This window comes from Arthrobacter sp. NQ4, assembly GCF_029077345.1.
Taxonomy (GTDB): Bacteria; Actinomycetota; Actinomycetes; order Actinomycetales; family Micrococcaceae; genus Arthrobacter.
Genome location: NZ_JARETC010000001.1, coordinates 679,311 through 735,418, shown reverse-complemented (window position 1 = coordinate 735,418; position 56,108 = coordinate 679,311). Strand labels below are relative to the sequence as shown.

The following is a 56,108-nucleotide window of genomic DNA, read 5'->3' as shown; positions in this document are numbered from 1 at the left end:
ATCAGTACGGCCACTTTGTGGTCGAAGGTCCGGCGGCGTTCCAGGGCGTCCCGTTCAATTTCCGTGTTGCCCCGCAGTCGCAGCAGCAGGGTGACGAATGGCAGGCGGTCCACCAGCACGGCCACCGTCTGCCGGAGCACGAATTCCAGCCGGGTGTCGGCAGCCCCTGAAGTGGCCTCCGGCTGCTCGAGGATGGCCTCAAGGCCGCCCAGGGCGTGGTCAAGGGCAAGCTTGAGGAGGTCGCCCTTGGACGGCACGTGGTGGTAGATGGCGGACTTGGAGATGCCCAGGTTGTCCGCCAGGATCCCCATCGAGGTGGCGTCGTAGCCATGGCGGTTGAAGACGTCGACGGCGATGCGCAGCACGGACTGCTGGTCGTAGCCGGGGCGGCCGCGCTTTGCTGTTCCGTTGGCTGAGCCGGGGCTGGAAGTATCGGTGGTGCTGGGCATAGTGGCTAGTTTCTCACGAACGGTCGGTCGGTCCGGGAGCCGGCGCCGGCCGGGCCGCAGCCCGGCCGGCATCGGCTGTGCCCGGCGGCATCTTCCGTTATGCCTTCGGCCGCATGTCGTAGATGCGGCGCAGTTTGCCGTTGGACCGCTCCAGCGAGCCCGGCTCCACCACGTTCACGGTGCACGAAGAACCCACGTGGATCTTGATCTGCTCCTTCAAGGTGCGTGCCGCCGTCGTGCTCTGCTCAACGGTGACCGCGTCGCGCCGTTCGATCCGGACCGTCAGCTGGTCCATCCGCTGCCCTTCCGGGCGGGTCAGTTCGAGTTGGAAGTGCGGGCTCAGCTCGGGGATGCGGAGGGCGATTTCCTCGATCTGGGACGGGAACAGGTTCACGCCGCGCAGGATGATCATGTCGTCGCTGCGGCCGGTGATGCGGCCCATCCGGCGGTGAGCCGGGCGGGCGCTGCCGGGCAGCAGGCGGGTGAGGTCCTTGGTGCGGTAGCGGATGATGGGCAGCGCTTCCTTAGTGAGCGAGGTGAAGACCAGTTCGCCGTGCTCGCCGTCGCGCAGGACGTTCTCCTTGCCCGCCACCGGGTTGAAGGCGTCGATGATTTCGGGGCGGAAGTGGTCCTCCCAGATGTGGCTGCCGTCCTGGGTTTCCACGGACTCGCCGGCGACACCCGGGCCCATGACCTCGGACAGGCCGTAGATGTCGCACGCCTTGATGTTCATCATGACCTCGAGCTCGTGCCGCATCTCCTGGGTCCACGGCTCGGCGCCGAGCACGGCGAACTTCAGGGAGGTGGAGGCGGGGTCGATGCCCATGTGCGCCATGGCGTCGGCGATGGTGAGCAGGTAGGTGGGTGTGGCCAGGATGGCGTCCGGCTTGAAGTCCTGGATCAGCTGGATCTGGCGTTCGGTCTGGCCGCCAGACATGGGGATCACGGTGCAGCCCAGGGCTTCCGCGCCGGCGTGGGCGCCCAGGCCGCCGGTGAACAGGCCATAGCCGTAGGCGTTGTGGACCTTCATGCCGGGGCGGATGCCGGAGGCGCGGAAGCTGCGGGCCACCAGCTTGGCCCAGTCGGCCAGGTCCTGCTTGGTGTAGCCGACGACGGTGGGCCGGCCGGTGGTGCCGGAGCTGGCGTGGATCCGGGCCACTTCATTCTGCGGCACCGCGAACATGCCGAACGGGTATTCCTCCCGCAGGTCGTCCTTGGTGGTGAAGGGGAAGTTGCCCAGGTCCTCGAGTTCACGCAGGTCGTTGGGGTGGATGCCGGCCTCGTCGAACTTGCGCTTGTACAGCGGGACCCGCTCATAGGCGTAGGCCACGGTGTGTTGCAGCCGGCTGAGCTGGAGGGCTTCGAGCTCGTCGCGGGAGATGGTTTCCTCGCGGTCCAGTCCAGGGTCGATGCCGGCTGCGGTGTCCTGGGTGGAAACGGCAGCGGCGGGGGTCTCGGGGGCATGCAGGGTCATGATTTTCCTACTTCTTGGGGATGGTGCGGCTGCGTCCGCGGAACTCGGCGATGAGCTCGCCCGGGGTGCTGGAACTGGGCTGGCCTTCGGCGGCCGGCGCAGCGGCGTCGGCGGCGAAGATCTGGATGTCGTACAGGCCGCTGCGGCCGGCGCTGGAGCGGCGGTCGGCCACTGCGGTGAGCACCTGGCCCCGGAAGGCGGGCTTGAGGAAGTTGATGTCGACGCCGGAAGCGACGGTGATGGTGCCTTCCTCGCCGGGTGCAGGGTGGATGGGGTTGCACGCCAGGGCGAAGGCGGTGTCGCCGAAGGCGAAGATCATTCCGCCGTGGGCCATGCCGAAGCCGTTGAGCATTTCCTGCCGGAGCGTCATCCGGATGGTGGCGTGGCCGTCGCTGAGGGCGAGGACCTCAATCCCCATCCATTCGGAGGCGTAGTCGTTTTCCAGGATGGGGTGGGTGGCCCCGGAAAGTGTAGTTTCAGCCATGCGTCATTGCCTCCAGCTTTATTTACCGAATGTTCATTAGGTAATCCCATGAGGGGGTCCGATGTCAAGAGCGCAAACCACGAACGAGCGTACGTCTTGACCCTGGAGGCGTCAGCGGACATACTGATTCCAGGCCTCGGCTGCAGCTACGTAACCGGCGGCAACTCAAAAAATCCAGGAGGAGATTGCCATGACTGAAGTGGCCTTTGACATCAACCGCAACGTAGACCTGTTCCGGGTAAGCCGCGCTGATGAACTTGCGGCAGCGCCTGGCCAAACTCACAACGCGCGCCGCATTTCGGGGGTCAGCAAGGAAAACAGCGGCGTGGAGAATCTCTGGTTCGGCAAGGTCTATACGGGCCCCGGCGAGGTCTCCGGCCCCCACCACCATGGCGAGGCCAATACCGGCGGCTATGTGCTCAAGGGGCGCGGCTTCATCAGGTACGGCGAAGGCTACGGCCAGATTGTCTACCTGGAGGAAGGTGACTTCGTCTTTGTACCGCCGTACATGCCGCATATCGAAGGAAATGCCAGCAGGACGGAGGAACTGGTCTGGATGACCACCCGAACCCCGGACAATATCGTGGTCAACCTGGAAGATCAGGACATCGTGGACCTGCAGATCGACTACCGGTCCTAGTTTCGCAGCTAAGGGGCGGGGCGCCGGCCTTCGGGCAGGGCCCCGCCCCTTTCGTTTTTTCGTTGAGGGCGGGGCGCGGCCTCAGAATGACCGGGGGAGGCCCAGGTGCTTCTCACCGATGTAGTTTCGGGTCATCTCATCAGTCAGCGGCGCAAATGTGTACAGCCGGGCGTCGCGGAAGTAGCGCTGCATGGGCAGGCCGCGGAAGAAGCCCCAGCCAGCCATGGTGCGCATGCCGATGTCCGTCGTGGTGGTGGCGGCATCGGAAGCCGCCAGCTTGGCCATGGCGGACCAGGTCTCGTTGGTGCCCTGGCCGGCGTCGGACGCTTCTGCGGCCTGGCGCAGCAGGAGCCGCGCGGATTCAATCTTCACGCTGGCGTCCACGAGGCTGTGCTGCAGGCCCTGGAAGGACCCCACCGCACGCCCGAATGCGTGCCGCTGCCGGGCCCAGCCCACGGCGGTTTCCATTGCGCCGCGGGCAATCCCCAGTGCCACCGCGGCCCCGTTGAGCCGTTCGCCGTTGAGTGTGCCCAGGACCTGCCGGAATCCCCGGTCCCGTTCGCCGAGGACGTTGGCTTCCGGGACCCGAACGTCGTCGAGGTAGACATCGCACTGGGCCAGGCCGCGGATGCCCATGGTGTCGATCACCTCGGTGCGGATGCCCGGCGTGGAGCGCGGGACCAGGAACATGGTGATGCCGTCGATGGCGGCGCGGCTGATTTCGCTGGTCCGGGCCAGGAGGATGAGGTAATCGGCATCCATGGCGCCGCCGATCCACTTCTTCTGCCCGCTGACCGACCAACTGCCGTCTGCCAGCTGCGTTGCGCGGGTCTTCATGGCCCGGGCAACGTCCGTGCCGCCGTCGGGCTCGCTCAGAGCGAAGGACATTTTAGCCTCACCGCGGTGCAGTGGGGCCAGGAACTCCTCCTGCTGGGCCTCGTTGCCGTAGCTGTGCAGGAGCTGGACGCCCATGTACTGGACCACCATGCTCACGCCGACGGAGGTGGGGCCGGCGCCGAGTTCCTCGAGCACTACGGCCTGGGCCTGGTGCTTGGGCCCGTGGCCGTGGAGTTCGCCGTCGAGTTTGATGAGGCCGGCCGCGCCGATTTCGCGGTACAGCTCGACGTCGTACTCTTCGGCTTCGTCGAATTTGTTGAGCCGTTCGGGGGTGACGTGCCCGGCGAGCAGGGCGCGGACGCGTTTCCGCAACGCTGCGAATTCCTCGGCCTCGGTGATGTCGGCCGGCGGCGCGGGTTTGAAGTCGTCTTGAATGCTCATGGCTTATTTCCTCTTGATGATGAAGCTGCTGCTGAAGGTCATGACGGTGGAATCGTCCTGCTTCAGGACCGAGTAGTTGATTTTCCAAATGCCCTGCGCAGGCTTCTTGGTTTCGCGCGCCATGTCCACTGTGGCGATGACCCGGATGGTGTCTCCGATGAACACCGGTGCGACTGCGCGGACCTCGTCCAGCCCCAGCCAGGCCACCACGTTGCTGAAATAGCCGGTCTGGGTCATGAGCCCCAGGCCCAGCGAGAGGGTGAGTGGGCCGTGGGCGATGCGCTGGCCAAACGGCGTCGTTGCCGCGTAGGTCTCGTCCAGGTGCAGGGAGACGAGGTCGCCGGTGAGCCCGGCCCACTGGACCAGGTGTGCGTCCGTGATGGTCATTCCGGCGGTGTGGATGACGTCACTGGCAACCAGGTCTTCCCAGAAGTGGTCGGGGCGGCCCTTGGGAACCGGCCGCGTGGTGCTGGCCGGGCGGGAATGAATGCCGTGCATGTCTGTCTCCTGTTCGATCAACTGCGGACGGATTGCCTCGGAGGAATCGTAAGTCCGTCTGCCTTAAGACTAGACTAGCGAACGCTTGTTCGTATACTAATTAAGGACACAATCCTTACTTCTGGAGGCTCAACATGAGTGAAGCTACGATCGTCGCCCCGGCGCCGGTGCCGGACATTGACGTCCCTGCACCCACAGTGCACGAACAACTGACCGAGAAGCTCGCCGCGGCCCGCCTCGGTGGTTCCGAGAAGAACCGCAAGAAGATCGTCGAGTCCGGCAAGCTCCTGGTCCGGCAGCGCCTGGCCATCCTCTTCGACGACGAGAACTACATCGAGGACGGCCTGCTGGCCCGCTACGAGGAAGGCCTCCCCGGCGACGCCGTTGTCATTGCCTATGGCCGCGTGGACGGCCGCGAAGTGTGCGTCATCGCCAACGACTTCTCGGTCAAGGCCGGAACCTGGGGCAACCGTACCTTCGAGAAGATCACCCAGGCCCAGAAGAACTCGGACGCCGCAGGCATCCCTATCGTCTACCTCTTCGACTCCGCGGGCGCCCGCATCGACGAACAGTTCGAGAGCTTCGCCGGACGCCACGCCTGGGGAAATATCTTCTACAACCAGGTCCAGAGCTCCGGCCGCGTACCCCAGGTCTGTGCGTTGTTTGGGCCGTCGCCGGCAGGTTCGGCCTATGTTCCCGCCCTTTGTGACATGACCATCATGGTCCGGGGCCACGCCACGGCATACCTCGGCTCGCCCCGCCTGGCCGAGATGGTCACCGGCGAGAAGGTCACGCTGGAGGAAATGGGCGGCGCCGAGATGCACTGCACCGTCTCCGGCCTCGGCGATGTCCTGGTGGAGGACGATGAAGAGGCCCTGAATGCTATCCGGGTCTGGCTGTCCTTCCTCCCGGCCAACTGGGAAACCCCCGCCCCGCTGGCACCCGCTCTGGAACCCCGCCCAGGCCGGTCGCTGCAGGACATTGTGCCGCTCCGCGAGGCCGAGGTCTTCGACATGGAGGAGTTCGTCGAATCCCTCGTGGACGAAGGCTCCTGGTTCCCTTACAAGGAACTGTTCGCCCCGGAGATGCTCACCGGGTTCGCCCGGATCAACGGCCGACCCGTTGGCCTGGTGGGCAACCAGCCCAAGCACATGGGCGGATCCATCTTCCCGGACTCTTCGGACAAGGCAGCCCGCTTCATCTGGATCTGCAACGCGTACAACATCCCCATCATTTTCCTCGTGGACATTGCCGGCTACATGATTGGCTCCGCCGTGGAACGCCAGGGCATCATCCGCCACGGCGCCAAGATGATTTTCGCAGTGTCCGAGTGCCGGGTGCCGCGCATCACCGTCCTGGTCCGCAAGGCCTACGGCGGCGGCTACCTCGCCATGTCCGGTGCGCCTATGAACCCGGACGCCGTCATTGCCCTGCCCACCGCGCGCCCCGCACTGATGGGGCCGGATGCTGCCGTCAACGGGATCTATTACAACCAGATCCACGAAATCGAGGACCCGGCCGAGCGCAAGGCATTCATCCTGGAGAAGCAGGCCGAGTATGCGGAAGGCATTGACGTCTTCAAGATCGCCAACGCCAACGCGGTGGAAGCTGTGGTCCCGGCCAACGAGCTGCGGTCCGACCTGACCAGGCGCCTGGCTCTGTATTCCAAGCGCAAGATGGTTCCCGTGGAGCGGCGCCAGGCCGTCACCCCGGCCTAGGCGGACCGCATGATCAAGGTGGTGGCAGTCATCAAAGCCAAGCCGGAACTGGGCCGGGAGGAATTCCTGCACTTCTGGAATGTGGAGCACCCGGACTATGTCCGCCGCCTCCCGGGCATCCGGCGGTACCGGCAGAACCCTGCCATCGAGCACCGGAAGGCCTGGCCCTTCAGCGGCATGGCCGAACTCTGGTTCGACTCGGTGGCGGACGTCAAAGCCGCGTACGGCGGACCGGAAGGCAAGGACCTGTTTGACCACGAGCACCACTTCCTGGCCGGCGTGGAGTGGTTCCTCGCCGAGGAAATCGACGTGCCGCTGACAGCGGGTGCCTGAGCATGCCCAAGCGGATCACCTACCTCGAAGCCCGCGGTGACAGGAGCCGCGAGGCGTTCCGTTCCCACTGGTCAACAACGCACGCGGACATCGCCCGCGGGCTTCCCGGGGTGACCGCCTACCGGCAGAACCACGTCTTGGAACCGGCCCTTCCCGGGCAGGCCGGCGGTCGCTACCGCGTGGACGGAATCGTGGAACTCTGGTTTGCGGCCGACGACGTTGTGGGGGCTGGTTTCCGCTCCGACGTCGCGGACAGGCTGGCCGTGGACGAACAGCACTTCCTCAGCGGGCTGACCGGTGGACCGGTCGCCGCGGATGCGGCGCAAGCGCCATGGCCGTGGAAGCTGTGGGTACTGGCGCGCTGGCACGCGGGGGCAGAACCTGCCCCCGCGGCAGTGGAACGCTGGGCGCGGCACCTGTCCGGAACAAACGACGACGCCCTCGGCTGGGGCATGAACGTCCTGGTTCCCGGGGCGGAACTGTTGGTCCGCGAAGCGCTCCGCCACGAGGAGCACATTCCCGAGGTGGCTGTCTCGTTCGGCTTCGCCGACCCGGCAGCCGCCCGTATGGCTGCCGAGGCGTTGGGCGGCCATCTGTCGGACGCAGCCTGGGACGACCCTCAGGCTGACATACACAACATCCTGACCCGCATCCACGTGTGCGTGGCCGAGGAAATCGTCATCATCTAGCGGGTTAGACATCCAGCGGGCCACTGATTGGCTGCCCGTCACCATGTTGGTGGCGGGCAGCCGGGACTGTCCCTGCCTAGTCGGCCAGCACCAGCCCGGGAACCCCTGCGTGTGCTCCGGAAGTGACGAGGTAGCGGATGTGGGCTGCTGTTTCACTGAGCGCGAGCCGGAACTGCAGCTGCCCGAGCGATTCCCACCCCCGGGACCACGTCAGCCGGCGGGCTACCTCATGGACCGTCGGCGCCCCCTTTCCCAGGACGTGCAGCACTTCGCGTGAGCGTTCCGCGATATGCTCCTCGAGCACCCTGGCCCGGTGCCCCACGCCGCGGAAGCGGTACTCGTGGGCCGGGCAGACCTCATAGTGGTCGTTGCCGGCGATCCGCCGCAGGGATGCGATGTTCTGCCGGAGCGGATCGGTGTCGCCGCGGATCTCCAATGACACGTTGGGGGAGATCCGGGGCAGGATGTGGTCACCCGAGAGAACCAGCTCCCCGTTGTCATCCCACAGACAGATGTGGCCCGGCGTGTGGCCCGGAGTTTCCATGATGCGCCAGGTCCGGCCCGCCACGGACAGGCTGTCCCCGTCGCCGAGCCGCCGGTCGGGGTCGGCCAGTTGGCGCATATGCAGGAGCCCCTCAGGGGTCATGGCTGCTTCAGCCACGCGGCCGTGGGGGACGCCCCAGCCCAGCATGCGTGACTGGTCCAGGGCTGATTCCTCGTGGGCGTCCTCAAAGGCGGAGATGTGCCGGCGTTCCTGCCTGCCCAGCGCCACCCACGCCCCGGATCCGCGGGCCAGCCGGGCGGCCATGCCCAGGTGGTCGGTGTGGAAGTGTGTTGCCACTATGCCGGTGATTTCCCCTGGGCCAACCCCGAGGTCCGCGAGGGCCGAGAGCAGCTGGCGGTGGCCTTCCTCGCTGTCGAAGCCGGGATCCACCACTACGCACTCATTCCCGTCCACCAGCACGTAGCTCAGGGTGTAGCGCATGGGGTTGTCGGGGAAGACCACCGGAACGCTGTTGACGCCCGGCGCCACCAGCTCTATCGGAGGCATAACGCGGCGCTGCCAGGCTTCCTTCTGGGCCGTGCCGGTGATGGTGATGGCGGGCGCGTCAGTCTGCATGGTTGTTGAACAGCGAGAAGAGCCGCGTGGCGCCGCCGTCGATCAGGAGGTCGGCACCGTTGATGTTCCGGGCCTCGTCGGTAAGCAGGAAGGCGATCATGGCTCCGATTTCAGCCGGTTCGATGATGGTCTGGGTTGGGACACGCCGCCGGACCTGGTCGCGGACCTCCTGGATGACCATGGGAGTGTCCACCACGCCGGGGCAGATGGAGTTGATGGTGATCCCGGTGCCCCAGAAGTCTTCGAGGAGGGAGCGGGTGAGGTTGGCCAGGCCCGCCTTCGATGCCGCGTAGCTCGGGTAGGGGTAGCCGGTGACCGCTGCGATGGAGGCGATGTTGATGATCCGGCCCCACCCGGCCTCGATCATGCCGGGGGAGAATGCTTTGATGAGGTTGAAGGGGCCAACCAGGTTGACATCCAGGGCCCGCCGGAAGGACTCGGCGGTGCTGTCGGCCAGGTACCTGCGGTCCAGGATGCCGGCAGCGTTGACCAGTGCGTGCACCGGTCCCACGGCAGAGCTCACCTCGGCGTGCAGGGTACCGACGGCGGCCTCATCGGCAACATCGCCGGCGAACGCGTGGGCGGTGCCGCCGGCGTCGCGGATTGTTTGGGCGGCAGCTTCGGTGGCTTCCGCGTTCAGGTCGACGCAGACGATGGTGTGCCCGGCCGCGGCGAGCCGGGCGTTGATGCCGCGGCACATGCCGCCGCCCGCGCCGGTCACCAGGATGTTTAGGGGTGTGGTGCTCATGATGCTGGTTTCCTTTGGAAGGGTGGGTGGCTGGTGTCCAGTGCTCAGGTTCCGCTGGCGGCCAGTGCCGGGTAGTCGGTGTAGCCTTCCGGTCCGCCGCCGTAGATCCCGGCCGGACGCAGCGGCTGTAGGGGCGCGTTCGCCAGGAAGCGGTTGGGGAGGTCGGGGTTGGCGATGAAGAGCCTGCCAAAGCCCACAAGGTCTGCCGTGCCGCTCGCCAGGAGCTGCTCAGCGGAGGCCTGGCTGTGCCCTCCGGTGACAATCACTGGGCCGTCGAACAGGGCAGCGAATTCGGCTGTGGGGATGAAACCGGCGGGCCGGTCCACCGTGGTGGAGCCGGCGATCTCAGGTTCCACAAGGTGCAGGTAGGCCACGCCCATCCCGTTGAGGGTGCGGACCACCGTGGAGTAGAGCGTCCGCTTGTCAGTGTCGTGGGCGTCCATCCAGTCCGACGACGGCGAGAGCCGTACGCCGATGCGCTCCATAGGAAGGTAGCGGGCTATCTCGGTGATCACCTCGAGGAGGAAGCGCATGCGGTTTTCGAGCGGGCCGCCGTAGTGGTCGGTCCGGCGGTTGGAGCCATCGTTGAGGAACTGGTCGATCAGGTAGCCGTTCGCCGCGTGCAGTTCGACGCCGTCGAATCCGGCCGCGGCGGAGTTCGCGGCCGCAATGCCGTACGCCTGGACGATTTCCGCCGTCGTCAGTTCCCGGGGTGTTTCGTAGGGGATCCTGCCGTGCGCGCTCCGGTACTGGTATCCGGTGATGGGGATGGCGGAAGGCGCCTTCGGCGGCAGGCCGTCGGGCTGGACGCTGGAATGTGATTGCCTGCCCACATGCCAGAGTTGGGCGTACACCACGGCGCCGTCACGGCCAGCCGCCTCCACTACCGGCAGCCAGCCCGCCACCTGCTCCGCGGAGTAGATCCCGGGAACGCGCGCGTAGGCGGATGCCTGGGGCGTGATGACGGTTCCTTCGCTGATTACCATCCCGGCGCCGGCTCGTTGGCGGTAATACTCGGCCATGAGCGCGGTGGGTACGCCGTCATCGGAGGCGCGGCTGCGGGTCAGGGGTGGCAGGACCATGCGGTTGCGGAGCTGTTGTCCGCCCACCGTAACCGTCTCGAACAGGCGGCTCCGTTGCTCCACGGCGATTCTCCTAGCGTCAACTAAACTTACGAGCGTTTGTACGTTAAGCTGAGTTTTCCGGATGTTTTCGGTGTTGTCAATACCAACGGACGAAAGCGGACGCTTGTTAGGATGAGGCACATCACCAATCCCCTGTTGGAAAGGCGGCACCCTGGGATGACAGTACGAGCCGAACGAAACACTGCCCAGACCATCAGGGAGGGCGCGGCCAAGCTCTTTTTCGAGCGGGGGTATGACGCCACGACCCTTCGGCAGGTTGCCTCGGCGGCCGGGCTCAAAGTGGGCAGCCTCTACAACCACATCGACAGCAAGGAACACCTCCTGCTGCAGATCATGGGCGGCATCATCGATGACCTGCTTGAACGGGTGGGGGACGCCGTGGCGGCCGTGGAAGGCGGCGACAGCGTGGATGTGCTCCAGGCCGCGCTCGCCGAGCACATCACCTTCCATGCCGAGCGGGCCCAGGAGGTTTTCATCGGCAACGCCGAACTGCGCTCGCTGCCCCAGGAGGCCCGCGAAGTGGTGATCAGGAAGCGCGCCGACTACGAACTGTTCCTCGAGAAGCTGGTCCTGGCTGCCGGCAAGGATGGTCTGGCCGATGTTATTGACGCCAAGATCCACGTCTACAGCTTCGTCGCGCAGGCTACGCACATTGCCGGCTGGTTCAAGCCCGGCGGCCGCTTCACCCTTGAGGAGATTGTCCGCATCTACACCCGGTTGGCCCTGCGCGAACTGAACGTCCCCGACGCCGACGAGCGGGTCCGGCGGGGTGCCAGTTCCAGCTCTGCCGCTTGAACCTCATCGGGCGGAGACGTCATCGCTCGATGGTGGACGGCCCACGAAAACGCCCGGCTGGAGAATTCCAGCCGGGCGTTTTCGTGGGTAGGCCGGGTTGGCAGGTGCGGTCAGTGCTCCTCGTGCAGCGACTGCTTGTACCGCTCGGGCAGCAGCAGGGTGGCAACCACGGAGATGGCCACGATGCCCAGCGCGATGGCCGTCAGGGCCAGGGTTCCATTCGAGGTGTTTTGGAAGATCCAGGCGGCGATGAACGGGATGGGGGCGCCGAAGAGCAGGCCGGCGAGGGTCATGCCCAGGGCCGAGCCCGTGTAGCGCATGTTCGTCGGCAGCGATTCGGAGAAGAAGGCGGCCTGCGTACCGGCCGTGACCTGGATGCCGCACAGGGCCAAGGCAATGATGGCCACGCTGGCGGGGTAGTTCATGGTGTTCATGATCGGGAACATGGTGCCGGCGGCAACGCCCTGCATGGCGAGGCCCAGCAGGAAGGTCTTCTTGCGGCCGATCCGGTCGCTGAGGCGCCCGCCCAGCACCGCTGCGGGAATCGAGACGAGGTTGGCAATGAGCAGAAGGCCGAAGGTGATCGAGTTGTCGTAGCCGAGCTGCTTGGTCAGGTAGCTCACGGCGTAGGTGACGCTGATCCAGAACAGTCCCGCGGAGGCGGCCCAGGACAGCACCAGCTTGATGACGGTGCCGGGCTTCTTGGCGATGACTGCCAGGGCGCGTTCCTGCGGGACGACGGACTCGGCGGCTTTGTTCTGGCTCTCCTTGAAGGCGGGGGTTTCCTCGATGCGGCGGCGGATAAACACGCCGACGACGAGCAGCAGGACGCCCATCAGGAACGGTACGCGCCAGCCCCAGGATGCGAAGTCCTCCTTGGAGAGGAACATGGCCAGGCCGGTGAGGGTGATCGAAGCAAACGTCTGGGCCAGGGGTGAACCTGTGGCCAGGATGCCGCCGTATAGGCCGCGGTGGTCGGTGGGAGCATGCTCCACCACGAGCACCTGCACGCCGGTGGCCTCCCCGCCGAGGGCGAAACCCTGCAGGAACCGCAGCACTACCAGGAGGGTGGGCGCCAGGATGCCCGCCACCGCGTAGGTGGGGAGGAGTCCTATGAGCACCGACGCGGCGCCCATCAGCACCAGAGTGAACATCAGGACGTTGCGGCGGCCGATCTTGTCGCCCAGCGCGCCGAACACGATGCCTCCGAGCGGGCGGGCCACCATGCCAGCGCCGAAGGTGGCGAACGAGGCGAGGATTGCGGAGTTCGCGTCAAAGCTGGGGAAAAACAGCTGCGGGAACAGTGTTGCCGAGAGGGTGCCGTAGACGGCGAAGTCGAACCACTCGAGGGCTGTGCCAAACGTCCCGCTCAACACCGCCCGGCGGGACGTTTTGGGATCAAAGGTTGGCGCCTCAACTGGCCCGGGGGGTGCGGGCTGAACAGAACTCGTCAATTCCGACATTGGAACTCATTCCTTGGGATGGATGGGAGAGCGGGGCCTGGGCCGGGCGGAATGGCCAGCGCGGCAACCAGGAGAGATAAAACAAGCGTTCGTTCGCAAGTGTAGGGTGTGATCTGCGCCGCCCACAAGGGGGCAATTTGTGCGGCACCCTCCCGGGGGTGACGCATCTTGCACGACGCAATACAGGCAGGTGGCCATCCCCCTTGCGACGCTAATCAAGTCGGACTACGCTATGAACAAACGCTTGTTCGTTAAAGAATGAGTAGAGTGGATCCGTGAAGTTCCGGCTCCGCATCAGCCCACGAAGGAGTGAACAGTGCGAACGATTGGTGAGTGGATACGACTCAACCACCGGCGCTTCCCGGCGCGTGAAGCCGTCGTCGACGGCGTCACCCGGCTGACGTTCGCCGAACTGGCGGAGCGCGCGTGGAGCGTGGGCCGGGGCTTGCGCGACGCCGGCGTCCGCGCCGGCGACAATGTGGGGGTCCTGGCCGGCAACTCGGCCTTCAATGCCGAGGTTTTCTTCGGCATCGCCGCGGCCGGCGGCACCTATGTTGCCTACAACTGGCGCTGGGCGCCGGCCGAACTTGCCGCGGGCATCAAGGAAACCGGTGCGCAGATCATCCTGGTGGAAGAACGGATGGTTCCCAACGCGGAGGAGGCGCTGGAGATCCTGGGCCGCACCGAGGACACGCTTCCGCGGCTCATCCGGCAGGGCGCAGACCTCGCAGCCCTGCGGACCGGCTCCGGTCCCCTGGAAGACATCACCACCCTGGAGAGCCCGCTCTGCATCATCTACACCGGCGGCAGCACGGGAACACCGAAAGGCGTGGTGGTGTCCCACGGGGCGGCCGCAGCCAACGCGATCAATGAAATGTACGACTGCAAGATGGGCGCCCGGCCCGAGGAACGCGGCCTGATCGTCACCCCGCTGTTCCACTCGGCCGCCCTGCTGTGCTGGCTCGTCCCGCACTTTATCGCCGGCGCCACCAGCGTGATCGCGGAGAAGTTCAACGAGGAATTCATTGTGGATCTCGTGGGCCGTGAACGCATCACCAACACGTTCCTCATCCCCAATATGATGCGCCGGCTGATGCAGAACGGCGTCTTCGCTGAGCACGCCATCCAGACGCACCTCAAGGCAGTGCACACCGGCGCCGGCCTGCTGCGCATGCCGGACAAGCAGCTCTTCACCGATCTGCTCCCCGACGCCGAACTCTACTTCCGCTACGGCCTCACCGAGGCTGGGCCGATGGTCACCAGGCTGAAGCCGGCCGACATGCTGGATCCCGCCGTTGACGGTTCGATCGGCACCGAATACCTGCTGGTCGAGGCGCAGCTGCAGGACCCGTTCGGCGAGCCCGTTGCCCCCGGCGAGCTCGGCGAAATCTGCGTCAAGGGACCCTCCGTGATGACCGGATATTACGGGCGGCCGGAGGCCACAGTCGAAGCGCTCCGCGGCGGCTGGCTGCACACCGGTGACCTGGCCGTCCAGGATGAGCGCGGCTATTACTTCTTCCGGGACCGGCTCAAGGAAATGATTAAAACCGGTGGCGAGAACGTCTACTCCGCCGAGATTGAACAGGCACTGTACCTGCATCCCGCCGTCCTGGAGGCTGTGGTGGTGGGCGTCCCGGACCCGCGCTGGGACGAAGAGGTGCGTGCCGTCGTCGTACTCCGCAACGGATTGAACGCCAACGGCGAGGAACTGTCCACGTTCCTGCGCTCCCACCTGGCCGGTTACAAGATTCCCAAGCAAATCGTCTTTATGGGCGCCGACCAACTGCCGCGGTCCGCGGCCGGCAAGCTCGTGAAGTCCACGCTCAAAGCCAACCTGGGGTGGGGCGCATGAAACTGGCAACTGTACGCACTGAATCCGGTACGTCCGCGGCGCTCCAGGTGGACGGCGGGCTCGTGCTGCTGCCGTTTGCCGATATCGGGGAGTGGCTGCGTGCCGGTTCCCCCGCAGTGGAACAGTACGACGGCGGCGCGCGGGTAGCGCTGGGAGCGGCGGACTTCGCGCCGCTGGTTACCGCGCCCGGAAAGATTGTGTGCGTGGGCCTGAACTACCGCGAACACATCCTGGAGATGGGACGCGAACTTCCGGCGCACCCCACCCTGTTCGCCAAGTTCGCGGACGCCCTTATCGGCGCCAACGATCCGATCGTCATCCCACACGGTTCCGCAGCGGTGGACTGGGAGGCTGAACTGGCCGTCGTCATTGGAACGAAGGTCTGGCGGGCCACCGAAGAGGAAGCAGCGGCCGCGATTGCCGGCTTCACGGTGGCCAACGACATCTCCGCCCGTGACTTCCAGCGCCGCACGACGGAATGGCTGCAGGGCAAAACCTTTGACGCCACCACACCGCTGGGCCCGTTCCTGCTGACCGCCGACGAAGCTGGCACTGCCCCGGACCTGGAGATTTCCTGCGCCGTGGACGGGGTTGCCAAGCAGAAGGCGGGCACCGGCGACCTGGTGTTCGGCCCGGTGGAACTTGTCCGCTACATCTCCGCGGTGACCACGCTCAATCCCGGCGACGTCATCCTCACCGGGACTCCCGGCGGCGTGGGGGACGGGCTCAACCCCAAGGAATTCCTGGCTGACGGCAGCACTGTCCTTACCTCGATCTCCGGCATCGGCGAATGCCGCAACACCTGCATCACGCGCTGACTCCCGCGCCCTGACTCCGGCGCCTAAAAAACTAAGGACCACCATGTTTACCAAGATCCTCATCGCCAACCGCGGCGAAATTTCCGTCCGGGTGGCACGCAGCTGCCGCGCCCTGGGCATCGAGTCCGTGGCCGTCTACTCCTCCGCCGACGCCGGTTCCCTGCACGTCCGCGTGGCCGACACCGCCGTCAACCTCGGCGACGGCCCGGCCAGCGAGAACTACCTCAACATCCCCAGGATCATCGCGGCCGCCGTCGAATCCGGCGCCCAGGCCATCCACCCGGGCTACGGATTCCTCTCGGAAAACCCGGAGTTTGCCGAGGCCGTTGCCGCAGCGGGCCTGACGTTCATTGGTCCCTCGGCCCACGCCATCTCCACTATGGGCGGCAAGGTAGCCGCGCGCGACGTCGCCATCCGTGTCCAGGTGCCGCTCGCCCCCGGCTCCGACGGAGCCATCGCCAGCGCCGCCGCCGTGGAAGCGTTCGGCGCTGACCACGGCTACCCCGTGCTGGTGAAAGCGTCCGCCGGCGGCGGCGGACGCGGCATGCGCCGGATCAACTCGGCGGCCGAGGCGAAGGACGCGTTCGACGCCGCCGTCCGCGAAGCCACCGCCGCGTTCGGCAACGGCGAGGTGTACCTGGAGCGTTACCTCACCCACGCGCGCCACGTTGAAGTGCAGGTCTTTGCAGACACCCACGGGAACGTGGTGTACGTCGGCGACCGCGACTGCTCCGTGCAGCGCCGGCACCAGAAACTCATCGAGGAATCGCCGGCCCCCGGCTTGTCCGACGGGCTGCGCCAGGCCATGGGCGAATCCGCCGTGCGGCTGGCCCGCGAGGTGGGCTACGTCGGTGCAGGCACCGTCGAATTCATGGTGGAGGACGAGAAGTTCTACTTCCTGGAAATGAACACCCGCATCCAGGTGGAGCACCCGGTCACCGAAATGGTGCACGGCGTGGACCTCATTGCCGAACAGATCAGGGTGGCGGCCGGCGAGAAGCTTTCCATCCTGGACAACCTGAAGCCCCAGGGTGCTGCCATCGAGGCCCGCATCAACGCCGAGGACGTAGCTGAGGGGCTCTTCCTGCCGGCGCCGGGTCCCGTGGATGTGTTGACCGCGCCGGAGGGTGAAGGCTTGCGGTTTGACGCGGGCTACGAGTCGGGCGACACCGTGCTGCCGCTTTACGACAGCCTGATCGGCAAGCTGATCGCCTGCGGGCCGGACCGCGAAACAGCCATCAAGCGCCTGCTCGATGGCCTGGACCGGCTTCAGATCGAAGGGGTTCCCACAACGGCCCCGGCGGCGAAAATCATTGCCTCCCACCCGGACTTCCAGGAACTGCGGTTCAGCACGCTGTGGCTGGAGGAATCCGTGGACTTCTCCGAACCCGAGCCGGTGGATCGCGCCAACGTTGAAGTGGGCGGCCGGTTCTATATCGTGCCGATGTTCAGCGACTACGGGACGTCCGGGGGCTACGGCACCGGCGGCTACGGCGCGCCCACTGCCGCCGCGGACGCGCCCGCAGACCCAGCGGCCGCCGTCGGGCGTACCCGCCAGGCCCGCGCCCGGCGCGAGGCCGTTAGCGACGGCACCGTCAAGGCACCCATGCAGGGCACCATCGTCAAGGTCAACGTGGAACCGGGGCAGAAGGTGGCCAAGGGGGACGTGCTGTTCGTCCTCGAAGCCATGAAGATGGAGAATCCGATTGCCGCGCCCATGGCCGGAACCGTCGGGGACGTCACCGCCGGCATCGGCGAATCCCTGGCCGCCGGCACCCTGCTGACCAAGATCACCGGGGAGGCTGCAGCATGAAGCCGTATCGTTCCCTGCTCTTCGTTCCGGGCCACAAACGGGACTGGATCGACAAGGCGCTGAACTCCGAGGCAGACGCCGTCATCATCGACCTCGAGGATTCGGTTCCACCTCAGGACAAAGACCTGGCCCGGGCCAACGCCCGCGACGCCCTCCAGGCCCATGACGGTTCCAAGGGGATCCTGATCCGGCCCAACGCACTGGACACCGGGTTCTTTGGCCGGGACATCGCGACCGTGACGCACACGAACCTGACCGCTTTCCTGCTGCCCAAACTGTTCTCCCGCGACGACGTGGTCCGGTTCGACGCCCTGGTCACCGCCGCGGAACTGGACCACGGCATGGACCGCGGCACCATCGAACTCGTGCCGTCCCTGGAAACCGCTACCTCCATCAACAAGGTGGACGAGATCCTCGCCGGCCCGCGGGTGGGCGGTGTGATGGCCGCCGCCGCGAAGGACGCCGACGTGTCCCGCGAAGTGGGCTTCCGCTGGACTGCCGCGGGTATGGAAACCCTGTACCTGCGCTCCAAAGTGGTGGTGGCAGCCCGGTCCGCGGGCATCCGCACCATCGTGCTGGGCCTCTGGCAGGAGGTCCGGAACCTGGACGGAATGCGCACCTTCGCCCAGGACAACAGCGGACTCGGCTACACCGGCCAGGTGCTCATCCACCCGTCCCATGCTCCGATCGCCAACGAAGAATACGGGCTCACCGCCACACTGCAGGACTACTACGAAGGCCTGATCGAGGCATTCGAAGAAGGCCAGCGCAACGGCCACGGAGCTGTGTCCTACCGGGGCGACCACATTGACCTCGCCCACGCCAACCACGCTCGTGAGGCCCTGGCACTGGCTGGCGCCTGACCCTTTCCCGTTTTCACCCCTCGCCCAATACCTGCACCACAAGCAAAGGAGCCTGTCATGGCCGGAATGTACTACGAAGATTTTGTTGTCGGCGATGTCATCAAGCACGATGTCACCCGTACCGTCACCGAGACGGACAACCTGCTGTTCACCACGCTGACCATGAACGTCCAGCCGCTGCACCTGGATGCTGAATTCTCGAAGGCCAGCATTTACGGCCGGCAGATCGTCAACAGCGTCTTCACCCTCGGCGTGGTCACCGGCGTCCCGGTCCAGGAAACCACCCTCGGCACCACCCTGGGCAACCTGGGCTTCCGCGACATCGAGTTCCCCAAGCCGGTGTTCATCGGCGACACCCTCCGCGTGGAGACCCAGGCCTTGGACAAACGCGAATCCAAGTCCCGCCCTGACACCGGACTCGTGGGCATCGAACACCGCGGCTACAACCAGAACAACGAGCTGGTCTGCGTCGTCCGGCGGACTGCGCTGATGAAGCGCCGCGCCAGCGAGCCCGCCGCTGCCGAAGTCGCCAGCCGGAAAACCGAAGTCAACGTATAACCCCAACCCTTGGAACGGGGTGAGTTGCGCCGCTTGACGCAGCCCCGAGAGCCGCGAAGTGCAAGGATGGGGGGACCGGCACCAGCAAGAACAGCAAAGGGCGGACCATGGCCAAAGGCATCTACGTCAGCGCAACCACCCCCGGCTCGGGCAAGTCCCTTGTGGCCCTTGGCCTGGCGGACACCCTGCACCGGCACGCGGACAGGATCGGCTTCTTCAAACCGGTGGTCCACGGGCCCTCGGCTGCCGATGACCCCATGGTGGCCCTGATGAAGGCCCGGTTCGCCCTGGATGACGAGCGATGCCGCGGCGGCCTGACCTACGACGAGGTCCGCACTCTCCTCGCGGAAGGAAACCGGGCGGAAATTGATGCCCGGTGCGTGGAGATTTTCGCCGACATCGCGCGCCACTGCGACGTGGTGATCGTGGAGGGCACTGACCTGGTGGGCCAGGACTCCGCCGTCGAGTTCGACCTCAACGCCCGGCTGGCGAACAACTTGGCCACGCCCGTTGTGGCCGTGGTGGGCGCCAAGGGGCGGACCGTCCCTGAGACCGCTGCCGCCGTCGAAGTTGCCCGCAAGGAACTGGCCGCCGAACGGTGTGCGCTGCTGGCCATCATGGTGAACAGGGCCAGCGCCAGCGACCTGGACGCCATCGCGGCTGCCCTGAAACCCGGCGCTTCCGGCCGCCCGGTGTACATCCTGCCGGAGCTGGAGGAGATCGCCCGCCCCACCACCGGGGAAGTGGCTGCGGCGCTGGGCGTCCGCCAGATCGCGGGAACGCCGGACATGGAGCGGGACGTCAAGGACATCAAGGTTGCCGCGATGAACGTGGGCAACTTCCTGAACGTGCTGGACGAGGGCGCCCTGGTGATCGTGCCGGGGGACCGGGCGGACGTGATGGTGGCCTGCCTCGCCTCGTCCTTCTCGCCCGAATTTCCCGTGGCGTCCGCGCTGATCCTCACCGGCGGCCTGGCCCCGGACGCCAACATCTACCCGCTCCTGGCACAGGCGCCGTTCCCTGTCTTTGCCGCGGACGAGGACACCTACCAGACGGCCCGCCGGGTGTCAGAGGTGCGCAGCGAAATCTGGTCGGGGCACCGGCGCAAGGTGGCCTCCGCGCTGGGCCTCTGGTCCCGCCGGGTGGACGAGGCCGAACTGGTGGAGCGGCTGCACCTGCCCCGCGCCGAGCGGATGACCCCGCTGCGGTTCCTGCATGACCTGATCGAGCGGGCCCGGGCCCAGCGCCGCCACGTGGTGCTCCCGGAGGGGACGGACGTAAGGATCCTGCGGGCTGCCGAGATCCTGCACCGCCGCGACGTCTGCGACCTGACGCTCCTGGGCCCGGAGTCCGACGTCCGGGAGCTGGCAGCCGCCAACGGCATCGACCTGTCCGGCATCAACGTCATCGACCCCGCCACCTCCGACCTGCGGCTGAAGTTCGCCGAGAAGTACGCAGAACTGCGGGCGCACAAGGGCGTGGACCTGCCCAAGGCGCTGGAGATCATGCAGGACGTCAGCTACTTCGGCACCATGATGGTCCAGCTGGGCGTGGTGGACGGGATGGTGTCCGGTGCCGCCCACACCACGGCGCACACCATCCGGCCGGCCCTTGAATTTGTGAAGACGCGCGAGGGCGTGAAGATCGTGTCTTCGGTGTTCCTGATGCTCATGCCGGACCGGGTGCTGGTCTACGGCGACTGCGCCGTCAACCCGGATCCCAACGTGGAGCAGCTGGCGGACATCGCCCTGGCCTCGGCGGAGACCGCCGCCCAGTTCGGCGTGGAACCGCGGGTGGCCATGCTGTCCTACTCCACCGGCGGCTCCGGTGCCGGTGAGGCCGTGGACGAGGTGCGGCAGGCCACCGAACTGGTCCGCCGGCGCCGCCCGGACCTCGCGGTGGAGGGGCCCATCCAGTACGACGCCGCCGTGGACGCCTCCATCGCCGCGTCCAAGATGCCGGGTTCCTCCGTGGCAGGCCAGGCCACGGTCTTCATCTTCCCGGACCTGAACACCGGCAACAACACGTACAAGGCGGTGCAGCAGAGTTCCGGTGCCGTGGCGGTGGGGCCGGTCCTGCAGGGGCTGCGGAAACCGGTCAACGACCTCTCCCGCGGCTGCACGGTGGAGGACATCGTGAACACGGTGGCCATCACGGCCATCCAGGCCCAGTCCCCAGCGCAAACACAGGCCCCAGCGCAGGCTCCAGTGCAAATACAGTCCCCAGCGCAGGCGGAAGCCACGGCGGAGGCACCGGCCTCCTAGGAGACCAGGCAGAAAAGGACGACGCCGGCACCTTGGCGGGTGCCGGCATCGTCCATTTAGTGGGCTGGGAAGTGGATCCCTAGGCGGCTGCCTTGACCTTCAGCGGCTCGATCCTGCCGATGACGAACAGGTAGTTGGCCGCGCCGATAAGGGAGATTGCGCCAATCACAGCCAGCGGTGCCACGAAGGATCCGGTCTGGTCCACCAGCACGCCGATCAGGATGGGCGTGAAGATGCCGGCCAGGTTCGAAGCGAAGTTCTGGAGGCCGCCGATCGAGCCCACGTGGCGCGAGCTGGGGGCGACGTCGGCCGGCAGCGACCAGATGCCGGTCGCGGCCACCGTGAGGCTGGAGTAGGCGACGGACAGCAGGGCCAGGGCCATCCAGGCTTCCGGAACCAATGCGGCGAACATGATGACCGAGCCGCCGGCCAGGCCGCCGGCGATGGCTGTCTTGCGGACCTTGCTGACCGGTGAGCCTGCGCGGACGGCACGGTCGGCCAGGTATCCGCCGAGCCAGCCGAACAGGACCGCGCAGATGCCGGGGATGGCGCCGAAGAAACCGAGCTTGAGGAGGTCGAAGCCGCGTTCCTTGACCAGGTAGCTGGGGAAGAACGTGATGAAGAAGTAGATGGCGCTGTTCAGGCAGAAGAAGCCGAACATCATGCTGAGGATGGTGCGGTACTTGAAGAGCGAACGCCACGGCAGCTTGGCTGCGCTTTCGTCATCACTGGCCGCGCCGCGGGCGCCGCCTTCCTGGATGTAGCTGATCTCTGCCGCGTTCGCGCCGGTGTGCTCCTCAGGGCTGCGGTAGTACTTCCACCAGACGGCGGCCCAGATGATTCCAAGGATGCCGATGATGATGAAGACCGCATGCCAGGAGGTGAAGGCGACAATCAGGGTAACGATGGGCAGTGCGATGACGGCCCCGACCCGTGACCCGGAGTCCCAGATGCTGGTGGCGAAGGCGCGTTCCCGGACGGGGAACCAGGTGGCCACCACCTTGGCGGCGGTGCTGGGTGCGGGGCTTTCGCCGACGCCCAGGAGGAACCGTGCGGCGAACAGGGACCAGAAGCTGGAGGCTGCCGCCGTCACCATGGTGAAGACGGACCACCACAGTGCGGCCAGGGAGAAGGAGCGGCGGGGGCCCACCTTGTCCACGTACCAGCCGGCGGCGAGCTGGAAGAAGTCGTAGGCCCAGAAGAAGGCAGCGAAGATCAGCCCCTGCTGGGTGGCGCTGAGCTCGAAGTCCTTGCCCATGAAGGGCAGGGCGACGCTGAGGCTGGACCGGTCAAGGTAGTTGATGCTGAGGCCGATGAAGGCAAGCCAGATGATGACCCAGCGCTTGCGGGTCATGAGGCGGGGCTGCCGGGATGGATTGGTGATGGAGGTCTTACTTCCGAGCGTAGTCATGCGGTCTCCTTCGACTTATACATGGCTTCGGGTGCGGGGCGCACGGGCGGGAGGGGGAGACGCGGAAGATCTCAGCGCCAAAATCGTATAGGAATCTGGTTAATCATATAGAAAGTGTGACCGGGATCAAGTGCCCTTCCAAAAAAGCCCTTCCATGAAGCCTGTGGCGGGGTGTGGCTTATGATTCCCCCAAGCGACTCCCGGCCGAAAAGGCCATGTCCGCGCTCCGCAGCAAGTCCAAACCAGTGCAAGAGGTAACCGCGTGCCCCCACGTCAACCGTCCGAAACCTCCCGCGGCAAGGCCGCCGTGCCCGACGTCTATTCGGCGATGCGTGCCTCAATCCTGGAAGGCGAGATAGCGCCCGGCACCCGGATCAACATTGACGCCGTCGCGCGCAGCCTGGGGGTGTCCCAGACGCCCGTCCGTGAGGTGCTGCAGCGGCTTGAAGGCGACAACCTGGTGGTCTACAACCCCGGCCGGGGATACAGCACCACCCCGCTGCTGGACCTGCCGGAACTGCGCTCGCTGTTTGAATTCCGGCTCCTCGTGGAACCGTGGGCGGCCCGCGCGGCCGCTGTTGACCGCCTCGCCAATCCGGCCGGCGCCCTGGAGAAGGAACTGGGCAGCTTCCGGAGCGCCATGAAGCGGAGCAAGGACCTCCGGCAGGACCTGGTGGCCCATGACACCCGTTTCCACGACACCATCCTTGCCGCCTCCGGCAACCCCGTGGTCCGGCATGCCTTTGCCCAGACCCACTGCCACCTGCACACCTTCCGGCTGTACCCGGCGGATGTGGACGGGGCCATTACGGTGGCTGAGCATACGGCGGTCAGGCAGGCTATCGAGGCGTGTGATCCGGAGGGGGCGGAGGCGGCCATGACGACGCATATCCGCAATTCCTTTGACCGCTTTGCGCAGGCCTTTGAGGTTGAGCTCGCCCCGCTGGAGGACAGCGGACCGCCGCGCACGCACATCATCACCTAGCTCTCGACGAACAGCCCCGGCCCCGGACGGCCGGGGCTGCTGCGTTTGCGGGGCAGGCCCGCGCGGTCATGGGTTGACGTGGATCACGTGTCCTATATGATTTTAGAAATTCGTATAGGAATCGAATCTTTCCCTTCTCCAGTTCCGCTCCGAAAGTTGAGATCCATGCCTTCCATCACGTCCATCAACACCCAGGACGTCCGCTTCCCCACGTCCCTTGAGCTCGACGGTTCAGACGCGGTCAACGTAGACCCTGATTACTCGGCCGCCTATGTGGTGATCCGCACCGATGCGGGCGATGAGGGCCACGGCTTCGTTTTCAGCTGCGGCCGCGGCAACGAAATCCTGACTGCAGCCATCGACGCCTATGCCCGCCTGCTGGTGGGCCGCGAGATCGACGAGCTCATCGGTGACCTGGGCGCGGCCTCCAGGCTCCTCATCCATGACTCCCAGCTCCGCTGGCTGGGCCCCGAAAAGGGCGTGACGCAGATGGCCTGCGGCGCCCTGGTCAGCGCCCTGTGGGACATCCGTGCCCGCCGGGAAAACAAGCCCCTCTGGCTCCTCCTCAGTGAGATGACACCCGAGGAACTGGTCAGCGTGGTGGACTTCACCCATGTCCGCGATGCCCTCAGCCCGGAGGAGGCACTTGAAATCCTCCGTGCCGGCCAGGACGGCAAGGAACAGCGCATCGCCGAACTCAAGGCCGACGGCTTCCCCGCCTACACCACCTCTCCGGGGTGGCTGGGCTACAGCGACAAGAAACTGGTCCGGCTCAGCAAGGAGGCCGCAGCCGACGGGTTCTCCATGATCAAGCTCAAGGTGGGCGGGGACATCAATGACGACCGCCGGCGCATGGCCCTGGCCCGCGAAGCCGTAGGCGGCCTGCCCATTGCCATTGATGCCAACCAGCGGTGGGAGGTGTCCGAAGCGGTCGAGTGGGTCAATCAGCTGGCAGAATTCAGCCCCTACTGGATCGAGGAACCCACCAGCACCGACGACGTCCTGGGCCACGCCGAGATCCGCAGGGGCGTTGCACCGGTCCGGGTGGCCACCGGTGAAGCAGTGCAGAGCCGCATCGTCTTCAAGCAGCTGCTCCAGGCCGGCGCCATCGACGTGCTCCAGCTCGACTCAACCCGCGTTGCCGGCGTCAACGAGAACATCGCCATCCTGCTGCTGGCCGCCAAATTCGGGGTGCCCGTCTGCCCGCACGCCGGCGGCGTGGGCCTGTGCGAGCTGGTCCAGCACTTCTCCTTCTTCGACTACGCCGTGGTGGGCCGCAGCCAGGAAAACCGCATGATCGAATTCGTGGACCACCTGCACGAGCACTTCGCGGAACCCGTCAGGATCGTCGACGGCCGCTATGCCGCACCGGAACTGCCCGGCACCGGCGCGGAGATGCTCAGTGCCTCCCGCACCCGCTGGGAATTCCCCAACGGCGCCGGATGGCAGGAGGTGGGCGACCGCGCCGCCGTCACCGGCGCAGCCCTGGCCCCTGCCGGAGCGGTCCAATGAGCGAAGGAGTGAACGCCGCCGTCGAGGCCGCAGCATCCGCCTTTGAAAAGGGCCGGACCGTGGACCCCAACACCCGCGCGGGTTGGCTCGAAGCCATCGCCGCCGGGCTGGAGGAGGATGCTTCCGGGCTGGTGGAAACGGCCGTCCGGGAAACCCACCTGGGCACCCCGCGGCTGGAGGGGGAGCTCAAGCGCACCGTTTTCCAGCTGCGGCTGTTCGCGGACGAGATCCGCCGCGGTGAGCACTTCGATGCCACCATCGACCACGACGACCCCGCGTGGGGCATGGGGCCGCGGCCGGACCTCCGGCGGTACAACGTGCCCCTCGGCGTGGTGGGGGTATTTGGTGCCTCCAATTTCCCCTTCGCGTTCAGCGTGATGGGCGGGGACAGTGCCTCGGCCCTGGCGGCGGGCTGCTCCGTGGTGCACAAGGCCCATGACGCCCACCGCGAACTTGCGGCCCGCACCGCCCAGGTGGTGACCGATGCCCTGGAAGCTGCCGGGGCGCCGTCGGGCCTGTTCTCCATGGTGACCGGCCGGCGGGCGGGGGAGGCCCTTGTTGACCATCCCCTGGTCAAAGCCATCGGGTTCACCGGCTCCACCGCCGGCGGCCGTGCGCTGCTCAACCGGATTGCGGCACGCCCCGAACCCATCCCGTTCTTCGGCGAACTGGGCGGGATCAATGCCGTCTTCGTGGCGCCCGGCGCGTGGTCAGCCCGGCGGGCGGAGATCATCAAGGGCTATGCCGGTTCCTTCACCCTGGGCATGGGCCAGTTCTGCACCAAGCCCGGGCTGCTGTTCGTCCCCGCCGGGGACACGGAGGCGCTCCGCAACCAGCTGGGGGAGGCGCTGGCAGGATTCAGTCCCGCCCGGCTCCTCAGCGACCGCCTGCACGCCGGCTACGCCGACGCCGTCACCACGCTCCGGGACAGCGGGGGAGTGGAAGTCCTGCTGGAAGGGGACTTTGCGGAGCACCCCGCGCCCACGGTCCTGCGCACCACGGCGGAGGAGGTCCGAAAGAACCCCGCGCTGCTGCGGCAGGAAATGTTCGGCCCCGCCAGCCTGGTGGTGGAGTACCAGGATCAGGCGGAGCTGCCGGAGCTGGCGGCGCTGCTCGAAGGGCAGCTGACCACCACGCTGCAGGCAGAAGAGGACGACGACGTCTCCGAACTCGCTGCCCGGCTGGCGGACCTCAGCGGGAGGGTCCTCTGGAACGGCTGGCCCACCGGTGTGACGGTCAGTCACGCCCAGCACCACGGCGGCCCCTACCCGGCCACCACCTCGAACACCACCTCCGTGGGGACGGCGGCCATCCGCCGCTTCCTCCGCCCGGTGGCGTACCAGTCGTTCCCCGCAACGCGGCTGCCCGAACCCCTGCAGGACAGCAATCCGTGGCAGGTCCCGCAAAGGGTCGACGGCGTCTGGCGGCACCCTGCGCCGGACGCCTCCCGTGACGGGGCCGGGACGGGGGTGTACCAGTGAGTCCGACACCCGCGGCAGTCCGTTCCGTGCTACCCGAGGACGCCGACGCCGCGCTGCTCATCGGCCGGGTCTGGGATGGTGAAACGGGCGGTCCGCGCGTGGTGGCCGTCAGCGGAGGGACCGTCTTCGACCTGCACCGCCTGGCCACCACGGTCTCCGGCCTGCTCGAGTTGCCGGACCCGGCCGCCGCCGTCCGCGCGGCCCTGCAGGACCCAAGCCTGGCCGAACCCCGCTGGGCGACGGCCGACGTCGTCAATGCCTCCCTGGCCGGGGACGGCAGCACTGTGGACGCTTCCGAAACCAGGCTCCTGGCACCCATTGACCTCCAGGTCATCAAGGCCTGCGGCGTCACGTTCGTGGACAGCATGATCGAACGGGTCATCGAGGAACGCTGCGCGGGCGACGCCGCACGTGCTGCTGAAGTGCGTGAGCTGGTGGGCCGGGCCCTGGGCGGAAGCCTCGCCGACCTGCGGCCCGGATCGGCGGAGGCGGCCGAAGCCAAGCGGGTCCTCCTTGCCGAAGGGCTGTGGTCGCAGTACCTGGAGGTGGGGATCGGTCCGGACCCGGAGGTCTTCACCAAGGCGCCGGTCCTGTCATCAGTGGGACTGGGGGCGGAGATCGGCATCCCGTCGTTTTCGTCCTGGAACAACCCGGAGCCGGAGCTGGTGCTCATTGCCACGTCCGGCGGGCGCGTGGTGGGCGCGACGCTGGGTAACGACGTGAACCTGCGCGATGTGGAAGGCAGGAGCGCCCTGCTGCTGGGCAAGGCAAAGGACAACAACGCCTCCAGCGCCCTGGGGCCGTTCATCCGGCTGTTCGACCGGAATTTCACCCTGGACACGCTGCGCGATGAGGAGATCCTGCTCCGCGTGGACGGCCCGGAGGGGTACCTGCTGGAGGGGCGGAACAGTGTGTCCCGGATCAGCAGGCCCTTCGAGGAACTCGTGGCCGCCACCTACGGGAAGCACCACCAGTATCCGGACGGCTTCGCGCTGTTCACGGGGACCCTCTTTGCGCCCACGCAGGACCGGGACGAACCGGGCCAGGGCTTCACCCACAAGCACGGCGACACCGTCACCATCCGCAGCCGCCACCTCGGTGCCCTGGTCAACCGGGTGGGCCCGTGCGAGGAACTCCCGGCCTGGACGTTTGGCCTCCGCCAGCTTTTCGACTACCTGGCGACGCAGGGCCAGGAGCTAGGGCAGGGGCAGGGCGCCCGTCTGGCCCGTTAGTGGCAAAGGACGACGCCGGCACCCTGGTGGGTGCCGGCGTCGTCCTTTTGCGTGTGGTGCTGTCAGCTGTTGTCCGGCTTGGCCACGCTGTCCGGGTCTTCCTGCTTGGCCGGCTCGTCGGAGAGCCCCTGCGGCGTGAGGTCCAGTCCTTCCCGGTCTTCGGGAGCCTCCGGTGCTTCCCCGGTTTCGGCAGCCTTGAGGTTGCCCGTGTCGTCCAGTGCCGGGTTGGCGCCCTCCACCCCGGTGGGATCGCTCTTGCTTCCGGAATCGGGTTGCGCGTCGAGCGGGGCGGTGCTGCTGGATCCCGTGTTGGTGGGGTCGTTCTCGTCGATCGAATTGGGCTCGTTCGTCATGGAATTGTCCTCTCGGCGTGGTCCAGCCTTGTTTGCCGACTCTATGCACAGGCTGCGCCACTCCGCAAGGAACCCCGCGGTCACGAAAACGGTGCGCCCCGTTCGCTGAGCGCACCCTTCTCGATTTTCCGTTCGCAGCCGTTTCCGATCGACTGCATCTATAGTAAGCATGCTGATGATATTTTTGGCAAGCCTTCCGAAACCCTGCGACGAAAGCGTTATCAGCGCCGCAGGTCGGGACCAAAAGCACGCCAGCTAAGTGCTGTCCTCAGCAAATTCCAAGGCTTCCCTGATCTTCCCGTCCGAAATGGTGAAGACGAGGATTTCACGCTGGTCCAGGGACGTTCGGCGAAGTAGCGCTAGCATCGCAGTCATGCCTGGTACAGCCATCTCCACAGCGTTCATCCCCGTCCGGAACCCCGAATCAGCGGCCGGTTGGTACAGCCGCACGCTGGGCCTCACTATCGCAGAGGCCAACACCTTTTCCGCCGTGCTGAACGGGGAAGGAAAGGCATCGGTGACCCTGATGGGCCCGGACAGCGGCATCAAGGCCGAGCCCGGCCTGGCGTGGGCAACCTGCAACTTCCTGGTCGATGACCTGGAGGGAACGCGCGCAAGGCTTGCGGAAGACGGTGTCCCGGTGGGTCCCGTTGGGGGTTCCCCGGACGTCTGCCGCTTCTTCACCGCGGAGGACCCGGACGGCAACACGCTGCTGCTGACTGACCGTTAGCCGCGCCACATATAGTGGGGTTGAACTGCAGACGCCAGGCTGAGGAGGCCCCGCATGCTCGTGCTCGTCATCAACTCCGGTTCGTCGTCGTTGAAGTACCAGGTCCGGGACGTGGCCGCCGGGACGGTGCTCACCGAGGGACTGATCGAGAAGATCGGCATGGGCAACGGCGGCGGCGGGGACGGCGAGATTGAGGGCCCGCGGGACCATGCGGAGGCGCTGGAACAGGTGGACGCCGCCATCCACCGCGAACTGGGCGGCCTCGAGCTGGCGGCGGTGGGCCACCGCGTGGTCCACGGCGGCGAGCGGTTTGCTGAACCCGTCCTGGTGGACAACGAGATCACCCGTGCCATCGAGCGGCTCAACCCGCTGGCGCCGCTGCACAACCCGGCCAACGTGCTGGGCATCAGGGCCATCACCAAGAAATGGCCCAAGATGCCGCAGGTGGCTGTGTTCGACACCGCCTTCCACCGCACCCTGCCCGAGCACGCCTGGCGCTACGCCGTCCCGGACGAGCTCTACACCAACCACGGCATCCGCCGGTACGGCTTCCACGGCACCTCGCACGAGTACGTCGCGCGCCGGTCGGCGGTGCTGCTGGACCTTCCCATCGAGGAGTTCGACGGCGTCATCGCCCACCTGGGCAACGGCGCCTCGGTGACGGCCATCCGCGGCGGACGCTCCGTGGACACCTCCATGGGCTTCACTCCGCTCGAGGGCCTGGTGATGGGCACCCGCTCCGGCGACCTGGACCCCTCCATCCTGGTGTTCCTGGGCCGGGCCGGGTGGTCGCCGGAGGACATCGACACCATGCTGAACCGGGAATCGGGGCTGAAGGGCCTGGCCGGCAATAATGACATGCGCTCCGTGGTGGAGGCCTCCGAGTCCGGCGATGAGAAGGCCAGGATGGCACTCGCGGTGGCGTCCTACCGGCTGGCCAAGTACATCGGCGGCTACCACGTTGCCGTCGGCGGCGCCAAGGCGCTGGTATTCACCGCCGGGATCGGCGAGAACTCGCAGCAGTTCCGGGCACACGTGGCGGACCGGCTGGGCGCCCTGGGAATCGAGCTCGACGCCGGCCTGAACGCCCGCCGGTCCAAGGAACCGCGCGTCATTTCCACGCCGTCCTCCGCGATCCCCGTCCTGGTGGTTCCCACTGACGAGGAGCGCGCCATCGCGGAGGCGACTGCCGCCGTCGTAGGTTCCGGCAGCTAGCCGCCAGCATGCCTGAGATCCGCCTGCCCATCCGCACCGGGCGCCTGGTCCTGCGCCGGTTCGATGGCGGCGACCTGGACGCCTTCCACGCCTACCACTCGCTGCCGGAGACCGCCCGGTTCCTCCCCGGCCCCGCCAAGACGTTCACCCAATCCATGGAGCGGGTGGGCCGGTACGCCAACTTTGTCTTCGAAAAGGAAGGCGACTGGGTTGCGCTAGCCATCGAGGCAGCTGACGCGCCGGGCCTGCTGGGCGAGGTGGTGCTCAAATGGCTCCCGGGCCGGGGGCAGGCCGAAGTGGGATGGACGCTGGCGCCCGCGGCCCGCGGCAGGGGCTACGGCACCGAGGCGGCCAATGCGCTGCTGCGGCTGGGCTTCGAGGAACTGGGCCTGCACCGGATCGAGGCCCGGCTCGACGAGCTCAACGGCGCGTCCGCGTCGCTGTGCGACCGGCTGGGCATGCGGCTGGAGGCGCGGCACATCGACAAATGGCACTACAAGGGACAGTGGGCCACCGAACTGGTCTACGCCATCCTTGCCGATGAGTGGCGGATCGGTTCACGCAGCTAGCCCCTACGCCCGGCCCTTGAGGATCAGGTTCCAGTAGATCTTGGGGAACAGGTCCCGGTCCACCACCCAGGACAGCTTGCTTTCGTTCCAGGTGGGTACCCGCGGGATGGTGGGCATGGGCCGGTAGCGGTCATCGAATTCGGCGAACACCACGGTGTCCCGTGACACGGTGAACGGGCACACCGAGTAGCCGTTGTACCTGGCACGCAGCGGTTTGCCCTTGCGGGCCGCCACCAGGTTCTTCGCCAGCACCTTGGTCTGCTTGCGCAGCGCCCCGCCGGACTTGGAATTGGTGGTACCCGCGGCGTCGCCCAGGGACCATACGTTGGGGTACCGGAGATGCCGCAGCGTCTGCCGGTCCACCTCCACGAAGCCGCCCGCGTCCCCGGGAGCCGGCAGGTCCGTGGCCTTGAGCCAGTCCGGGGCCGACTGCGGCGGGACGGCGTTGAGGACGTCGTACGTCAGGTCCTCCGTGGTGTGCGCGGCGTGGTCCCGGATGGTGGCGCGGCGGCCGGCCGGGCTTACCGCCACCAGCTCACTGTTGGTCCGCAGCTCGATCCCGTACTCGGCGATCTTGCGGTCCAGTTCCCGGTCCACCTCCGGTACCCCGAACACGGTGGGGTAGGGCTGCACCATCACCACCCTGATCTTGTCCAGGACCCCCTGTTCCCGCCAGTAGTCGCAGGCCAGGTACATGGGTTTCTGGGCGGCGCCGCCGCATTTGATGGGCCCCGCCGGCATGGTGAAGACAGCTGTCCCGGAGGTCATGGCGCTGAGCAGCGTCCAAGCCTTGGGAGCAAGGTCGAACTCGTAATGGGATGCGCCGTGCGGCGAATGCACGGCCTCGGCCAGCCCCGGCACCGCGTCCCAGTCGTACTGCAGTCCCGGGCACACCACCAGTTGCCCGTAAGCCACCCGGGCCCCTGATTCCAGGCTGACGGTGTTGGCCATCGCGTCCACCCCGACGGCGGCATCCCGGATCCAGGTGACGCCCTGGGGGATGACGGATTGCTGCGGCCGGATGGCCTCCTGGGCCTGCGCCCGGCCGCCGGCAATGTGCGAGAAGAGCGGCTGGTAGAGGTGGTGGTCCCGGGGTTCGATCACGGCCACGTCCTTGACGCCGTAGCGCTGCAGCCGCGCCGCCAGGGAGATGCCGGCATTGCCGCCGCCAATAATCACTACCTCATGCTGGGCAGCCACGGGACTACTTCTTCTCGGTCAGCGCAGATGCCTTGTGCGCTGCCCGGGCGCCCGTCTTGTCCGATTCGACCACGTACTGCGGCTCATCCTCGCTGGCGCGGTGCGTGTTGCCGTCGAGCTCGAAGTCGCTGGTTTTCTTTTCGACAATCCTGCCGTGCGTCTTGCCCTGTGAAGTGTTCCACTCCACATGCGTTCCCTTGCTCAGCGACATCTGCACTCCTTGGCTGGGTGATGCGGTGGGTCTGTGCCGCTCTGCGGCCCGGCTGCCGCCCCGGCGGGCGTCCCCGCAGCCAATCGTAAGCATGATTACGTTGTTTTGGCAGCTACGTGTCCGAACCCCGGGCCCGGCCGCCTGCACCACGGGATGGCGGCATTGACACCGGCCGCGTCCAGGGCCATGCTGTCCCTGCCGGCCACGCCCGGCCACCGCAGGAGGTCTTTGATTTCCTGTCGAACTTCGACAATGTCGCTGTCTACGATTCCTCGGTGACCTCGTCGGAACGGGTCGGCGAAGGGCCCGTGGGAGTGGGCACCCACGGCCGGGGAACCAGCAAAGTCATGGGACGGCACTTCGACTGGACCGTTGAGGTCAAGGAGTTTGATCCGCCCCGGCGCATGGTGTCCAAATCGGTGGAAGGGAAGCTGGACTTCACGGTGACGTTCACCCTGGAGCCTGCCGGCGGCGGGACGCGCGTCACCCAGCGGATCGATGCCGCGTCCGGCCTCGGGGGCATCTTCGGCAAGCTTGCCGACCCGCTGGTGGAGAGGGCCCAGGGCCGGACTGTCCGGGCCAACCTCGAAACCCTGGCGGAATGGATGGCCGAACACCCGCAGCCCTGATCACCCGGCAGCGGCCAGCGTTCGACGGCGGCTGGAAGCCTCCGCCTGGCTCAGCCCGGGCCTACCTGGGGCCGGCCCCGGGAATCAGCTCGGTGGCACCCAGGGCATCGGCGATGAACGCGTAGTCCCAGGCCCGCTCACGCCACTGCACATAGCGGCCGGACGCGCCGCCGTGGCCGCCATCCATCTCGATCTTCATGACAACCGGCTGGGACCCCGTGGTCTTGTTCCGCAGCTCCTGCACCCATTTGGCCGGCTCGACGTAAAGGACGCGGGTGTCGTTGAAGGACGTCACGGCGGCGATCCTGGGATAGGCCACCTCCCGCACGTTCTCGTAGGGCGAGTAGGACTTCATGTAGGCGTAGGCCTGCGGATCCGTGATGGGGTTGCCCCATTCCTCCCACTCCAGCGCGGACAGCGGCAGGTCGGGATCCAGGATGCTGGTGAGCGGATCCACGAACGGCACCTGCGCCACGATCGCCGCATACTTCTCCGGCGCCATGTTGGCGATGGCGCCCATCAGCAGGCCGCCGGCCGAGCCGCCCAGCGCCGCGATCCGTGCAGGGTCCACCCAGCCGGAGTTTGCCAGCCAGTCGGTGGCGTCCACGAAGTCGGTGAAGGTGTTCTTCTTGGTGAGCTTCTTGCCGTCCTCGTACCAGTGCCGGCCCAGTTCCCCGCCGCCGCGGATGTGGGCGATCACGAACACCACGCCGCGGTCCAGCAGCGACAGCCGTGCGATGCCGAAGCCTGGATCCATGCTCATCTCGTAGGAGCCGTACCCGTACACCAGGCCCGCCGCCGTCGAATCCTGCTTGACGGACTTGTGCCGCAGCACCGACAGCGGGATCCGCGTGCCGTCGCCGGCAGTGGCCCACTCCCGGGTGGCCACGTAGTCGCTGCCGTCGTAACCACCCAGCACCGGGCTTTCCTTGCGCAGCAGCAGCTCGCCGGCCGGCTGCTCCGGCGTGGGAAGCACGAAGTCGTAGATGCGCGACGGCGTGAAGTAGGACGTGTAGCCCAGCCGGATCACGGGGGCTTCGTAGTCCGAGCCGCCGACGCCCGCAGTGTAGAGCTCCTCGTCGAAGGCCGGTTCCACCGGTGCCTGCTGGGCGGGGGTGCCCAGGCCGGGCAGCCCCATCACCTGGACGCGTTCGATGGTGTCCTTGCGGATAGACACGATCAGGTGCGTGGCGGTGACGCCCGCGCCGTTGACGCGGACGTCATCGGAATGCCCGACGACGGTCCGCCAGGTCTGCTCCGAGAGCGGCTTTTCCAGCTCGGCGGGGTCAGCCAGGGAGACCATGGAGTTGATGGCGCCGCGGTTGTGCGTGAGCAGGATCTTTTCCTGCCCGTCGAGCAGGAAGGGCTCGGCCTCGTACAGGACGCGTTCGTTGCGCGAAATGACAGTGGTGACGGCGGCAGTGGGATCGTCGAAACGCAGCAGCCGGGTTTCGCTGTACTCCGAGCAGCCGATGCCCAGCACCAGGTAGCGCCGGTCCGCGGACAGCTCGAAGCCCAGCCACATGGCGGCGTCGTCCTCCTGGTACACCACCACGTCGTCGGACACCGGGGTGCCCAGGACGTGCGCCTTCACCTGGTAGGGGCGCCAGGACTCGTCCACCACGGTGTAGAACAGGCGGGTGCCGTCCGGGGAGAAGGCAACCCCGTAGAAGATGTTCTCGATGACATCCGGCAGCAGTTCGCCGGTGCGGAGGTCCTTGATCCGTAAGGTGAACCGCTCATCGCCGGAGTTGTCCACCGCGTAGGCGTACAGGTTGCCGTCAATGGTGACGGCGGTACCGCCCACGGAGAAGAACGGCTTGCCCTCGGCCTCCACGTTGCCATCGAGGAGGATCTCTTCGCCGGGAATCCCTACCCCTGCCTCCACTGCCGGCGGAGTCCAGTCGGCCACTTTGCCTCCGGTGTCCTGCGCCTTCACCCGGCAGTGGATGCCGTACTCCTTGCCCTCCGCGGAACGGCTGAAGTACCACCAGCCGTCCTTGCGGTGCGGGACGGACAGGTCGGTTTCCTGGGTGCGGCCCTTGATCTCCTGGAAGATGGCCTCGCGGAGCGGTTCCTGGTGCGCCGTGACGGCTTCCTGGTAGGCGTTTTCGGCCCGGAGATGCTCCACTACCTCCGGCGACTCCTTGTCCCGCAGCCACTCGTAGTTGTCCACGAACGTCTCCCCGTGGTGGGTGCGCTCGGTGGGGATCTTCTTGGCAACCGGGGGCGCCGGGATCGCAGTACCGGTGGAATCCTGCAGGGAAGTGGAGGTCATGGATTCAATATATAGACCCCCTCCGGCAACCCCGCAGGGCGTTCGCTACCGGGGGAGCCGAAAGGGGCGAAAGACTCTGGGTGCCTGCCCCGCGGCCCGGCAGGCTGGAAGGGCGTTGCGAGGACAGGAGGCACCATGACCGTGGAATCCGGACCCGCTCCCCGGGCCCAGGCATGGCTGGCGGTGGCCCGCTGCGTGGCGGCGTCCTGTGCCATGCTGGTCCGCCGGCAGGTCCATCTTCCGAAACACAATGTTGGCAGGGTGCTGCGGTTCGCCGACGGAAGCACCGCGCGGGTCTACCGGGAGACCGCCGTCGACCGCCGGCCCGCCGAGCCCTGCGTCCTGGTGGTGGCCTTCACCCTCCGGCTGGTCCGCGGCAGGGCGCACCGCCTGTTCGAGGCGGAGAGCCTGATGAACACCCCGCTCTTTGTGGGGTTCCCGGGGTTTGTCTCCAAGCTTTGGTGCGCCCACGACACCTTCGGCGCCTACCGCGGGCTGTACGAATGGGACGGTCCCGAACGCGCCCGCAAGTACGCCGCAGCCCTGTGGCGCGTCCTGGAACTGGTCAGCGTCCCCGGGTCCATCAGCTACAAGGTGCTTCCCGGACTGCGCCGCGACGACGTGCTCGCCAATCCCGCCGCGATGCCGGCCGCTGCCCAGGCGGACCACGCCTGGTGGCGGCTCCTCAACCCCAACTAACATCCGCCGCCCATGCCACCCGGTCAAGGTACGACGGCGGACAGCGACGTCCTGGTGGTGGGCGCTGGTCCCGCCGGACTCACCACTGCCCTCCAGGCCCACGCCCACGGCGCAACAGTGCGGGTGGTGGACCGGCGCGCGAACAGGGCGCGTCCGTCCCGCGCCATGATGCTGCACGCCAGGGCGCTCGAGGGCCTGCGCCCGCTGGGGGTGACCGATGAGCTGCTCAACCGCGCCGACACCACTCCCGAGGCACGCATCCACCTGGGCCGGCACGTTGTCGAAGCCCGGCTGGGCCATGCGGACCTCCCGGACACGGCCTTCCCACACCTCACCCTGGTCCGGCAGGCCGACGTCGAGGACGTCCTCTGCCAGGCGCTTCAGGCCCGGGGGATCCACGTGGACTGGGGCGTGGAGTTCCACGGGTTCGAGCGGGAGCCAGCCCTGGCGTCCACGCAAAGCCTGGTGCGCGCGGAGCTGCAACCCGCCGGCGGCCTGGGGCGCAACCTGGCGGAGCACCACGTGTCCCGGTTCCTGGCCGGCTGCGACGGGCAGTCCAGCACTGTCCGGGGCCTGACCGGTGCGCAGTGGCGCGGGGGCCCGTACGGGGTGGAAGCGGTCATGGCCGACCTTGAACTTGATGGCTCCCTCGACGAGGGGTTGCTGCACGTGGCCGTCGGCGCCGCCGGGCTGGTCTTCCTGTTCGCGCTGGGCGAAGGTGCCACCTGGCGAATGCTGGCAACCCGTCCGGCAGCCCCGGCGCCGGGAGCCCGGTTCGGCCAGCTGGGTCCGCCCGTTTCCGCAGAGGAGGTGGCCCGGCTGGTGGGGGAATCGGGACTGGGTGGATCCGGCCTGGGTGCTGCGGTCAGGGAGGTGCGCTGGTCGGCGCAGATTCCGCTGCAGCACCGGATTGCCAGCACCTTCGGCGCCAGTCCTGTCTTCCTGGCCGGTGATTCCGCGCACGCCCACTCACCCGCCGGCGGCCAGGGCATGAACAACGGCATCCTGGATGCCCTCAACCTCGGCTGGAAGCTGGGCTTCGCCTCGTCCGCAGGTACGCCGCTCCCGGAACTGCTGGACAGCTACGGGCAGGAGCGGCGGCTGGCGGCCCGGCGCGTACTGGCGCTGACGCACGTGATCTTCTTCGGCGAAGCCTCGCCGCATCCGGTGGCCCGGCTGGTCCGGAGCGCCCTGCCCGTCTTCGCGCCGGTGCTGCCGCTGCTGCTGCGCCGGCGGTGGCTCACTTCCAAGGGCATCAGGTTGCTGGCCCAGCCGTTCGTGAACTACCGCGGCAGTGCGATATCACGAGACCGTATGCCCGGGGCCGGCGGATGGCCGAGGCCTGGGGAGCGGCTGCCGGACGGGCCCGCTTCCGTGGGCGGACGGGTGGCCCGTCTTCACGACCTGACCGCGGTGCCGGGCATCCACCTGTTGTTCGAGCGCGACGCCGCGCCGGGCACACTGGGTGCCGGGCCCGCTTTCCCTGCGGGTCCCGGTTCGCCACTGGTCCACGTCCACCGGCTCACCAGCCACCCTGGGCGGGGCGTGGTGGCGGTCCGCCCGGACGGGTACGTCGGCTACCGCTGCGGTGAGGCCGACCCTGGCGAGCTTGGGTCGTGGCTGCGGCTGGTGGGTGCCGCGGACTGAAGGCTGCACACGGTGGCAACCACCCGCCGTCGTGTTGCTCCATCACTTATGGCTCCCAAAACCGGTGTTTAGGAACCCACAACTGATGGAGCAAGGGGGGAGGGGAAGGGTGGTTGCGGGGGGACGGCAAGCGTAGTCTGGTCAGTCCAAGGCAGGTCCGCCCTATGCGTGATTTGCCAGTATGATCCGCCCAGTGTGAGAGGGGAAGTTCCATGACCATCCCGCCAGTGCACGAACCAGAGCCGTTTCCGCCCGAACCTGGCCCGGAGCCCACGTCCCCGGACCCCACCCAGCCGCGCCCGCCCGGCCCGCCGTCCCCGAACCCGTTCCCCGCACCACCGTCACCGGGGCCGCTGCCCGTCCCGGACCCGGGCCCCGCTCCGCTCCGTCCGGACCCCACCAGGGACTGACCGCAAACCTTGGAAGGGGGCTTCCGCCGGCTGCGTATGCGCAGGTGGAAGGCCCCTTTTCCGTGCCTGGGCAAGGGCCGGAAAACCACCGGAATCCGCTGCCGCAAACTCTTGCAGACTTACTCCTCCAGTGCTAAAAAATCTATATCAGCCACTACAGATCGGCTGATACGGAAACTGTGTTGGACCATCTCTTACGAGGAGGGAAGCCATGTTGATGCGAACCGATCCGTTCCGCGAGCTGGACAGGCTGGCCCAGCAGGTCCTCGGCACGGCTGCACGCCCGGCGGCGATGCCGATGGATGCATGGCGCGAGGACCAGGAATTCGTCGTGGCCTTCGATTTGCCCGGTGTTTCGGTGGACTCGGTGGACCTGGATGTTGAACGGAATGTCCTGACGGTGCGGGCCGAACGCCCGGACCCGGCGGGCAAGGACATCGAGCTGGTCGCCTCTGAACGGCCGCGCGGCGTCTTCAGCCGCCAACTGATCCTGGGCGACACCCTGGACACCGAACATGTCAAGGCCAGCTACGACGCAGGTGTCCTGACGCTGCGCATCCCGGTCGCCGAAAAGGCCAAGCCGCGCAAGATCGAGATCGAAACGAAGGGGGCAAAGCAGGAAATCGCCGCTTAGTTCACACAGGACCGGGAGGCGGGCTCATCTGTTGACTGCCTTTTTGGGGCGAATCGCCATTCTGTGCACGCCACAGCGCCAGACAGCGCACCGGCAGCGTAGGCCTTAACCTCCCGCTACGGTGGCCCCCGGCTTCGGCCGGGGGCCATCCACGCGTCCGGGGACTTGCGTCAGACGCTGAGCTCCAGCATCAGGGCGGGCAGTTCATCGGCGAGTTCGCGGGCCAGGAATCCCAGCGGCCCCAGCCTGCTGGCCAGCCGGTCCGCTGCCGCCGCGTGCAGGTGGGTACCCCAGCAGGCCGCCTGGGCGCCGGTGGTTCCGCGGGCCCGGAGCCCGGCAATCGCCCCTGCCAGGACGTCGCCGCTGCCGGAGGTCCCCAGGCCGCCGTAGCCTGTGGTGATCTTCCAGAGTTCGGGTTCGTCCGGGTCCGGGCCGGGCGGCCGGGCGATCAGTCCCTGGCAGCTGACCACGGCGCCGTACCGGGCGGAGATCTCGGCGAGGTCCTTTTCGAGGTCCGCCACGTCCCGTCCCAGCAGGATGCTGGCTTCGGTGGGGTTCGGGGTGAGGATCAGCCGGCCGCGCCAGGGGTCCAGCTGATCCTCGAGCTGCACCAGGGCGCCCAGTGCGTAGGCATCGAGGACGACGGCGGGCCGTTCCGTGCCGTCCGGATCGGAGGCTCCGTCACGGCCTGCCTCGCGTTCCAGCAGCGCCTCGAGCAGTTCGCCGGCGAGGTCGGGGTCGTCCAGCCCGGGCCCGACCAGCAGGGTGTCCGCCCGGTCCAGGTAGGAGGCTATCGGCGCCAGCTCCGGCTTGACGGATCCCCCCGGAGTTTCCGGCAGGCCAATGGCGCCGCACTCCGGCAAGGCAACCCCCAGCTGCACGGCCACCGATTCCGCCACCGCCAGTGTGAGCTTCCCGGCCCCCGCGCGCAGGGCCGAAACCCCGGCCAGCAGCGCAGCACCGGGAGTGGCCCGGGCGCCGCCCACCACCAGCACGGACCCGCGAGAGTACTTGTCCGCGCCCGGCGCCGGCAGCGGCCATTCGCGCAGGAGTGACGGCGCTACCAGTGTGGCGCCGGAGGAGTCACCGCGGCCGGACACTGGTGTCTCCCGCGTGCTCGGTGACAGTGACGCCCTGCTCCGCCAGGTGGTCGGCCACGTTGAAGCTTTCCAGCGTCCACGGGCCCACCCCTGAGGGCCGGACGAACCGGGTGATCGAGGCGTTAAGGATGGCTTCCGTGGCCGCGAGGTCCAGCAGTTCCTTTTCGCTGAGTCCTTCGAGGACATACCGGAACAGCATGATCACGGCGTCGTGGCACACCAGCATCACCCGGTGGCCGGTGCCCAGGTTGTTCAGTTCCGCCAGCACCGACCGCAGCCGCAGCGCTACGTCGGCCCAGGATTCCCCTCCCGGCGGCCGGTAGTACAGCTTGCCCAGCCATTCCCGGCGCTCGGATTCCTCGGGGTAGCGGTTCTCGACGCCCAGCCGGGTGAGCCGGTCCAGGATGCCGAGCTCGCGGTCGCGGAGCCGCTCGTCGATGCGCACCTCCAACGGCCAGCCGGCGGTTTCCACCGCAATCTCGGCCGTCTGCCGGGCACGCGCATAGGGGGAGGAAACCACTGCGTCCGGGCGGAACTCCCCGGCAATCCGTCCCAGCGCGGTGCCCAGCGCCTCGGCCTGGTCCCTTCCCGTTCCGGACAGGTCCACGTCCGCGTCCCGGGCGGGAACCTGGATGACCTCCACGCCGGCCTCGCGCGCCTCGGTGGCCGCAACGTTGCCTTCGCTCTCGCCATGCCGGATCAGCAGCAGCTCCACCGCCCCGGCCTCCTGGACCGCCTCCGTCAGGCCGTCGTCGTTCGAAGATCCACCGTTCACAAACCCACCCCATCCTCGCCGTGCAAAACCGTGCCTCATGCCGTGCCGAATTCAGGAACACTACCAACGGCGTACCCGGGGGCGGCGGAAAATAACGGACGACGGCGGCAGGGCACCGTGGGTGCGCGCGCCGCCGTCGCCATCGCAACAGAACGGGATGGAATCGACGTTACCGCTCGGGCGTCAGGACCTTGGAGAACACGGTGCCGCCGTTGGCGTTCCGGAGGCTCACGGTGAAGCTGTTGTCCTCACCGAGCTGGACGTGCCCGAAGAACTGGTTCTCGCCGTCGCGCGGGGACTCGCCGGCAAAGCGCCCGGTCTTGGAGAACACCACCTCGGGGCCAAACGTGCCGTCCATGGAGTTGGGGCCGAACGATCCCGCCGCGATGGGACCGGCCACGAACTCCCAGAACGGGTCGAAGTCGGTGAAGGCGGCCCGCTCGGGGGAGTAGTGGTGGGCGGCGCAGTAGTGCACGTCCGCGGTAAGCCACACCGTGTTCTTCACGCCGTTGCGCTTGAAGGCACTCAGCACCCCGGCGATCTCCAGCTCACGGCCTAGCGGGGTTCCGGCGTCGCGGTTGGACAGGCTCTCCTGGTTCACCGGGCCGTCCGGGACCACCACTCCCAGCGGGAGGTCGTTGGCGATCACCTTCCAGGTGGCCTTGGACTTGGAGACCTCGCTGACCAGCCAGTCCACCTGCTCCTGGCCCAGGATGGCGGTGGCGTAGGGTTCCTTGCCGTCGGTGTTGGGGGACTTGTAGGTGCGCATGTCCAGGCAGAAGATGTCCAGCTGGGGACCGCGGGAGATCTTCCGGTAGATGCGGGCCGGCTGGTAGGTGCCGGCGTCGTCGAATGTTCCCGGACGCCAAAGGGCCGAACTGTCGGCGATGGGCATGTTTTCCTGCCAGGCCTGCCGGCCGCGGGCGGCGAGGGTGTTGACGTCCCGCACGGTGTAGCGGGAGTCGTCCAGGATCTGGCCGGGGTACCAGTTGTTGTGCGTCTCGTGGTCATCCCACTGGGCGATCACCGGCACGTCCGCGAACAGGGCGCGCATGTTGGCGTCCATGGAGTTGTAGCGGTGACGGCCGCGGAACTCGGTGAGCGTCTCGGCAACCTTGGACACCTCTTCCGTCACCAGGTTCCGCCACACCTGCCCATCCTTTTCCACCACGGTTTCGGCGATGGGGCCATCAGCATAGATGGTGTCGCCCGAGTGGATGAAGAAGTCCGGGCGGGTCTGGTGCATGGCCCGGTAGCCGCGCATGCCGCCGATCTCCTCGTTGATGCCCCATCCCTGCCCGGCCGTGTCACCCGTCCACACAAAGCTTTGCGCTGACGACGCCGGGACCTCGCCTCCGTTGCTCGTCCCGCCGGTGCGGCCCTTGCCGTTGACCGTCCCGGCGTCCGGCGCCGTGCGGAAGCTGCCGTTGACCGTCTCGCTCGCCGCGCCGCCGTCGTCCTCGAAGCTGATCTCCAGCGCGAAGCGGGTGTTGGACGGCAGGTTCCCGGCGTGGATCTTGGCGGTGAAGTCGGACGCCTGGGTGGCGCGGGGCCCGCGGAGGACCCGCTCAAAGGCGCCGCGCCCGCGCAGGACCTGGCCGGCGTCGTCCACTGCCCGCAGGACCGCCGTCATCCGCCCGGCGCCCGAGGCACGGGACCAGAGGACGGCGGAATCGGAGGTTACGTCGCCGGTGGCGATGCCGCTGGGCAGGGTGAGCCGGTTGCGGACCAGCGCGACGCCGGCGGGAGTCTGGGTGGCGGCCGTTGCGTTGGCTGCGGGAACGGAGGCCAGCGCGGCGGCGAGGACGGAACTCTTGACGATGGTGCGGCGGGAAACCCCTGCCTGGGAAGACTCAGTCATGTCCTCAGGCTTTCCCGGGCCGGCACACAAATTCTGGCGGTCGGGTGAACCCGGGGTGAGGCGCGGCTGAACAGCAGGCGGCCGCAGCGCCCCACCCGGGCTAGGGCTTCGCGAAGTCGGCGATCCGGCCCTCCCGCAAGGCCGCGCCCACCGCGGCGATGCCTCCGTAGTCCGGGAACAGCACGGACTGCCCGGCCACGAAGCCGGAGCCCAACGTGGGAAGGGTCATGGTGCCGATGGCGTTCACATCGAGGTTCCGCAGGCTGTACGCCAGCATTGCGGCCTGAAGGGGATCGAAGCCCCTGTCCACCGTGAGGCAGCAGGAAGCGAAATCAACCAGCGACCGCACCGCGTTCACGTCATTGAGGGCGCCGCCCGCCGTGAGGCGGCCCAGGATCGCGCGGAGCATGATCTGCTGGTCACGGACACGCTGGAGGTCGCCGTCGGTGAAGGCATGGCGCTCGCGGGAGAACTCCAGCGCAGCCTGGCCATCGAGGTGGTTCACACCGGCGCTGAAGACATGCTCGGTGTCGATGGTGGACTGGAAGGGAATCGGGACATTGACGTCGATCCCGCCCAGGCCGTCCACCAGGATCTTGAACCCGCCGAAATCGAGCATCAGGGTGTGGTCGATGGTGATTCCCAGCAGCTGCTGGACCGTTGCCGTCTGCATGTCAATGCCGCCGTACTGCAGCGCGGCGTTGATCTTGGCGCTGCCGAACCCGGGGATGTCCACCCAGTTGTCGCGGTTGATGGAGATGAGGTAGAGGCTCCGCCGGTCGGCAGGGACGTGGACCACCATGAGCGTGTCCGCCCGCTGGTCCTGGGGCTCACCGGTGGCTGCCGTATGCGCTGCGGCCTCGCGTGCCGGGACATCGCGGGTGTCGCTGCCGATGACCAGGATGTTCATCGGGGCCGCGGGCAGGTCAGGGATGGGTGCAGGCGGCGGCGGTGGAGCAGGGGCCGGCGGGGGAGTTTCGGACGGCGTGGGAGTCGGCGTAGGTGTGGGAGTCGGGCTGGGCGACTGGGTCTGGGTGGCTGCAGGCTGCGCTTCCTGGCCGGCCCGGTTCAGGCTGAAGACCGCGATGCCGGCGGCCACCACCAGCACCAGCGCCAGCAGGGCTGCGATCCAGCGGCGCCGGCCCAGGGTAACGATCCAGGCAGGACGGTGGGAACCGGCTGGGCCCGGTTGCCGGGGCCCGGGGTTTCCGGCGCCGGGCCCGGATGGATCAGAACCGCCTGGGATGCTCATGCCGCCTCCACCTCATTGTGACTGGTGGGATCAGTGTCCGTCCCGCAGGCCCCAATTGGCTACAGGAGTATCCAAACTGTCACCTGGGAAATGGCCTGCCCGGCCGCCGTGATGCTGCGTTGATGCTCTTCCGCCGCAGGGATTATTGCCCGCCGGCCGGGAAGTTGAGGCGCGCGTGCCGCAGGATGGAGACGATCGCGGGGGCCAGCTGGTCTTCCATCTCCCGGTAGACCTCCGGTGCACGGCGGTACGGGTCCACGATGTCGTTATCCGATGCGTCCGCCGGGAGCGAGAGATGACGTACCCCGGCGGCCCGCGCAGGCAGCCCCCGCCACAGGGCCGCGTTGGCAGCGAGCCCACCCTCGGCGTCGGACCCGTGCGTGCGGGACCCGGCGTCCCCGGAAGACGGGTCCCGGGAGGATACGACGGCGGCGGGCTGGCTGTCCGCACCGGCCGCCCGCTGGTCGAGGACGTCGAGCATCCGGGCGAACTCGCGGATGGTGAACGTCCGCTTGAGCAGGGAGGCATCCAGCTGGAGGACTTCTCCGCGGTGCCCTGAGGTCATGGTGAGCACCAGGTCCACGCCGCGCAGGATCTTTGGTGTGAGCTGCCGCGCCGCGAACCCTTCAGGGTCGCCGCCAAAGGTCCGCACAATGTCCGCCGAAATGGGCTGCATGGGCTCGCCCACCAGAGCCCGGGTCCCGGCACTGGCCACCTGGAAACCACCCGGCACTACCTGGTCCAGCCCCGCCTGCAGCAGCCTCTCGGCCACGGGTGACCGGCAGATGTTCCCGGTACAGACAGTCAGGATTCGTACTGGCGCGGAAGTGTCCAAGGAGATGTTCTCTTTTCCCAGCTGGTGCCGGACCCGCTCAGGCCCGTGCCTTTCAACTTAACACGCAACGGCGCGGCGGCAGCCTCCCGAAGCCGGGGACCGCCGTCGCGCCGTGTATATCCGCTAGAACGCGGACGTGCGGCTACAGCGTGGCCAGCAGCTGCTTCATCTGCGTGATCTCCGCCTGCTGGGCATCCACGATGTCGTGGCCCAGCTTCACCGCTTCGGGAGACTTGCCGGCGCCGATCTCCTGCTGCGCCATGTCGATGGCGCCCTCGTGGTGGCCGATCATCTGCTGCAGAAACAGCTTCGCGGCCTCGGTCGCGGTGGCGGACTTGAGCTTGTCGATGCCGGCGTCGTCCACCATCCCGGACATGCCGTGGCCGGAATGGTCACTCATGGCGTTGGGCGCGCCCCAGCCCGACAGCCAGCCGGTCATCTGCTCGATCTCCGGTGCCTGCGCCCCCTTGATCTTGGTGGCAAGCGCGGTCACCTCCGCCGGCACATCGGACTTGGCCAGGATGATGTCGCTCATGTCCACCGCCTGCGAGTGGTGGGGGATCATCATCTGGGCAAACATGATGTCCGCCTGGTTATGGTCGGCGCCGGCGCTGGGCATGCTGCTGGACATCGCGCCATGGCTGCCGTGGTCCATGGGCGTGCTGCTGCCGGAACCGGCGTTGGCGGCGCACCCGGCCAGGCCGAGAGAAGCGGCCAGGGCAGCAGCAATGGAAAGGGTCTTGAAAGTGGTCTTCATGGTTGTCCTTCAGGGATGTAGTGGAACTGGGCCGTGATGGGAGGCGCAGTCCGGTTTACGTCCGGCTGATGGACAGGTCGCAGGGCGTGGGGCTGGGCGGCAGGTAGTCGTAAGCAGCACCGGGCCGGCTGGCTGCCGGAAGCAGCGGCAGGACGGCAAGGGTTGCCTGCGGCGGGGAAAGGGTGACAGGGCCGCTGGGCGCCGACGGGATGCAGGGCGCCCCCGATTCCTGCGCACCCGGGCAGGAATCACCGCAGGCCGCCGAGGCAAGCTGAGGTTCGTCTGTGCCGGCTGCCGGCAGCGCGTGGCCGGCATGGCTTCCAGGATCAGAATGCGCGACGGCGCTGTGCCCGGCAGAATGCCCGGACATGCTGCCGTGGGAAGCGGCCCCGTGCGAGGCGTGCCCGGACGTCAGCACGTGCATGCCCAGCAGCCCTGCGATGACGGCCAGGACGGCGGCGAACAGCCAGGCACGGCGGAAGAGGGACGCCACGGCGCGGGTGGTCATGGCGGTCCCTCCTTCCAATCGGTCTGCAGGGCTCAACGTACCTCGGACGGGTTCAGTTTCATGCGCCGGAGCAGCTGGGCGTTCAGCGCCACCACCACGGTGGACGCGGACATCAGCACCGCGCCCGCCGCGGGGGAGAGGACCACCCCGGCGAAGGCCAGCACGCCGGCGGCCAGTGGCACGGACAGGACGTTGTAGCCGGTGGCCCACACCAGGTTCTGCCACATCTTCCGGTAGCTGGCGCGGGACAGGTCCACCATGGACAGCACGGCACGGGGATCGTTTCCGGCCAGCACCACGCCGGCGGATTCCACCGCGACGTCGGTTCCGGCGCCGATGGCGATGCCCACCTCGGCCCGGGCCAGGGCCGGGGAGTCGTTGACGCCGTCGCCCACCATGGCCACCTTCAGCCCGCGGGACTGCAGCTCGGCCACCTTCTTGTCCTTGTCGGCGGGCAGGACCTCGGCGAACACCTCGTCGATGTCCAGGTCCGCGGCCACGGCCTGCGCCACCTGGTGGGCGTCCCCGGTGACCATGGCTACCTTGATGCCGCGGCGCTGCAGGGCCGAGACGGCCTGCCGCGACTCCGGCCGCACCGCATCCTCCATGCTCACCGCACCCAGGATGCCGCCGTCGTCCACCACGTGCAGCACGGCGGCGCCGCGGTCCATCCACGTGCGCGTACTGGCGGCCAAAGAGTCAGGTTCGACGACGCCGAGCTCGCGCAGGAGCGCCGGCCCGCCCACGTGCACCGTTCGGCCGTCCACGCTGGCCCGCACACCGCGGCCGGTCAGCGAGGTGAAGCCGGTGGCTTCGGGCAGTGCCAGGTTGCGTGCCTTCGCGGCCCGCACGATGGCCCGGGCGACAGGGTGCTCGCTGTCGGACTCCACCGCGGCAGCAAGTGCGAGTACGGCGTCGGCATCCGCTCCGCCAGCTACGGCAACATCCTTCAGTTCCGGCTCGCCGGTGGTCAGCGTGCCGGTCTTGTCGAACAGGACCACGTCGATGGTGCGCATGCGCTCCAGGGCCATCCGGTTCTTGATCAGCACCCCGGCGCGGGCGGCCTGTTCCGTGGAAATGGCGATCACCAGCGGGATCGCCAGCCCAAGGGCGTGCGGGCAGGCGATCACCAGCACAGTGACGGTGCGGGTGACGGCCTCCGGAACGCTGCCCAGCAGCGTCCACGCGATGAAGGTCAGGACACCGGCGCCGGCGGCAAAGTAAAAGAGGAACGCCGCGGCGCGGTCCGCCAGGGCCTGGGCGCGTGAGGAGGAGGCCTGTGCTTCCTCCACCAGGCGCTGGATCCCGGCCAGGGCGGTCTGGTCCCCAACGGCCGTGACCCGGACCCGGACGCTGCTGTCCGTGGCCACCGTTCCCGCCACCACCGTGTCCCCTGCGCCGCGGGCCACGGTTTTGGATTCACCGGTGATCATGGACTCGTCGAATTCGGCCTGCCCCTCCACCACGCTGCCATCGGCCGGCATGCGGGCGCCGGGCCGGACCAGGACCAGGTCCCCGGGGCTGAGTTCAGACACGGGAACGGTTTCAGTGCCGTTGTCCGTGATGCGTTCGGCCTCGTCGGGCAGCAGCGCGGCCAGGGCATCGAGTGCGCCCTGCGCGGACCCGAGCGCGCGCATCTCGATCCAATGGCCCAGCAGCATGATGGCAACCAGCAGTGCCAGCTCCCACCAGAAGTCCAGGTCGAAGCCGCCGATCCCCAGGCTGGTGACCCAGGACGCAGCGAACGCCACGGTGATGGCCATGGCGATCAGCAGCATCATTCCCGGCGTGCGGTCTTTCAGCTCTTGCAGGCCGCCCTTGAGGAACGGCTGGCCGCCGTAGAGGAAGATGACGGTGCCCAGGACCGGCGGGATCCAGGCCGAGCCGGGGAACTCCGGCGGCATGTAGCCCAGGAGGTGGCCCATCATGGGGCTGAAGTAGACCACGGGAACAGCGAGGGCCAGGGTCAGCCAGAACCTGTTCTTGAACATGGCGGTGCTGTGTCCGGCGTGCTGGCCGTGGGTATGGACGGTGTGGTCGTCGTCGTTGTGGGCGCCGTGCTGGGCGTGACCGGCACCGTGCGCCGGCGGCTGCGTTAGCGTTCCGCTGGGCGGCGAGTGGTGCTCATGGCCGCCGGTGGAATGCTGCGTGTGCTGCTGGTCCTGCATTGGTCCTCCTTGGAGGCAAGCGCTGCCCGGACCTGGTCCGGGGGCTGGGGAATGTGGGGGCGTTCCGGGACGCTGGCTGTCTCAGGCGAGGGCGTAGCCGGCGGACTCTATGGCGGCGCGCACGTCGGCGTCGGGCGCCGATCCGATGACGGCCAGCGGGGAGCTGCCGCCAGGCACCAGGTCCACCGAGGCCGAGGTGACGCCCGGGACGGCGGAAACTGCGGTTTCGACGGAGCGGACGCAGTGCCCGCAGGTCATGCCCGCCACCGCGTAAGTCCGTGGCGTGGAGGATTCGGCGTGGGCATTGACGACGCCGACAGGGGAGACCTGCGTGGCAGGCGCAGTCAGGGTGCCGGACGGCTGCGCAGCGCTGGCGGGGGCGCAGCAGCTGCAGCCGGAGGAGGCGAGGGGGAGCTGGGGACGGTTCCCGGTGTTCATGTCAGTTCCAATCCGTTGAGGGAATCAAGGGGTGCTGGGGTTGAACGGCTGTGAAAGTCCGGTGCAGGCACCGGCCGGGACATACCACTTCACTGACAACACCCACAATATACCCCCTGGGGGTATATTGGGTCAAGCACCATAGGGCATTTCCCCCGGGACTTCCATAGGACCTACCGCACTACCTTCTGTTGCCGCGGGCGACCATACTGGAAGGAGCGAGGACAGAGCCGGCCCGCTGGGGGTTTGGCGTATCCGCGGGAGGTGGACCTGTGACGGAGCTCAGCGACCTGTACACGTATTCGAGTGCCCTCGGGGACAGCGAAAGTGACGCCGGCACCTTCAGGGTGGACATCGAACCGGCGGGGCCGACCTTCCACTGGTCGGACGGGATGTACCGGCTGCACGGTTACCACCGCGGCGAGGTGGTGCCCACCATGGAACTGCTCTTCGCGCATAAACACCCGGATGACCGTGAGCGGTGCGAGGAAATCGTGGCGCAGGTTTCCACCACCGGCGGGTTCTTCTGCATGTACCACCGGCTCGTCGATGCCCAGGGCAGGACCCGGCGCGTGCTGACCTCCGGAGAGGCAGTCCTCGGCCCGGACGGGTCGGTGGTGGCGCTCGAAGGCGTGATGGTGGACCTCAGCCGGACGCTGCAGCGCGAAACTGAACAAACAGCACGGGAGGCAGTAGCGGGTGCCACGGCCACCCGTACGGTGATCGACCAGGCCCGGGGAATCCTCATGGGCCAGCTGAAGCTTGGCTCCGATGACGCGTTCCAGATGCTGGTGAGCACCAGCAGCCACCGCAACGTCAAGCTCGTGGTGGTGGCGGCGGAGCTGGTACAACTTGCCAATTCCCCTGAGGCGCGCACCTACCTGGACCGGGCCGTGCGGGCCATCCAGCTGCACGGCCGGCCGGTCCACACCGGGGGGCGCCGCGCGGGTTAGTGCCGTTCCCCGTAGGATGGATGGAGGTGCGCCGGGAAGTCTGGTCGGCATGGATTTGTCGAACCCGGATTTAAGGACGCCCGCATGAACTCCACCCCGCCCACCCCACGCCGGAACACGTTCTTTGGCTCCACCGTCTTTTCGCGCGGCAGCTACGCCGAAGCGCTGCGGATCGGTGAGATCCTCCGCAAGGAGACGGTGGGCGGCGCCCTCCTGGTGGCTGCTGCGGTCATCGCGCTCATCTGGGCCAACTCCCCGGCGTCGGACAGCTACTTCTCCCTCCGGGACTTCAAGGTGGGCTACGCACCGTGGCACCTTGAATTGAGCCTGGGGGCGTGGGCAGCGGACGGGCTGCTGGCCATCTTCTTCTTCCTGGTGGGGCTGGAGCTCAAGCGCGAATTCGTGGCCGGCGACCTGCGGCAGCTGAGCAAATCGATTGTGCCGGTGGCGGCCGCCGTGGGAGGCGTGGCGGTCCCGGCGGTCATTTACGCCGTCGTCAATCTTTCAAGTCCGGAAACGCTCCGCGGCTGGGCCATTCCCACGGCAACGGACATTGCGTTTGCCGTCGCGGTCCTGGCCATCATCGGCTCGCACCTGCCCAGCGCCCTGCGGATCTTCCTGCTGACCCTGGCCGTGGTGGATGACCTCATTGCCATCACCATCATCGCGTTCTTCTACTCCAGCGATATCCAGGCCGTGCCGCTGCTCCTGGCGCTCATCCCGCTGGCCATCTACGCTTTCCTGGCCCAGAAATACCGCCGGTTCTTCGGCCGCCACGCAGCCGCTGCCTGGCTGATCCTGCTGCCGCTGGGTGCCGTGACCTGGGCCCTGGTGCACGCGTCGGGCATCCACGCCACCGTGGCCGGCGTACTCCTGGGCTTCGCCGTTCCCGTGATCCGGTCGCAGGCCTCCGGCGGCCCCGAAGCCGGCCCCGGGCTTGCAGAGATTTTCGAGCACCGGTTCCGGCCCATCTCCGCCGGCGTGGCCGTCCCCATCTTCGCCTTCTTTTCCGCAGGCGTGGCCGTTGGCGGCTGGGAGGGCCTGGGGTCGGCCCTGTCCGATCCCGTGGCGCTGGGCATCATCCTGGGCCTGGTCCTGGGCAAGCCGATCGGGATCATGGGCACCACCTGGGTCCTGACCAAAGCCACCAGGGCAAGCCTGGACAGCTCCTTCAAGTGGATCGACGTGTTCGGCGTTGCGTTGCTGGCAGGGATCGGATTCACCGTCTCCCTGCTGGTGGCAGAGCTCAGCTTCGGCCACGGCAGCCTCCACGACGACCATGCCAAGGTGGGAATCCTGGCCGCGTCGCTGGTTGCTGCGCTGCTGGCAACGGTTGTCCTGCGCACCCGCAACCGCCAGTACCGGCTCGCTGAAGAGCTGGAGCAGGTGGATTCCGACCACGACGGCGTCCCGGACGTCTACCAGGAGCGCACCTGACGCTCCCGCGCTAGGCGGTGGCGAGGGGCTTGGCCGGCGGCTGCGGTTTGGCGGAAACCTCCAGCTTGACCGGAGGGTCCACGTGGCGGATCTCCAGGGCCTCCGGGTCCAGCAGCTTGCGCGCACCGGTCCGGGCGTCCAGGATCCAGAAGAGTTCCAGCGCCGGGACGACGTCGGTCACCCGGCCCTTGTGGAAAAGCCTGCCCCGGTGCCACGCCTCGATCTGGTCGCCGATGCGGAGCTGGGCGGTGCGTATTCCTTGTGCCTCCATGGCTGCCTCCTGCTGTTGAATCCCCGTAAGCACAGCTTGCCGTGGACAGGTTGCAGGAGTGTTTCCGCCCGGTGTTTTTTCTGTGACGCCTGAGGCTGAGGAGGACTACTCGTCCGTGGGGAACGCAACGGCTTCGCCCACGACCCGCAGGCACAGCTCCATGCCCGGACGGGCGATCGAGGCGTTCCAGTGCCTGATGGTGATCACTTCGCCGCCGCCCGGGTAGCGGTGGTCGGCGTGCTCCGCCACTTCCTTGGGCACGTTCAGCTTCAGCCGCACGGTGGTCTCAGGGCCGAAGTAGTCGGTGTCCACCACCACTCCGCGGATGGGGCCGTCCTCGGCAATGCGGATCTGTTCGGGCCGCAGCATCAGCTGCACGCGTCCCTGTGCCGGGGGCCGGCGCACGGGAATCGCGCCCAGCGAGCAGGTGGCCAGCGTCCCTTCCAGCCATGCGTCCAGGATGACGGCGTCGCCCAGGAACTCCGCGGTGGCCCGGTCCGCGGGGCGGGTGTAGACCACAAAGGGGTTGCCGATCTGGGCCAGTTTGCCGCCGCGCATCACGGCCACCTGGTCCGCAAAGGAGAGGGCCTCGGCCTGGTCGTGGGTTACCAGGATGGTGGTGACGCCGGCCTCGGCCAGGACCTTGGCCACGGCGCGGCGGGTGGCGACGCGCAGGCCCGCGTCCAGGGCGGAGAACGGCTCGTCCAGGAGCATCAGCTCCGGTTCGCGGGCCAGGGCCCGGGCCAGGGCAACCCGCTGCTGCTGGCCGCCGGAGAGTTGGTGCGGCCGCCGCTTGGCCATGGAAGCATCCAGCGACACCATCTCCAGCAGCTCCGCCACGCGGGCGTTGACCGCGCGGCGGCCGCCCTCGCGCTTGGCCGCATTGAGGCCGAAGGCCACGTTCTGGCCCACGGTCAGGTGCGGGAACAGGGCGCCGTCCTGGGCCACGTACCCGATCTGCCGCTTGTGCGCCGGAAGCCACGCGCCGTCACCGGCCACGGTGGTGCCGTTGAGCGAGATGGTCCCGGTGTCCGGGTGCTCGAACCCGGCGATCAGGCGCAGGAGGGTGGTCTTGCCCGAACCGGAGGGGCCAACGATGGCGGTGGTTCCGCCCTTGGCCACTGACAGGTTGACGCCCCTCAGGACCGCCTGTGATCCGAAGTTCTTGGTGACGTCCGTAATCTGCAGATGGCTGTTGGTGGTTGCGGCCACCGAGGGTGCCACCCGAGGCTCGGGCAGCCTGCGGGTTGATGGTGCTGTCACTGTCCGGCTACTTTCTTGGACTGTTGGAAGAGGAGGTAGGTCATGGGGGCGGAAAGCAGGATCATCAGCAGCGCGTAGGGCGCGGCGCCGGCGTAGTCGATCTCGCTGCTCTTGCTCCAGAACTCGGTGGCCAGCGTCCTGGTGCCGTTGGGGGACAGGAGCAAGGTGGCAGTGAGCTCGTTGGCGATGGCCAGGAACACCAGGGCTGCCCCGCCGGCTGCTGCAGGGGCGGTGAGCCGCAGGGTGACGCGGATGAAGGCCAGTAGCGGCGGCTTCCCGAGCGCCTGGGCGGCCTCGTCCAGTTCCTTGGGGGCCTGTGCCAGTCCGGCCCGCAGGTTCACCAGGGCCCGGGGGAGGAACAGGAGGACGTACGCCGCAACCAGCAGCCCCGCCGTCTGGTACATCCCGGGCACCATGCGGATGCTGACGGTAACGAACGCCAGCGCCACCACGATTCCGGGCATGGAGCTGGTGACGTAGTTGGACAGTTCCAGGGACTTGCTGAACCAGCCGGGGTGGCGCACGGCGAGGTACGCCATGGGGAAGGCCACCACGGTGGTGGCAGCGGCGCCGGCGAGCCCGTAGGTGAACGTGGTGACCAGCGCCGGGAGGAATTCGGATGCTGTCCAGACGTCCGCTCCGCCGGCAAGGATCCAGCGCAGCACGAAGTACAGCGGGAGTCCGAAGGCCAGGGCGGTCAGCGCCAGCAGGAAGAGCTGGGCCGGGACCTGGTACGCGTGCAGGGGAAGGCGCAGCGCCTTGGCCTGCACGCCGGACCCGACACGGGCGTAGCGCGCGGAGCCGCGGCTGCGGACCTCCGCAAGCAGCAGGAGCAGGCAGAAGAACACCAGCACGCTGGCCAGCATGTTTCCGGCCGCGCCGTTGAACGTGGACTGGTACTGGGTCATGATCGCGGTGGTGAAGGTATCGAACCGGATCATGGCGAACGCGCCGTATTCGGCGAGCAGGTGCAGCCCCACCAGCAGCGCCCCGCCGGTCAGGGCGATCCTGAGCTGGGGGAGCACCACACGGAAGAAGGTCCGCCAGGCACCGAGCCCCAGGGCCGCGGCGGACTGCTCAATGGCGGGGTCCAGCCGGCTCAAGGTGGCTGCGGCCGGGATGTACACCAGCGGGAAGTAGGACAGCGTGGAGATCAGGATTCCCGAACCCAGGCCGCCCAGCGACGGGATGGCCGAGACCCAGGCGTAGCTGTTGACGAACGCCGGGACGGCCAGCGGGGCGGCCAGCAGCACGGCCCACACCCGGTGGCCACGCAGCCTGGTCCGTTCCACCAGCCAGGCACCCGCCACGCCAAGCAGCAGGCACAGCGGGATGGTGGCGGCCATCAGGAGCAGGGTATTCAGCAGCAGTTCGCCCACGCGGGGCCGCAGGATGAGGCCGACGGCGGTATCCCACCCGGTTGCCACCGTCATGTAGGCCACGTACCCCAGCGGGACGAGGGAGAAGAGGGCGATCAGCACCGCCAGGACGGACACCGCGGAAACGCCGAAAGGCGGGCGGGGGCTGGTGCCCCGGCCCGCCGTCGTCGTGCCCGCCCTGGGGGGAGCCGATAGATCGGAGGTCACGGAATTACAGTAGTCCTGCCTGGGTCATCAGATCGGTGACCTTTTCGGAGTTGAGCTTGGCGGCGTCAACCTTGGGAGCCTGCAGGTCCTTGATCGGAACCAGCTTGTCGTTGGCGGGAACGTCGGAGCCGATGGCGTACTCGAAGGACGTACCGTTCTTGAGGACTTCCTGGCCCTTCTTGCCGGTGATGAACTTCAGGAACTCCTGCGCAGCGGCAGCGTTCTTGGAGGACTTGAGCACGCCGCCGCCGGAGACGGACAGGAACGCGCCCGGGTCCTGGTTCTTGAAGTAGTACGGGGTGACATTGTTGGAGTTCTCGCCCGTCTTGGCCTGGTCGCCGTAGTAGTAGTAGTGGTAGATCAGGGCGGCGTCCACTTCACCGGCGTTGACCGCCTTCATGGCCGTGCTGTTGCCCTTGTAGGCCTTGGAGTTTTCCTTCATGCCCTTCAGCCACTCCTCGGTGGCGGACTCGCCCTTCAGCTCCAGCAGCGCTGAAACGATGGCCTGGAAGTCTGCGCCCGTGGGGGATGCGGCCCACTTGCCCTTCCATTCAGGCTTGGCCAGGTCAAGCATGGACTTGGGGAGCTGGTCCTCGGTGAGCTTGGTCTTGTTGTACACCAGGACGGTGGAGCGGGCGGCGATGCCCGTCCATTTGCCGGTGGACGGTGCGAACTCGGCGGGAACCTGGGCCAGGGTGTCCTTGTTGACGTCCGCGAACAGGCCGGCGTTCTCAACCTGCGTCATCGCGGGGGAGTTTTCCGTGAGGAACACATCCGCGGGGGACGCCTGGCCTTCCTGAATGATCTGGTTGGAGAGCTCAGTGTCCGAGCCCTGGCGCATGGTCACCTTGATGCCGGTTTCCGCCGTGAAGGCATCCACCCACTCCTTGGTGAGGCTTTCGTGCTGGGCGTTGTACACGGTGATCTCGCCGGAGGCGGCGCCGTTGGACGCGGACGACGAGGTGCCGCCGGCAGGAGTGCCGCCGCCGCAGGCGGTCAGGCCGAGAGCTGCGGTGGCGGCGAGTGCGATGCCGGCCAGCGCGCTGTTGCGGATCTTCATTGAGGCTGCTTTCGGTGGGGAAAAAAGTCTGCTGAACCTAAGTCCTATTAGGCAACACGAATGTTGCCTATGTCAGGAAACTGTAGGGTAGGCAAACCTAAGCACCAAGCCGGAAAGCGCTTTAAGTGACGAGGTTCACATCAATTACGAAAACACTACGTGACGTAATTATCGAGCTTCTGCCGGCTGCGGCAGAGGCCCCGCTATTTGTTCGGGTTGGGATCGTGGACGTCGCGTTCCCCGATATCGGCCGCCCCCAGGATGCTCTCCGCCGGTGCGTCCTCTGAGGGATGGAGCCGGATGCTCAGCTCGGGATGGTGCAGGTCCAGGGCGGGGCGCTCGGACCGGATGCGGGGGAGCGAGGTGAAGTTGTGGCGCGGCGGCGGGCAGGACGTGGCCCACTCAAGGGACGCGCCAAAGCCCCAGGGATCGTCCACGGTGACCTTCTTCCCGGCCCGCCAGGTGATGAAGACGTTCCAGAAGAACGGGATGAGGGACGCGCCCAGCAGGTAGGACCCAATGGTGGAGAACTGGTTCATGAAGGTGAAGTTGTCCTCCGGCATGTAATCCGCGTACCGGCGGGGCATGCCCAGGACGCCCAGCCAGTGCTGGATCAGGAACGTGGCGTGGAAGCCCAGGAACAGCATCCAGAAGTGGATCTTGCCCAGGCGCTCGTTGAGCATGGTGCCGGTGAACTTGGGCCACCAGAAATAGAACCCGGCGAACATGGCGAACACCACGGTGCCGAACACCACGTAGTGGAAGTGCGCCACCACGAAGTAGGAGTCCGAGACGTGGAAGTCCATGGGCGGTGAGGCCAGGATGATGCCCGTGAGGCCGCCGAAGAGGAACGTGGCCAGGAATCCCATGCTCCACAGCATGGGCGTCTCGAAGGTCAGGGAGCCGCCCCACATGGTGCCGATCCAGTTGAAGAACTTCACGCCGGTGGGCACTGCGATGAGCATGGTCATGAACGCGAAGAACGGCAGGAACACCGCGCCCGTGACGTACATGTGGTGGGCCCACACCGTCACCGAGAGGGCCGCGATGGCGATGGTGGCGTACACGATGCCCTTGTAGCCGAACAGGGGCTTGCGGCTGAACACCGGGAAGATCTCCGAGACGATCCCGAAGAACGGCAGCGCGATGATGTACACCTCGGGGTGTCCGAAGAACCAGAACAGGTGCTGCCAAAGGATGGCGCCGCCGTTGGAGGGATCAAAGATGTGGGCACCGAACTTCCGGTCCGCGCCCAGGGCGAACAGGGCGGCGGCCAGCGGCGGGAACGCCATCAGCACCAGGATGGCCGTGACCAGCGTGTTCCAGGTGAAGATCGGCATCCGCCACATGGTGAGGCCGGGGGCGCGCATGCAGATGATGGTGGTGATGAAGTTGACCGAGCCCAGGATGGTGCCGAAGCCCGACAGCGCCAGGCCGAAGACCCACAGGTCACCGCCGATGCCCGGGGTGAACGTGGTGTTGGACAAGGGTGCGTAGGCGAACCAGCCGAAGGATGCAGCGCCCTGCGGGGTGATGAAGCCGGACACGGCGATGGTGGAGCCGAAGAGGAAGAACCAGAACGCCAGCGCGTTCAGGCGGGGGAACGCCACGTCCGGCGCCCCGATCTGCAGCGGCATGATCACGTT

At 67.4% G+C, this 56,108-nt stretch carries 52 protein-coding genes (2 of these 52 cut by a window edge); 24 read left to right on the top strand and 28 right to left on the bottom strand.

Annotation, left to right across the window (positions count from 1 at the left end; all coding sequences use genetic code 11):
- The 3 genes from PUN51_RS03470 to PUN51_RS03460 all read right to left on the bottom strand — a co-directional run.
- Window positions 1-449: the 5' portion of a TetR/AcrR family transcriptional regulator gene (locus PUN51_RS03470; protein WP_224026957.1), read on the bottom strand. The gene continues 184 nt to the left of window position 1, outside the view; the window shows 449 of its 633 coding nt (coding positions 1-449); the start codon lies at window positions 447-449; its stop codon lies beyond the left edge, outside the window.
- 97 nt (window positions 450-546) lie between these two features.
- Complete coding sequence (gene paaK, locus PUN51_RS03465; RefSeq protein ID WP_201302390.1) at window positions 547-1,923, bottom strand: phenylacetate--CoA ligase PaaK; 1,377 nt, start codon at window positions 1,921-1,923, stop codon at window positions 547-549.
- Window positions 1,924-1,930: 7 nt separating this feature from the next.
- Window positions 1,931-2,407: a hotdog fold thioesterase gene (locus PUN51_RS03460; RefSeq protein WP_159630898.1), complete on the bottom strand. Its 477-nt coding sequence runs from the start codon at window positions 2,405-2,407 to the stop codon at window positions 1,931-1,933.
- Window positions 2,408-2,597: 190 nt separating this feature from the next.
- On the opposite strand from PUN51_RS03460, the gene PUN51_RS03455 reads away from it, so the two are divergent.
- Complete coding sequence (locus PUN51_RS03455) at window positions 2,598-3,047, top strand: cupin domain-containing protein (protein ID WP_275179923.1); 450 nt, start codon at window positions 2,598-2,600, stop codon at window positions 3,045-3,047.
- Window positions 3,048-3,128: 81 nt separating this feature from the next.
- Here PUN51_RS03455 and PUN51_RS03450 read toward each other — a convergent pair whose 3' ends face one another.
- Together PUN51_RS03450 and PUN51_RS03445 are read right to left on the bottom strand one after the other, a co-directional pair.
- The gene (locus tag PUN51_RS03450; RefSeq protein WP_275179922.1) at window positions 3,129-4,325 is read right to left on the bottom strand and encodes an acyl-CoA dehydrogenase family protein; all 1,197 of its coding nucleotides are present in this window, start codon (window positions 4,323-4,325) and stop codon (window positions 3,129-3,131) included.
- Between the two features lie 3 nt (window positions 4,326-4,328).
- On the bottom strand, window positions 4,329-4,823 hold the full coding sequence (locus tag PUN51_RS03445) for a MaoC/PaaZ C-terminal domain-containing protein (RefSeq protein WP_275179921.1): 495 nt from the start codon (window positions 4,821-4,823) through the stop codon (window positions 4,329-4,331).
- Between the two features lie 134 nt (window positions 4,824-4,957).
- Here PUN51_RS03445 and PUN51_RS03440 point away from each other — a divergent pair, with 134 nt between their 5' ends.
- Genes PUN51_RS03440 through PUN51_RS03430 form a run of 3 tightly spaced genes read left to right on the top strand, consistent with a single transcriptional unit; the run spans window position 4,958 to window position 7,563 of the window.
- Window positions 4,958-6,541: an acyl-CoA carboxylase subunit beta gene (locus PUN51_RS03440; protein WP_275179920.1), complete on the top strand. Its 1,584-nt coding sequence runs from the start codon at window positions 4,958-4,960 to the stop codon at window positions 6,539-6,541.
- Window positions 6,542-6,550: 9 nt separating this feature from the next.
- Window positions 6,551-6,874, top strand: a complete 324-nt coding sequence (locus PUN51_RS03435; RefSeq protein ID WP_275179919.1) for an EthD family reductase — start codon at window positions 6,551-6,553, stop codon at window positions 6,872-6,874.
- Window positions 6,875-6,876: 2 nt separating this feature from the next.
- Window positions 6,877-7,563: an EthD family reductase gene (locus tag PUN51_RS03430; protein WP_275179918.1), complete on the top strand. Its 687-nt coding sequence runs from the start codon at window positions 6,877-6,879 to the stop codon at window positions 7,561-7,563.
- Window positions 7,564-7,639: 76 nt separating this feature from the next.
- Here the strand turns inward: PUN51_RS03430 and PUN51_RS03425 are convergent, their stop codons facing one another.
- From PUN51_RS03425 to PUN51_RS03415, 3 genes are read right to left on the bottom strand one after another with little or no spacing between them, the layout of a single operon-like run.
- Window positions 7,640-8,683 carry an MBL fold metallo-hydrolase gene (locus PUN51_RS03425; RefSeq protein ID WP_275179917.1) on the bottom strand — a complete coding sequence of 348 codons (1,044 nt, stop codon included), beginning with the start codon at window positions 8,681-8,683 and terminating at the stop codon, window positions 7,640-7,642.
- A complete protein-coding gene (locus PUN51_RS03420; protein WP_275179916.1) occupies window positions 8,673-9,431 on the bottom strand; it encodes an SDR family NAD(P)-dependent oxidoreductase in 759 nt (252 codons plus the stop codon). Before PUN51_RS03420 ends, PUN51_RS03425 begins: the two co-directional genes overlap by 11 nt.
- Window positions 9,432-9,475: 44 nt before the next feature.
- Complete coding sequence (locus PUN51_RS03415) at window positions 9,476-10,576, bottom strand: alkene reductase (RefSeq protein WP_275179915.1); 1,101 nt, start codon at window positions 10,574-10,576, stop codon at window positions 9,476-9,478.
- A 156-nt stretch (window positions 10,577-10,732) separates the two neighbouring features.
- On the opposite strand from PUN51_RS03415, the gene PUN51_RS03410 reads away from it, so the two are divergent.
- The gene (locus tag PUN51_RS03410) at window positions 10,733-11,371 is read left to right on the top strand and encodes a TetR/AcrR family transcriptional regulator (protein ID WP_275179914.1); all 639 of its coding nucleotides are present in this window, start codon (window positions 10,733-10,735) and stop codon (window positions 11,369-11,371) included.
- 110 nt (window positions 11,372-11,481) lie between these two features.
- Here PUN51_RS03410 and PUN51_RS03405 read toward each other — a convergent pair whose 3' ends face one another.
- The gene (locus PUN51_RS03405) at window positions 11,482-12,744 is read right to left on the bottom strand and encodes an MFS transporter (RefSeq protein ID WP_275179913.1); all 1,263 of its coding nucleotides are present in this window, start codon (window positions 12,742-12,744) and stop codon (window positions 11,482-11,484) included.
- 406 nt (window positions 12,745-13,150) lie between these two features.
- Here PUN51_RS03405 and PUN51_RS03400 point away from each other — a divergent pair, with 406 nt between their 5' ends.
- The 6 genes from PUN51_RS03400 (at window position 13,151) to pta (ending at window position 21,002) form a co-directional block, all read left to right on the top strand.
- Window positions 13,151-14,686, top strand: a complete 1,536-nt coding sequence (locus PUN51_RS03400; protein WP_275179912.1) for a class I adenylate-forming enzyme family protein — start codon at window positions 13,151-13,153, stop codon at window positions 14,684-14,686.
- On the top strand, window positions 14,683-15,504 hold the full coding sequence (locus PUN51_RS03395) for a fumarylacetoacetate hydrolase family protein (protein ID WP_275179911.1): 822 nt from the start codon (window positions 14,683-14,685) through the stop codon (window positions 15,502-15,504). The genes PUN51_RS03400 and PUN51_RS03395 overlap by 4 nt, the downstream gene beginning before the upstream one ends.
- A 43-nt stretch (window positions 15,505-15,547) precedes the next feature.
- Entirely contained in the window at window positions 15,548-17,317 is a 1,770-nt protein-coding gene (locus tag PUN51_RS03390; RefSeq protein ID WP_275179910.1) for an acetyl/propionyl/methylcrotonyl-CoA carboxylase subunit alpha, read from the top strand.
- Window positions 17,314-18,180, top strand: a complete 867-nt coding sequence (locus PUN51_RS03385) for an HpcH/HpaI aldolase/citrate lyase family protein (RefSeq protein WP_275179909.1) — start codon at window positions 17,314-17,316, stop codon at window positions 18,178-18,180. The genes PUN51_RS03390 and PUN51_RS03385 overlap by 4 nt, the downstream gene beginning before the upstream one ends.
- A gap of 57 nt (window positions 18,181-18,237) precedes the next feature.
- A complete protein-coding gene (locus PUN51_RS03380; RefSeq protein ID WP_275179908.1) occupies window positions 18,238-18,738 on the top strand; it encodes a MaoC family dehydratase in 501 nt (166 codons plus the stop codon).
- A gap of 107 nt (window positions 18,739-18,845) precedes the next feature.
- A complete protein-coding gene (gene pta / locus PUN51_RS03375) occupies window positions 18,846-21,002 on the top strand; it encodes a phosphate acetyltransferase (protein WP_275179907.1) in 2,157 nt (718 codons plus the stop codon).
- A gap of 79 nt (window positions 21,003-21,081) precedes the next feature.
- Here the strand turns inward: pta and PUN51_RS03370 are convergent, their stop codons facing one another.
- Window positions 21,082-22,413, bottom strand: a complete 1,332-nt coding sequence (locus PUN51_RS03370) for an MFS transporter (protein WP_275179906.1) — start codon at window positions 22,411-22,413, stop codon at window positions 21,082-21,084.
- A 262-nt stretch (window positions 22,414-22,675) separates the two neighbouring features.
- Here PUN51_RS03370 and PUN51_RS03365 point away from each other — a divergent pair, with 262 nt between their 5' ends.
- The 4 genes from PUN51_RS03365 to PUN51_RS03350 all read left to right on the top strand — a co-directional run bounded on the left by PUN51_RS03365 (window position 22,676) and on the right by PUN51_RS03350 (window position 27,623).
- Window positions 22,676-23,398: a GntR family transcriptional regulator gene (locus tag PUN51_RS03365; RefSeq protein ID WP_236560719.1), complete on the top strand. Its 723-nt coding sequence runs from the start codon at window positions 22,676-22,678 to the stop codon at window positions 23,396-23,398.
- A gap of 165 nt (window positions 23,399-23,563) precedes the next feature.
- The gene (locus PUN51_RS03360; protein ID WP_275179905.1) at window positions 23,564-24,910 is read left to right on the top strand and encodes an enolase C-terminal domain-like protein; all 1,347 of its coding nucleotides are present in this window, start codon (window positions 23,564-23,566) and stop codon (window positions 24,908-24,910) included.
- Window positions 24,907-26,391 carry an aldehyde dehydrogenase (NADP(+)) gene (locus tag PUN51_RS03355; RefSeq protein WP_275179904.1) on the top strand — a complete coding sequence of 495 codons (1,485 nt, stop codon included), beginning with the start codon at window positions 24,907-24,909 and terminating at the stop codon, window positions 26,389-26,391. The genes PUN51_RS03360 and PUN51_RS03355 overlap by 4 nt, the downstream gene beginning before the upstream one ends.
- Window positions 26,388-27,623 carry a fumarylacetoacetate hydrolase family protein gene (locus PUN51_RS03350; protein ID WP_275179903.1) on the top strand — a complete coding sequence of 412 codons (1,236 nt, stop codon included), beginning with the start codon at window positions 26,388-26,390 and terminating at the stop codon, window positions 27,621-27,623. The genes PUN51_RS03355 and PUN51_RS03350 overlap by 4 nt, the downstream gene beginning before the upstream one ends.
- A 62-nt stretch (window positions 27,624-27,685) precedes the next feature.
- Here PUN51_RS03350 and PUN51_RS03345 read toward each other — a convergent pair whose 3' ends face one another.
- Window positions 27,686-27,976: a hypothetical protein gene (locus PUN51_RS03345; protein ID WP_159630909.1), complete on the bottom strand. Its 291-nt coding sequence runs from the start codon at window positions 27,974-27,976 to the stop codon at window positions 27,686-27,688.
- Window positions 27,977-28,349: 373 nt separating this feature from the next.
- Here PUN51_RS03345 and PUN51_RS03340 point away from each other — a divergent pair, with 373 nt between their 5' ends.
- The 3 genes from PUN51_RS03340 to PUN51_RS03330 are packed head-to-tail and all read left to right on the top strand — an operon-like array spanning window position 28,350 to window position 30,490.
- Window positions 28,350-28,706, top strand: a complete 357-nt coding sequence (locus tag PUN51_RS03340; RefSeq protein WP_224026950.1) for a VOC family protein — start codon at window positions 28,350-28,352, stop codon at window positions 28,704-28,706.
- 54 nt (window positions 28,707-28,760) lie between these two features.
- Window positions 28,761-29,921: an acetate kinase gene (locus PUN51_RS03335; RefSeq protein ID WP_159630913.1), complete on the top strand. Its 1,161-nt coding sequence runs from the start codon at window positions 28,761-28,763 to the stop codon at window positions 29,919-29,921.
- A gap of 8 nt (window positions 29,922-29,929) precedes the next feature.
- Window positions 29,930-30,490: a GNAT family N-acetyltransferase gene (locus PUN51_RS03330; protein ID WP_275179902.1), complete on the top strand. Its 561-nt coding sequence runs from the start codon at window positions 29,930-29,932 to the stop codon at window positions 30,488-30,490.
- A 3-nt stretch (window positions 30,491-30,493) separates the two neighbouring features.
- On the opposite strand, the gene PUN51_RS03325 is transcribed toward PUN51_RS03330, so the two are convergent.
- On the bottom strand, window positions 30,494-31,690 hold the full coding sequence (locus PUN51_RS03325) for an NAD(P)/FAD-dependent oxidoreductase (RefSeq protein WP_159630917.1): 1,197 nt from the start codon (window positions 31,688-31,690) through the stop codon (window positions 30,494-30,496).
- 4 nt (window positions 31,691-31,694) lie between these two features.
- Window positions 31,695-31,901, bottom strand: a complete 207-nt coding sequence (locus tag PUN51_RS03320; protein ID WP_043452340.1) for a DUF2945 domain-containing protein — start codon at window positions 31,899-31,901, stop codon at window positions 31,695-31,697.
- Between the two features lie 116 nt (window positions 31,902-32,017).
- Between PUN51_RS03320 and PUN51_RS03315 the strand changes: the two genes are divergently transcribed.
- The gene (locus PUN51_RS03315) at window positions 32,018-32,530 is read left to right on the top strand and encodes an SRPBCC family protein (protein WP_275179901.1); all 513 of its coding nucleotides are present in this window, start codon (window positions 32,018-32,020) and stop codon (window positions 32,528-32,530) included.
- Window positions 32,531-32,591: 61 nt separating this feature from the next.
- Here PUN51_RS03315 and PUN51_RS03310 read toward each other — a convergent pair whose 3' ends face one another.
- Window positions 32,592-34,808 (bottom strand): S9 family peptidase, encoded by a 2,217-nt coding sequence (locus PUN51_RS03310; RefSeq protein WP_275179900.1) that lies wholly within the window; start codon window positions 34,806-34,808, stop codon window positions 32,592-32,594.
- Between the two features lie 135 nt (window positions 34,809-34,943).
- Here PUN51_RS03310 and PUN51_RS03305 point away from each other — a divergent pair, with 135 nt between their 5' ends.
- From PUN51_RS03305 to PUN51_RS03295, 3 genes are all read left to right on the top strand, one after another.
- Window positions 34,944-35,507 carry a hypothetical protein gene (locus PUN51_RS03305; RefSeq protein WP_275179899.1) on the top strand — a complete coding sequence of 188 codons (564 nt, stop codon included), beginning with the start codon at window positions 34,944-34,946 and terminating at the stop codon, window positions 35,505-35,507.
- 12 nt (window positions 35,508-35,519) lie between these two features.
- Window positions 35,520-37,154, top strand: a complete 1,635-nt coding sequence (locus PUN51_RS03300) for an FAD-dependent monooxygenase (protein WP_275179898.1) — start codon at window positions 35,520-35,522, stop codon at window positions 37,152-37,154.
- Between the two features lie 621 nt (window positions 37,155-37,775).
- Window positions 37,776-38,198: an Hsp20/alpha crystallin family protein gene (locus PUN51_RS03295; RefSeq protein WP_159633328.1), complete on the top strand. Its 423-nt coding sequence runs from the start codon at window positions 37,776-37,778 to the stop codon at window positions 38,196-38,198.
- Window positions 38,199-38,368: 170 nt separating this feature from the next.
- Here PUN51_RS03295 and PUN51_RS03290 read toward each other — a convergent pair whose 3' ends face one another.
- From PUN51_RS03290 to PUN51_RS03250, 9 genes are all read right to left on the bottom strand, one after another.
- Window positions 38,369-39,298 carry an NAD(P)H-hydrate dehydratase gene (locus tag PUN51_RS03290; protein ID WP_275179897.1) on the bottom strand — a complete coding sequence of 310 codons (930 nt, stop codon included), beginning with the start codon at window positions 39,296-39,298 and terminating at the stop codon, window positions 38,369-38,371.
- Window positions 39,282-40,073, bottom strand: coding sequence for a histidine phosphatase family protein (locus PUN51_RS03285; protein WP_364396592.1), 792 nt, complete (start codon window positions 40,071-40,073; stop codon window positions 39,282-39,284). The genes PUN51_RS03290 and PUN51_RS03285 overlap by 17 nt, the downstream gene beginning before the upstream one ends.
- Window positions 40,074-40,242: 169 nt before the next feature.
- Window positions 40,243-41,934: an alkaline phosphatase D family protein gene (locus PUN51_RS03280; RefSeq protein WP_275179896.1), complete on the bottom strand. Its 1,692-nt coding sequence runs from the start codon at window positions 41,932-41,934 to the stop codon at window positions 40,243-40,245.
- A 100-nt stretch (window positions 41,935-42,034) separates the two neighbouring features.
- On the bottom strand, window positions 42,035-43,186 hold the full coding sequence (locus PUN51_RS03275) for an LCP family protein (RefSeq protein ID WP_159633317.1): 1,152 nt from the start codon (window positions 43,184-43,186) through the stop codon (window positions 42,035-42,037).
- 142 nt (window positions 43,187-43,328) lie between these two features.
- Complete coding sequence (locus PUN51_RS03270) at window positions 43,329-44,021, bottom strand: arsenate reductase/protein-tyrosine-phosphatase family protein (protein ID WP_275179895.1); 693 nt, start codon at window positions 44,019-44,021, stop codon at window positions 43,329-43,331.
- A 142-nt stretch (window positions 44,022-44,163) separates the two neighbouring features.
- Window positions 44,164-44,778, bottom strand: a complete 615-nt coding sequence (locus tag PUN51_RS03265; protein WP_275179894.1) for a DUF305 domain-containing protein — start codon at window positions 44,776-44,778, stop codon at window positions 44,164-44,166.
- Between the two features lie 55 nt (window positions 44,779-44,833).
- Complete coding sequence (locus PUN51_RS03260) at window positions 44,834-45,286, bottom strand: hypothetical protein (protein ID WP_159633311.1); 453 nt, start codon at window positions 45,284-45,286, stop codon at window positions 44,834-44,836.
- A 32-nt stretch (window positions 45,287-45,318) separates the two neighbouring features.
- The gene (locus tag PUN51_RS03255) at window positions 45,319-47,454 is read right to left on the bottom strand and encodes a heavy metal translocating P-type ATPase (protein ID WP_275179893.1); all 2,136 of its coding nucleotides are present in this window, start codon (window positions 47,452-47,454) and stop codon (window positions 45,319-45,321) included.
- An 81-nt stretch (window positions 47,455-47,535) separates the two neighbouring features.
- Window positions 47,536-47,892, bottom strand: a complete 357-nt coding sequence (locus tag PUN51_RS03250; RefSeq protein ID WP_159633307.1) for a heavy-metal-associated domain-containing protein — start codon at window positions 47,890-47,892, stop codon at window positions 47,536-47,538.
- 272 nt (window positions 47,893-48,164) lie between these two features.
- Here PUN51_RS03250 and PUN51_RS03245 point away from each other — a divergent pair, with 272 nt between their 5' ends.
- Window positions 48,165-48,845 carry a PAS and ANTAR domain-containing protein gene (locus PUN51_RS03245; RefSeq protein WP_159633305.1) on the top strand — a complete coding sequence of 227 codons (681 nt, stop codon included), beginning with the start codon at window positions 48,165-48,167 and terminating at the stop codon, window positions 48,843-48,845.
- Window positions 48,846-48,929: 84 nt separating this feature from the next.
- The gene (nhaA, locus tag PUN51_RS03240; protein ID WP_159633303.1) at window positions 48,930-50,282 is read left to right on the top strand and encodes a Na+/H+ antiporter NhaA; all 1,353 of its coding nucleotides are present in this window, start codon (window positions 48,930-48,932) and stop codon (window positions 50,280-50,282) included.
- A 10-nt stretch (window positions 50,283-50,292) separates the two neighbouring features.
- On the opposite strand, the gene PUN51_RS03235 is transcribed toward nhaA, so the two are convergent.
- The 5 genes from PUN51_RS03235 to ctaD form a co-directional block, all read right to left on the bottom strand.
- The gene (locus tag PUN51_RS03235) at window positions 50,293-50,553 is read right to left on the bottom strand and encodes a hypothetical protein (RefSeq protein WP_224026936.1); all 261 of its coding nucleotides are present in this window, start codon (window positions 50,551-50,553) and stop codon (window positions 50,293-50,295) included.
- A 105-nt stretch (window positions 50,554-50,658) separates the two neighbouring features.
- Window positions 50,659-51,816, bottom strand: coding sequence for an ABC transporter ATP-binding protein (locus tag PUN51_RS03230; protein WP_201302465.1), 1,158 nt, complete (start codon window positions 51,814-51,816; stop codon window positions 50,659-50,661).
- Window positions 51,813-53,402, bottom strand: a complete 1,590-nt coding sequence (locus tag PUN51_RS03225; protein ID WP_224026935.1) for an ABC transporter permease — start codon at window positions 53,400-53,402, stop codon at window positions 51,813-51,815. The genes PUN51_RS03230 and PUN51_RS03225 overlap by 4 nt, the downstream gene beginning before the upstream one ends.
- Window positions 53,403-53,406: 4 nt before the next feature.
- On the bottom strand, window positions 53,407-54,462 hold the full coding sequence (locus PUN51_RS03220; RefSeq protein ID WP_224026934.1) for an iron ABC transporter substrate-binding protein: 1,056 nt from the start codon (window positions 54,460-54,462) through the stop codon (window positions 53,407-53,409).
- A 203-nt stretch (window positions 54,463-54,665) separates the two neighbouring features.
- On the bottom strand, window positions 54,666-56,108 hold the 3' portion of the coding sequence (gene ctaD / locus PUN51_RS03215) for an aa3-type cytochrome oxidase subunit I (protein ID WP_275179976.1). Its footprint extends 291 nt past the window's final position; 1,443 of the gene's 1,734 nt are visible here — the last part of the coding sequence; its start codon lies beyond the right edge, outside the window — the gene reads right to left on this strand; its stop codon occupies window positions 54,666-54,668.

Excerpts from the sequence above, each read along its gene's own strand:
- paaK (WP_201302390.1), bottom strand. The coding sequence starts at position 1,923 with ATGACCCTGCATGCCCCCGAGACCCCCGCCGCTGCCGTTTCCACCCAG.
- PUN51_RS03460 (WP_159630898.1), bottom strand. The coding sequence starts at position 2,407 with ATGGCTGAAACTACACTTTCCGGGGCCACCCACCCCATCCTGGAAAAC.
- PUN51_RS03455 (WP_275179923.1), top strand. The coding sequence starts at position 2,598 with ATGACTGAAGTGGCCTTTGACATCAACCGCAACGTAGACCTGTTCCGG.
- PUN51_RS03450 (WP_275179922.1), bottom strand. The coding sequence starts at position 4,325 with ATGAGCATTCAAGACGACTTCAAACCCGCGCCGCCGGCCGACATCACC.
- PUN51_RS03445 (WP_275179921.1), bottom strand. The coding sequence starts at position 4,823 with ATGCACGGCATTCATTCCCGCCCGGCCAGCACCACGCGGCCGGTTCCC.
- PUN51_RS03440 (WP_275179920.1), top strand. The coding sequence starts at position 4,958 with ATGAGTGAAGCTACGATCGTCGCCCCGGCGCCGGTGCCGGACATTGAC.
- PUN51_RS03435 (WP_275179919.1), top strand. The coding sequence starts at position 6,551 with ATGATCAAGGTGGTGGCAGTCATCAAAGCCAAGCCGGAACTGGGCCGG.
- PUN51_RS03430 (WP_275179918.1), top strand. The coding sequence starts at position 6,877 with ATGCCCAAGCGGATCACCTACCTCGAAGCCCGCGGTGACAGGAGCCGC.
- PUN51_RS03425 (WP_275179917.1), bottom strand. The coding sequence starts at position 8,683 with ATGCAGACTGACGCGCCCGCCATCACCATCACCGGCACGGCCCAGAAG.
- PUN51_RS03420 (WP_275179916.1), bottom strand. The coding sequence starts at position 9,431 with ATGAGCACCACACCCCTAAACATCCTGGTGACCGGCGCGGGCGGCGGC.
- PUN51_RS03410 (WP_275179914.1), top strand. The coding sequence starts at position 10,733 with ATGACAGTACGAGCCGAACGAAACACTGCCCAGACCATCAGGGAGGGC.
- PUN51_RS03395 (WP_275179911.1), top strand. The coding sequence starts at position 14,683 with ATGAAACTGGCAACTGTACGCACTGAATCCGGTACGTCCGCGGCGCTC.
- PUN51_RS03390 (WP_275179910.1), top strand. The coding sequence starts at position 15,548 with ATGTTTACCAAGATCCTCATCGCCAACCGCGGCGAAATTTCCGTCCGG.
- PUN51_RS03385 (WP_275179909.1), top strand. The coding sequence starts at position 17,314 with ATGAAGCCGTATCGTTCCCTGCTCTTCGTTCCGGGCCACAAACGGGAC.
- PUN51_RS03380 (WP_275179908.1), top strand. The coding sequence starts at position 18,238 with ATGGCCGGAATGTACTACGAAGATTTTGTTGTCGGCGATGTCATCAAG.
- pta (WP_275179907.1), top strand. The coding sequence starts at position 18,846 with ATGGCCAAAGGCATCTACGTCAGCGCAACCACCCCCGGCTCGGGCAAG.
- PUN51_RS03370 (WP_275179906.1), bottom strand. The coding sequence starts at position 22,413 with ATGACTACGCTCGGAAGTAAGACCTCCATCACCAATCCATCCCGGCAG.
- PUN51_RS03360 (WP_275179905.1), top strand. The coding sequence starts at position 23,564 with ATGCCTTCCATCACGTCCATCAACACCCAGGACGTCCGCTTCCCCACG.
- PUN51_RS03355 (WP_275179904.1), top strand. The coding sequence starts at position 24,907 with ATGAGCGAAGGAGTGAACGCCGCCGTCGAGGCCGCAGCATCCGCCTTT.
- PUN51_RS03345 (WP_159630909.1), bottom strand. The coding sequence starts at position 27,976 with ATGACGAACGAGCCCAATTCGATCGACGAGAACGACCCCACCAACACG.
- PUN51_RS03340 (WP_224026950.1), top strand. The coding sequence starts at position 28,350 with ATGCCTGGTACAGCCATCTCCACAGCGTTCATCCCCGTCCGGAACCCC.
- PUN51_RS03335 (WP_159630913.1), top strand. The coding sequence starts at position 28,761 with ATGCTCGTGCTCGTCATCAACTCCGGTTCGTCGTCGTTGAAGTACCAG.
- PUN51_RS03330 (WP_275179902.1), top strand. The coding sequence starts at position 29,930 with ATGCCTGAGATCCGCCTGCCCATCCGCACCGGGCGCCTGGTCCTGCGC.
- PUN51_RS03320 (WP_043452340.1), bottom strand. The coding sequence starts at position 31,901 with ATGTCGCTGAGCAAGGGAACGCATGTGGAGTGGAACACTTCACAGGGC.
- PUN51_RS03310 (WP_275179900.1), bottom strand. The coding sequence starts at position 34,808 with ATGACCTCCACTTCCCTGCAGGATTCCACCGGTACTGCGATCCCGGCG.
- PUN51_RS03305 (WP_275179899.1), top strand. The coding sequence starts at position 34,944 with ATGACCGTGGAATCCGGACCCGCTCCCCGGGCCCAGGCATGGCTGGCG.
- PUN51_RS03300 (WP_275179898.1), top strand. The coding sequence starts at position 35,520 with ATGCCACCCGGTCAAGGTACGACGGCGGACAGCGACGTCCTGGTGGTG.
- PUN51_RS03295 (WP_159633328.1), top strand. The coding sequence starts at position 37,776 with ATGTTGATGCGAACCGATCCGTTCCGCGAGCTGGACAGGCTGGCCCAG.
- PUN51_RS03280 (WP_275179896.1), bottom strand. The coding sequence starts at position 41,934 with ATGACTGAGTCTTCCCAGGCAGGGGTTTCCCGCCGCACCATCGTCAAG.
- PUN51_RS03275 (WP_159633317.1), bottom strand. The coding sequence starts at position 43,186 with ATGAGCATCCCAGGCGGTTCTGATCCATCCGGGCCCGGCGCCGGAAAC.
- PUN51_RS03265 (WP_275179894.1), bottom strand. The coding sequence starts at position 44,778 with ATGAAGACCACTTTCAAGACCCTTTCCATTGCTGCTGCCCTGGCCGCT.
- PUN51_RS03260 (WP_159633311.1), bottom strand. The coding sequence starts at position 45,286 with ATGACCACCCGCGCCGTGGCGTCCCTCTTCCGCCGTGCCTGGCTGTTC.
- PUN51_RS03255 (WP_275179893.1), bottom strand. The coding sequence starts at position 47,454 with ATGCAGGACCAGCAGCACACGCAGCATTCCACCGGCGGCCATGAGCAC.
- PUN51_RS03250 (WP_159633307.1), bottom strand. The coding sequence starts at position 47,892 with ATGAACACCGGGAACCGTCCCCAGCTCCCCCTCGCCTCCTCCGGCTGC.
- nhaA (WP_159633303.1), top strand. The coding sequence starts at position 48,930 with ATGAACTCCACCCCGCCCACCCCACGCCGGAACACGTTCTTTGGCTCC.
- PUN51_RS03235 (WP_224026936.1), bottom strand. The coding sequence starts at position 50,553 with ATGGAGGCACAAGGAATACGCACCGCCCAGCTCCGCATCGGCGACCAG.
- PUN51_RS03220 (WP_224026934.1), bottom strand. The coding sequence starts at position 54,462 with ATGAAGATCCGCAACAGCGCGCTGGCCGGCATCGCACTCGCCGCCACC.